The 57,671-nt window shown below is 33.1% G+C and carries 49 protein-coding genes and 10 pseudogenes (1 of these 59 running past the window's edge); 15 read left to right on the top strand and 44 right to left on the bottom strand.

The features are described from left to right. From MKO96_RS15125 to MKO96_RS15115, 3 genes are all read left to right on the top strand, one after another. A protein-coding gene (locus MKO96_RS15125; RefSeq protein ID WP_240587952.1) for an IS4 family transposase crosses the window boundary here: on the top strand, window positions 1-1,233 show its 3' portion. Its footprint begins 198 nt before the window's first position; only the last 1,233 of its 1,431 coding nucleotides appear in the window; its start codon lies beyond the left edge, outside the window; it ends in the stop codon at window positions 1,231-1,233. A gap of 182 nt (window positions 1,234-1,415) precedes the next feature. Then, window positions 1,416-1,736: an HNH/ENDO VII family nuclease gene (locus tag MKO96_RS15120; protein WP_240587951.1), complete on the top strand. Its 321-nt coding sequence runs from the start codon at window positions 1,416-1,418 to the stop codon at window positions 1,734-1,736. A 4-nt stretch (window positions 1,737-1,740) separates the two neighbouring features. Continuing rightward, complete coding sequence (locus MKO96_RS15115; protein ID WP_276314189.1) at window positions 1,741-2,193, top strand: SMI1/KNR4 family protein; 453 nt, start codon at window positions 1,741-1,743, stop codon at window positions 2,191-2,193. 908 nt (window positions 2,194-3,101) lie between these two features. On the opposite strand, the gene MKO96_RS15110 is transcribed toward MKO96_RS15115, so the two are convergent. Continuing rightward, window positions 3,102-3,599 carry a hypothetical protein gene (locus MKO96_RS15110; RefSeq protein WP_240587950.1) on the bottom strand — a complete coding sequence of 166 codons (498 nt, stop codon included), beginning with the start codon at window positions 3,597-3,599 and terminating at the stop codon, window positions 3,102-3,104. A 66-nt stretch (window positions 3,600-3,665) separates the two neighbouring features. After that, a pseudogene (locus MKO96_RS15105) lies at window positions 3,666-4,103 on the bottom strand (DUF4352 domain-containing protein); the annotation flags it as partial. 231 nt (window positions 4,104-4,334) lie between these two features. On the opposite strand from MKO96_RS15105, the gene MKO96_RS15100 reads away from it, so the two are divergent. After that, entirely contained in the window at window positions 4,335-4,928 is a 594-nt protein-coding gene (locus MKO96_RS15100) for a TasA family protein (RefSeq protein ID WP_240587949.1), read from the top strand. A 161-nt stretch (window positions 4,929-5,089) separates the two neighbouring features. Here MKO96_RS15100 and MKO96_RS15095 read toward each other — a convergent pair. The 5 genes and pseudogenes from MKO96_RS15095 to MKO96_RS15075 form a co-directional block, all read right to left on the bottom strand. After that, window positions 5,090-5,515 (bottom strand): annotated as a pseudogene (locus MKO96_RS15095) (ABC transporter permease); the annotation flags it as partial. Window positions 5,516-5,932: 417 nt separating this feature from the next. Next, window positions 5,933-7,246, bottom strand: coding sequence for an HlyD family efflux transporter periplasmic adaptor subunit (locus tag MKO96_RS15090; RefSeq protein ID WP_240587948.1), 1,314 nt, complete (start codon window positions 7,244-7,246; stop codon window positions 5,933-5,935). After that, window positions 7,239-9,452, bottom strand: coding sequence for a peptidase domain-containing ABC transporter (locus tag MKO96_RS15085; protein WP_237982693.1), 2,214 nt, complete (start codon window positions 9,450-9,452; stop codon window positions 7,239-7,241). Before MKO96_RS15085 ends, MKO96_RS15090 begins: the two co-directional genes overlap by 8 nt. A gap of 461 nt (window positions 9,453-9,913) precedes the next feature. Next, window positions 9,914-10,168, bottom strand: coding sequence for a hypothetical protein (locus MKO96_RS15080; protein ID WP_176535534.1), 255 nt, complete (start codon window positions 10,166-10,168; stop codon window positions 9,914-9,916). Continuing rightward, window positions 10,131-10,340, bottom strand: a complete 210-nt coding sequence (locus MKO96_RS15075) for a class IIb bacteriocin, lactobin A/cerein 7B family (RefSeq protein ID WP_098537578.1) — start codon at window positions 10,338-10,340, stop codon at window positions 10,131-10,133. Before MKO96_RS15075 ends, MKO96_RS15080 begins: the two co-directional genes overlap by 38 nt. Before the next feature lie 574 nt (window positions 10,341-10,914). Here MKO96_RS15075 and MKO96_RS15070 point away from each other — a divergent pair. Beyond that, complete coding sequence (locus tag MKO96_RS15070) at window positions 10,915-11,340, top strand: hypothetical protein (RefSeq protein WP_240587947.1); 426 nt, start codon at window positions 10,915-10,917, stop codon at window positions 11,338-11,340. 821 nt (window positions 11,341-12,161) lie between these two features. Then, a complete protein-coding gene (locus MKO96_RS15065) occupies window positions 12,162-12,302 on the top strand; it encodes a hypothetical protein (RefSeq protein WP_176535533.1) in 141 nt (46 codons plus the stop codon). A gap of 183 nt (window positions 12,303-12,485) precedes the next feature. Here MKO96_RS15065 and MKO96_RS15060 read toward each other — a convergent pair whose 3' ends face one another. Then, a complete protein-coding gene (locus tag MKO96_RS15060) occupies window positions 12,486-13,748 on the bottom strand; it encodes an MFS transporter (protein WP_240587946.1) in 1,263 nt (420 codons plus the stop codon). Window positions 13,749-13,880: 132 nt separating this feature from the next. Here MKO96_RS15060 and MKO96_RS15055 point away from each other — a divergent pair. The 3 genes and pseudogenes from MKO96_RS15055 to MKO96_RS15045 form a co-directional block, all read left to right on the top strand. Then, window positions 13,881-14,519, top strand: a pseudogene (locus tag MKO96_RS15055) (Tn3 family transposase); the annotation flags it as partial. Between the two features lie 356 nt (window positions 14,520-14,875). Further along, on the top strand, window positions 14,876-15,358 hold the full coding sequence (locus tag MKO96_RS15050) for a thioredoxin family protein (RefSeq protein ID WP_240587945.1): 483 nt from the start codon (window positions 14,876-14,878) through the stop codon (window positions 15,356-15,358). A 39-nt stretch (window positions 15,359-15,397) separates the two neighbouring features. Then, complete coding sequence (locus tag MKO96_RS15045; RefSeq protein WP_137035345.1) at window positions 15,398-16,543, top strand: DUF418 domain-containing protein; 1,146 nt, start codon at window positions 15,398-15,400, stop codon at window positions 16,541-16,543. Between the two features lie 376 nt (window positions 16,544-16,919). On the opposite strand, the gene MKO96_RS15040 is transcribed toward MKO96_RS15045, so the two are convergent. The 15 genes and pseudogenes from MKO96_RS15040 to MKO96_RS14975 all read right to left on the bottom strand — a co-directional run bounded on the left by MKO96_RS15040 (window position 16,920) and on the right by MKO96_RS14975 (window position 33,340). Continuing rightward, entirely contained in the window at window positions 16,920-17,780 is an 861-nt protein-coding gene (locus MKO96_RS15040) for a multimodular transpeptidase-transglycosylase / penicillin-binding protein 1A/1B (protein ID WP_240587944.1), read from the bottom strand. A gap of 300 nt (window positions 17,781-18,080) precedes the next feature. Beyond that, window positions 18,081-18,764 carry a CPBP family intramembrane glutamic endopeptidase gene (locus tag MKO96_RS15035; protein WP_240588151.1) on the bottom strand — a complete coding sequence of 228 codons (684 nt, stop codon included), beginning with the start codon at window positions 18,762-18,764 and terminating at the stop codon, window positions 18,081-18,083. A gap of 153 nt (window positions 18,765-18,917) precedes the next feature. Further along, window positions 18,918-19,223: a DUF2325 domain-containing protein gene (locus MKO96_RS15030; RefSeq protein WP_137035848.1), complete on the bottom strand. Its 306-nt coding sequence runs from the start codon at window positions 19,221-19,223 to the stop codon at window positions 18,918-18,920. Then, on the bottom strand, window positions 19,214-19,597 hold the full coding sequence (locus MKO96_RS15025; RefSeq protein ID WP_240587943.1) for a hypothetical protein: 384 nt from the start codon (window positions 19,595-19,597) through the stop codon (window positions 19,214-19,216). The genes MKO96_RS15030 and MKO96_RS15025 overlap by 10 nt, the downstream gene beginning before the upstream one ends. 160 nt (window positions 19,598-19,757) lie before the next feature. After that, window positions 19,758-20,333 carry a hypothetical protein gene (locus MKO96_RS15020; RefSeq protein WP_240587942.1) on the bottom strand — a complete coding sequence of 192 codons (576 nt, stop codon included), beginning with the start codon at window positions 20,331-20,333 and terminating at the stop codon, window positions 19,758-19,760. Between the two features lie 16 nt (window positions 20,334-20,349). Further along, window positions 20,350-21,273: pseudogene (locus MKO96_RS15015) on the bottom strand (NlpC/P60 family protein); the annotation flags it as partial. After that, a complete protein-coding gene (locus tag MKO96_RS29395; RefSeq protein ID WP_276314188.1) occupies window positions 21,249-21,383 on the bottom strand; it encodes a hypothetical protein in 135 nt (44 codons plus the stop codon). The pseudogene MKO96_RS15015 and the gene MKO96_RS29395, both read right to left, overlap by 25 nt. Before the next feature lies 1 nt (window position 21,384). Continuing rightward, window positions 21,385-23,208, bottom strand: a pseudogene (locus MKO96_RS15010) (reverse transcriptase/maturase family protein). A gap of 587 nt (window positions 23,209-23,795) precedes the next feature. After that, window positions 23,796-25,085: pseudogene (locus MKO96_RS15005) on the bottom strand (lysozyme family protein); the annotation flags it as partial. Continuing rightward, window positions 25,082-29,119, bottom strand: coding sequence for a TrbL/VirB6 family protein (locus MKO96_RS15000; RefSeq protein ID WP_240587941.1), 4,038 nt, complete (start codon window positions 29,117-29,119; stop codon window positions 25,082-25,084). The pseudogene MKO96_RS15005 and the gene MKO96_RS15000, both read right to left, overlap by 4 nt. A 30-nt stretch (window positions 29,120-29,149) precedes the next feature. After that, window positions 29,150-31,249: a VirB4 family type IV secretion system protein gene (locus MKO96_RS14995; protein ID WP_240587940.1), complete on the bottom strand. Its 2,100-nt coding sequence runs from the start codon at window positions 31,247-31,249 to the stop codon at window positions 29,150-29,152. 2 nt (window positions 31,250-31,251) lie between these two features. Then, window positions 31,252-32,166, bottom strand: a complete 915-nt coding sequence (locus tag MKO96_RS14990; RefSeq protein ID WP_240587939.1) for a hypothetical protein — start codon at window positions 32,164-32,166, stop codon at window positions 31,252-31,254. Beyond that, a complete protein-coding gene (locus tag MKO96_RS14985) occupies window positions 32,167-32,517 on the bottom strand; it encodes a PrgI family protein (RefSeq protein WP_240587938.1) in 351 nt (116 codons plus the stop codon). A 66-nt stretch (window positions 32,518-32,583) separates the two neighbouring features. Next, window positions 32,584-33,003, bottom strand: coding sequence for a hypothetical protein (locus MKO96_RS14980; RefSeq protein ID WP_016089780.1), 420 nt, complete (start codon window positions 33,001-33,003; stop codon window positions 32,584-32,586). Between the two features lie 145 nt (window positions 33,004-33,148). After that, on the bottom strand, window positions 33,149-33,340 hold the full coding sequence (locus tag MKO96_RS14975; protein ID WP_240587937.1) for a hypothetical protein: 192 nt from the start codon (window positions 33,338-33,340) through the stop codon (window positions 33,149-33,151). A 320-nt stretch (window positions 33,341-33,660) separates the two neighbouring features. Here MKO96_RS14975 and MKO96_RS14970 point away from each other — a divergent pair, with 320 nt between their 5' ends. Continuing rightward, complete coding sequence (locus MKO96_RS14970; protein WP_016089783.1) at window positions 33,661-33,825, top strand: hypothetical protein; 165 nt, start codon at window positions 33,661-33,663, stop codon at window positions 33,823-33,825. Window positions 33,826-34,592: 767 nt separating this feature from the next. On the opposite strand, the pseudogene MKO96_RS14965 reads toward MKO96_RS14970, so the two are convergent. The 3 genes and pseudogenes from MKO96_RS14965 to MKO96_RS29390 all read right to left on the bottom strand — a co-directional run. Then, window positions 34,593-35,504 (bottom strand): annotated as a pseudogene (locus MKO96_RS14965) (Rpn family recombination-promoting nuclease/putative transposase). Between the two features lie 471 nt (window positions 35,505-35,975). Further along, a complete protein-coding gene (locus tag MKO96_RS14960) occupies window positions 35,976-37,289 on the bottom strand; it encodes a DUF3854 domain-containing protein (RefSeq protein WP_240587936.1) in 1,314 nt (437 codons plus the stop codon). Between the two features lie 13 nt (window positions 37,290-37,302). Then, window positions 37,303-37,559 (bottom strand): annotated as a pseudogene (locus MKO96_RS29390) (LPD1 domain-containing protein); the annotation flags it as partial. Window positions 37,560-38,294: 735 nt separating this feature from the next. Here MKO96_RS29390 and MKO96_RS14950 point away from each other — a divergent pair. Continuing rightward, entirely contained in the window at window positions 38,295-38,432 is a 138-nt protein-coding gene (locus MKO96_RS14950; RefSeq protein ID WP_000376554.1) for a DUF3956 domain-containing protein, read from the top strand. 146 nt (window positions 38,433-38,578) lie between these two features. On the opposite strand, the gene MKO96_RS14945 is transcribed toward MKO96_RS14950, so the two are convergent. Continuing rightward, window positions 38,579-38,770 carry a hypothetical protein gene (locus tag MKO96_RS14945; protein ID WP_061654973.1) on the bottom strand — a complete coding sequence of 64 codons (192 nt, stop codon included), beginning with the start codon at window positions 38,768-38,770 and terminating at the stop codon, window positions 38,579-38,581. 607 nt (window positions 38,771-39,377) lie between these two features. Continuing rightward, window positions 39,378-39,656, bottom strand: a complete 279-nt coding sequence (locus MKO96_RS14940; protein ID WP_087953947.1) for a hypothetical protein — start codon at window positions 39,654-39,656, stop codon at window positions 39,378-39,380. Between the two features lie 1,698 nt (window positions 39,657-41,354). Here MKO96_RS14940 and MKO96_RS14935 point away from each other — a divergent pair. Beyond that, window positions 41,355-41,519, top strand: a complete 165-nt coding sequence (locus MKO96_RS14935; RefSeq protein WP_240587935.1) for a hypothetical protein — start codon at window positions 41,355-41,357, stop codon at window positions 41,517-41,519. 1,697 nt (window positions 41,520-43,216) lie between these two features. Here the strand turns inward: MKO96_RS14935 and MKO96_RS14930 are convergent. From MKO96_RS14930 to MKO96_RS14910, 5 genes and pseudogenes are all read right to left on the bottom strand, one after another. After that, window positions 43,217-43,590, bottom strand: a pseudogene (locus MKO96_RS14930) (hypothetical protein). Between the two features lie 170 nt (window positions 43,591-43,760). Next, on the bottom strand, window positions 43,761-44,009 hold the full coding sequence (locus MKO96_RS14925; protein ID WP_240587934.1) for a hypothetical protein: 249 nt from the start codon (window positions 44,007-44,009) through the stop codon (window positions 43,761-43,763). 890 nt (window positions 44,010-44,899) lie between these two features. Continuing rightward, window positions 44,900-45,679 (bottom strand): YrrS family protein, encoded by a 780-nt coding sequence (locus MKO96_RS14920; protein WP_240587933.1) that lies wholly within the window; start codon window positions 45,677-45,679, stop codon window positions 44,900-44,902. A 236-nt stretch (window positions 45,680-45,915) separates the two neighbouring features. Next, window positions 45,916-46,350, bottom strand: coding sequence for a sodium:proton symporter (locus MKO96_RS14915; RefSeq protein WP_240588149.1), 435 nt, complete (start codon window positions 46,348-46,350; stop codon window positions 45,916-45,918). A gap of 902 nt (window positions 46,351-47,252) precedes the next feature. Then, window positions 47,253-47,519 (bottom strand): hypothetical protein, encoded by a 267-nt coding sequence (locus MKO96_RS14910; RefSeq protein ID WP_046956599.1) that lies wholly within the window; start codon window positions 47,517-47,519, stop codon window positions 47,253-47,255. A gap of 402 nt (window positions 47,520-47,921) precedes the next feature. Here MKO96_RS14910 and MKO96_RS14905 point away from each other — a divergent pair, with 402 nt between their 5' ends. Then, a complete protein-coding gene (locus MKO96_RS14905; RefSeq protein WP_240587932.1) occupies window positions 47,922-48,032 on the top strand; it encodes a YjcZ family sporulation protein in 111 nt (36 codons plus the stop codon). A gap of 422 nt (window positions 48,033-48,454) precedes the next feature. Here the strand turns inward: MKO96_RS14905 and MKO96_RS14900 are convergent, their stop codons facing one another. The 11 genes from MKO96_RS14900 to cpaB all read right to left on the bottom strand — a co-directional run bounded on the left by MKO96_RS14900 (window position 48,455) and on the right by cpaB (window position 56,821). Then, window positions 48,455-48,733 (bottom strand): ArsR/SmtB family transcription factor, encoded by a 279-nt coding sequence (locus MKO96_RS14900; protein ID WP_046956613.1) that lies wholly within the window; start codon window positions 48,731-48,733, stop codon window positions 48,455-48,457. 1,098 nt (window positions 48,734-49,831) lie between these two features. Beyond that, entirely contained in the window at window positions 49,832-50,455 is a 624-nt protein-coding gene (locus MKO96_RS14895; RefSeq protein WP_240587931.1) for a hypothetical protein, read from the bottom strand. Between the two features lie 15 nt (window positions 50,456-50,470). After that, entirely contained in the window at window positions 50,471-50,995 is a 525-nt protein-coding gene (locus MKO96_RS14890) for a hypothetical protein (RefSeq protein ID WP_240587930.1), read from the bottom strand. Between the two features lie 98 nt (window positions 50,996-51,093). Continuing rightward, on the bottom strand, window positions 51,094-51,294 hold the full coding sequence (locus MKO96_RS14885; protein WP_046956596.1) for a hypothetical protein: 201 nt from the start codon (window positions 51,292-51,294) through the stop codon (window positions 51,094-51,096). 72 nt (window positions 51,295-51,366) lie between these two features. After that, on the bottom strand, window positions 51,367-51,591 hold the full coding sequence (locus MKO96_RS14880; RefSeq protein WP_483298327.1) for a hypothetical protein: 225 nt from the start codon (window positions 51,589-51,591) through the stop codon (window positions 51,367-51,369). A gap of 42 nt (window positions 51,592-51,633) precedes the next feature. Further along, complete coding sequence (locus MKO96_RS14875) at window positions 51,634-51,840, bottom strand: hypothetical protein (protein ID WP_000956354.1); 207 nt, start codon at window positions 51,838-51,840, stop codon at window positions 51,634-51,636. A 42-nt stretch (window positions 51,841-51,882) separates the two neighbouring features. After that, complete coding sequence (locus MKO96_RS14870; RefSeq protein ID WP_240587929.1) at window positions 51,883-52,749, bottom strand: hypothetical protein; 867 nt, start codon at window positions 52,747-52,749, stop codon at window positions 51,883-51,885. A gap of 1 nt (window position 52,750) precedes the next feature. Continuing rightward, entirely contained in the window at window positions 52,751-53,683 is a 933-nt protein-coding gene (locus tag MKO96_RS14865; RefSeq protein WP_240587928.1) for a type II secretion system F family protein, read from the bottom strand. Next, the gene (locus MKO96_RS14860; RefSeq protein ID WP_240587927.1) at window positions 53,676-55,109 is read right to left on the bottom strand and encodes a TadA family conjugal transfer-associated ATPase; all 1,434 of its coding nucleotides are present in this window, start codon (window positions 55,107-55,109) and stop codon (window positions 53,676-53,678) included. The genes MKO96_RS14865 and MKO96_RS14860 overlap by 8 nt, the downstream gene beginning before the upstream one ends. A gap of 16 nt (window positions 55,110-55,125) precedes the next feature. Next, window positions 55,126-55,944, bottom strand: a complete 819-nt coding sequence (locus MKO96_RS14855; protein WP_240587926.1) for a CpaE/TadZ family protein — start codon at window positions 55,942-55,944, stop codon at window positions 55,126-55,128. 16 nt (window positions 55,945-55,960) lie between these two features. Then, window positions 55,961-56,821, bottom strand: a complete 861-nt coding sequence (cpaB, locus tag MKO96_RS14850; RefSeq protein WP_240587925.1) for a Flp pilus assembly protein CpaB — start codon at window positions 56,819-56,821, stop codon at window positions 55,961-55,963. A gap of 373 nt (window positions 56,822-57,194) precedes the next feature. Between cpaB and MKO96_RS14845 the strand changes: the two genes are divergently transcribed. Together MKO96_RS14845 and MKO96_RS14840 are read left to right on the top strand one after the other, a co-directional pair. Beyond that, window positions 57,195-57,359, top strand: a complete 165-nt coding sequence (locus MKO96_RS14845) for a hypothetical protein (RefSeq protein ID WP_240587924.1) — start codon at window positions 57,195-57,197, stop codon at window positions 57,357-57,359. Between the two features lie 53 nt (window positions 57,360-57,412). Continuing rightward, window positions 57,413-57,583, top strand: a pseudogene (locus MKO96_RS14840) (helix-turn-helix domain-containing protein); the annotation flags it as partial. Between the last annotated feature and the right edge of the window lie 88 nt (window positions 57,584-57,671).

Here is a 57,671-nt window from a genome sequence, read left to right as displayed (position 1 = left end):
AGCTGTTTAGAAGCATCAACAGAAGTACTCATCAGTCCCGAGGGACTGAATCAACGATTTAATAAAGCGGCCGTTCAACTTTTACAACATGTATTAGCTGAACTACTAAACCATAAATTAACCTCATCTATGCCACTTTCTTCTCCATATACTTCTGTTTTCAAGCGTATTCGTATTTTAGATTCAACTGCATTTCAACTCCTGGATGTATTTTCATCGGTTTATCCAGGTGCAGGAGGATGCAGCCATACAGCGGGAGTAAAGATTCAGCTTGAGTATGATTTATTAAGTGGAAAGTTCCTACATATTCATACAGGTCCCGGTAAACAGCATGATCGAACCTATGGTTCTCTGTGTGTTCCAACTGTGGAACCAAATGATTTATGTATCCGTGATTTAGGGTATTTTCATTTAAAAGATCTTCAACATATACAAGATAAAAAGGCTTACTATATCTCTCGTATTAAATCTAATACACGTATTTATCAAAAAAATTGCAAACCTGATTATTTTCAGGATGGAAGAATAAAGAAAGGTACAGAGTATATACAGCTAGATATGGAGGTATTAATGAGCTCTCTCCAACCAGGACAAACATATGAAATATCCGATGCCTATGTAGGTATGACTGATAAAGTACCAACCCGTGTAATCGTTCATCGACTTACAGATGAACAACAACAAAAACGATTACGTGATCAAGCTATACGAGAAAAAAAGAAAGGAATGAAGTATTCTCCTCGTAGCAAACGACTCAGTGGTATCAATGTATATATGACAAACACCCCTACAGATATTGTTCCGATGGGACAGGTACATGACTGGTATTCTTTGCGTTGGCAAATCGAAATTTTATTTAAAACGTGGAAGTCATTCTTTCAAATCCATCATTGTAAGAAGATAAAATCAGAACGATTGGAGTGCCATTTATATGGTCAATTGATTGCCATTCTACTCTGTTCTTCTATCATGTTTCAAATGCGCCAATTGCTCCTCATGAAGAAAAAACGAGAGCTTAGTGAGTATAAAGCCATATATATGATTAAAGACTATTTTCTTCTTCTATTCCAAACTATACAAAAAAACACCCAAGAGCTATCAAAGGTGTTACTTCGTCTGTTCAATCTTCTACAGCAAAACGGGCGAAAATCCCATAGGTATGAGAAGAAAACAGTCTTTGATATATTAGGTGTCGTTTATAATTGTACCATGTCTGATAACCAAGCAGCTTAATTCAAAAAAGGAAACCCGTTAGGGTTTATTTTGTATGCAAATCTTTAAAGCATCTACGTATAGACTTTCCAAAAAAAGAAACAATCTTGCTTATCATTGACGTTACACGGGCTTAGCTTGATAGCAATGGGGTCTCGCCAACATAACGCGAATTTCTAAGTTGAAAAACTTGGGTTTACCGTATGAAAAATATAGATTGGGATTACGTCGCCCCACCATCCGTTAATAAAAGCGGAAAGTCGAATCTTCAACTAGCTTTAGATGGCGGGGTACCTTTTACAAAAGATAACCACAAAATTGAATTACATCATTTAACGCAAAAAGAACCCGGAGCAATGGTCGAAATACCAGCTAATAAACATGATGAATTTACTAAACAATTGCATGGTTTAGTAGAATCAGGGGAAAGTTTTAGAAACGACAAAGAACTATATAAACAGTATAATAATTTTAGAAATAACTATTGGAAAATGCGAGCGCAAGAACATTTAGGAGGGAAATAAAAGAATGAATGACAAGATTATTTCAATTATTTCTACATATAGAAAAGATGCCGATTTTATGGGAGGGATACATGAAGATACAATTCGAGAAGCAGTACAAATGCTAAACACTACGTTCCCTAACAGTTATCATTGGTTTTTAAAACAATATGGTAGCGGCGGACTGGATGGTATGGATATTCATGGTTGTGAGACAACAGCTGCAGATTCTTCCGTTGTTTACCACACCCAGTTATATAGAGAAACATATAACCTTCCAGAACAATACATTGTTTTAAATGATATCGATGGTACTGTGACATGTTTAGATACCAATCAAATGAAAGATGGAGAGTGCCCTGTTGTCTTTTGGAGTCGTTTTTCAAAGGAACTGTATGCCATTACTTATGAAAGCTTCAGCGACTATCTATTAGACTCATTACAAGAATCTGTAGATAATTTGTATGATGAAGATTAATTGATTATATAATACTAAGAATCATACTTTACGTAATAATATATATTTATAGGTTTCATATGATTTTATTGTTTTGATTTACAAAGAAAAAACCGATTCTCTCTAAACTTAGAGAAAACGGCTTTTATTCCATGAAAATTTGCTTAGCGTACGAAATTCGCGTTTTGTTGGTGCTACCCCATAAAGAAAAGACACCCTAAGGTACCTTCCTCCGACTTGAACCACGTTCATTTAGTATAAACCTATCCGTATTATCCACTTGTTATACGTGTAAACACATCCTATAAAACAGAATCGTCTATATACACCAGATTGTTAGTTCACAAAATTCAAGAGATTTGAGATCAATATGTTGCGTCTTTCAAAAGAATCTGCTTTATAGAACGTGTCCACGGTTTATATTTTACTACATGTAATATTTATTTAGTGTAATTTTTACAAATATGTATAATTACATAAAGTTTATGAGAAAAAGAGAGTATACTTTGATATTGTGTAATAAAGATAAGGCCCACCTACGGAAATAGAGGGCCTTTTTATTGGGTATTACTACCTCAGTGCACAAAAGGGAATTTGTATTTAAATAATAGCATATCCTTAAAGTTCTTATATTGAGAAATAAAGAAAAGACACCCAAAGGTGCCTTTCTCCGACTTGAACCACTTTAATTTTAATAATATGTATTGGACTCCCATCCAAATATTATTTTACCATGTTAAATAATATTGTGCATTGAGAAATACGGTACATTTCTTTATTTAAACGTAAAAAGCCCTAGAGGGGACTAGGGCTTTTTGACAGAATGAAAATGATTCAAAAAAGGACTTATATAATGTAACATACGAATGTTTCATAAATGTATCGTAAAAGTGAATAAAATCTATATTTTGTTATTGGAGACGTTACCCCTAATTATAATACCCATTGCCGTTTACTTTTATTTTCACAATTTCCTTTTTCTTGCATGAGGTTAATTTGTTATAACTAAACTCACAAATTATATTGTACATACTGTCATAGTTCCAAAAATAAGAGGGATGATTCTTTTTATAATCTTTCCATTCGTTACTATATGTACCTTGTTTTTTTAAATCTCCCTCTTCGCCGAATGCCGCTGCAACTTCTTTGTAAGACATACCGCGACGTAAATTATTGAAAGTATCCATCATACGCTGCTGTCTAGCTTCTTCTTTTCGATTCTGTTCTTCTATCTTTTCTAACCTACGCTCTTCGGCAGCTAGCTGTTTGACTTGTTCTTTTTCCATTTCTATAAGTTCTTTTTCGTAATCTGCATGAAGTTGCGCACGTTCTTTTTCGTATTTGTAATCCGAATACTTATTCCATCCCATAACTCCAAAAGCAATTAAAATTAAACCACCTATTATCAAAACAGTCTTTTTTTTCACACACATCACCCCAAATTTTATTTATGTCTGAGAATAAAATAAAAGCACTCTTTCGAGTGCCTTCAACTATTCTACTTTTAACTTAATCTCTTTACCCATCATACCGCCGCGAGCTTTTAATACTAAGCCTTGTGCGTCAGCAGGGATATCAAAGATAATTTTACCTGTTTGAGATAAACCAGGGTTAAGTTTTTTCAAGAAGAAATCAGAGCTTCCACCGTTACCTACATCGAAAGCTGTTTGAGCTTGTGTAGAGTACGTAAATTCACGATCTTTATTATCAACTAATTTGAAGCTGTTAGCATCAACAGTGATAGTGTCTTTTTGATTGTTTGTAATAGTGATTTCAACTACTTTAAACACGCCTTGAGCTTTTTCTTTTAAGTATTCGCCACCTACTGAATCTGTTGATTCAACAGAACCTACAGCGATTTTAACTTTAGAAGACTCGCCTTCTTTAGAAAGCTCTTTTTTTGCTTCTTGCTTCTTAGGTTCTTCTTTAGCTGCTGGAGCTTGTGTTTCTTGTTTTGGCAGAGGTTTTAATAATTATAAATCCAACTTTTCTATTTTGGGGACGATTCATTTACAGAAGGTAGGTAATAACATAATTTTCTCAATAAGGAATTTTCTGCTTTAAATATAATTTTTTCACAATTCATGGTATATCTGTATTAAGGGGAGCTTTTCGGTTGATTAGGGAGAAAGATTATAAAAATGATATGGGAGGAACAAAAAATGTCATTGAAAAAGAAATTAGCTGTTGGAGTGGTTTCAGCCACTCTTGGTTTATCTTTAATTGGTGGGGGAACATATGCATATTTTAGCGATCAAGTGGTGACAAATAATTCATTTGCTGCAGGTACATTGGATTTAGCTATGCAACCAACTACTTCACTTAACTTAGAAAATTTAAAACCTGGGGACAAAATTTTAAAGAAATTCAATTTGAAAAATAGTGGTACATTAGATATTAAAGATATCATGATGAAAATAGACTATACTGTAAACGATTTAAAACAAAATAACACTACAGAAGATTTCGGTAAACATATTAAAGTACAATTTCTTTTGGATTGGGATCCTGCGAAAAGCCCTGTATACGAGACAACTCTTGCAGAACTAAAATCACAAAGCCCAGAGATTGCCTCCAAAAAAGTATTTCATTCTAAGTGGACTGAAACAGGGGGATTAAAAGCTGGGAAAATGGATTGGTTTTGGATAAAGTTTGTATTTGAAGACAACGGCACAGATCAGAACGTGTTCCAAGGAGATAGTATTGCGTTAAAAATGGAGTTCCAAGCCAATCAAACAGAGGGAAAAGAAAGATAATTTTACAAAAATATCGTTGGGAAAATGTAAAACTGAGCTTGTAATTTTTTATAATTTGTCAAATTGACCATCAAATTTCCATATAAAAAACCAGTGATACTAGTACATGTGTAGGATATCACTGGTTTTTTTGAGTTTAACATTTTGTATGTTTTGTAAAACTATTTTTCTTTCGGAAGTACAATTCTTTTATACAATTGAACTGTAATCAAGTAGTAAATTACTACGAAAATGACAAGTGGCAACCAAATTCGGAAATACGGATCAATCAAAAGCGGACCGAACATGTTCATACCAACTAATATATGAGCAATACCCACAATTGCCGGTACTAAGAATATGAAGAATAACTCTTTATAAATCGATTTTGTTAATAACCCCCGGCGGAAACCGATTTTACGAAGCATTTGATAACGTTTGCTGTCTTTCGATGCGCCAGATAGAATTTTAAACATTAGACAACTTGCCATCATTGCTAAGAACGCAATTCCAACGAAGAAGCCCATAAACATGAATCCACTGGCCATACCATGACTCTAATTATACATTTGATACGTACTACCTAATTCTTCTGCTTTCACATTTTTTGTGAGTTAATTTGCGTTCTATTGCAGCAATTTGGGTACTCCCCCCCAATTAGGTCACCCCCTTATATTTGGAGATAAAAGTCTTTGGATTTCTTGAGTAAATAGTTGTAATTCATCAGATATAGAAACAGACATACAAAAACGCCATCCTTTCCTATAACTATACAGAAAGAATAGCGTATTTTTAACTTAAAGGGATATTATTTTGTTAGCTTGTTAGCGAGGTGGGCGCGCTCTAGTATGTTTATTTTTTAAAGATATTTTATTACCCTATGTCTTGTAATTTCCTATTCGTTTTATAACGATAATTACCTACAATAATAAATAAAAACCTCCAATTATGTTTTTTCCGTTTTACAGTTTGTATCCATATAATTCATACAAATTTTTATCATAAATTACTAATTTTATTTTTAACTAATTAGAAATAAAATCAAATTTTTTTAATATAAATTTCCAAGCTCGTTCTTCACCTACAATTACAGATCCTCTTCCAATCATACCTGTATGCAATTCATCTAAATCATCTATTTCAATCGTTGCTTCTATTTCATACATATAAGATTTTGAAGTTTTATCAAAAATAGGATTTACAGAAACATAAGTAACTTTTCCTACCTGTTTATCTGTTTTCTTTAATTGAAAAGAATATTGTACTGTATCACCCTTTTTAACTCCTTTTATTTCTTGTGCCGACAATAACATCTTTATCTTTTTCTCATTTTCCTTCGGAACAATAGAAATGATTTCTTGTCCTGAATCAACTAAATCACCTGATTGTAAAACTACAGGTAATTGTACAATACCATCTTTTAAAGCTTTAATACTCATAGTCTCTCCTTGAATATTAGCACTATCAACCTCTTGTTTTTTTTCAAAAATACTTTGTTCTAAAGCTTGAATACGTTGATTAACTGAAACAATAGTATTTTCTTTATATTGACTTAATCCATATTTTTTTTGATCCTGTTTACCTTTTTTAATTTCTTCAACTTTCTTTCTTTCACTTTCTAAAAATGATGACCTCTGTTCTATTCTCTTTACTAAATTATCTTTTTGAGATTGAAGTAATACTATTTCATCATTCAACAATTCTTTTTTTTCATTAAGAATATTCTCTTTTCCTTTTTGTCTAATCAAAGATTCAATTTCTCTCTGATTATTTTCTTTTTCAAAAATTAATCCTTGTAAAACATCATCTTGCTCATTAGAAATTTTACTATGATCCAATGTTTTTATCTCGTTCTCTTTTTCATTTTGTAAAGACTGATAACCCTCTTCGTAAGCTTTATACTCAGTTTTTACCTTTTCATCTACTTCATTAGAAAATATAGGTTTTTTTAATTGAATACTTCTCTTTAATTCTTCCAACATCTTTTTTTGTTGTTCTAAATTTTTAACAACTTGATCAAATTGATTCTGTTTGTTTTCCAATTCTCTGTTTTTTAATTGAACTAAAGTGTCTCCTTTTTTTACTTCATCACCAGAACGAACTAGAACCGTTTCAACAATACCAGCCGATTGATTTCGCATTACACTTACTTCAAATTTACCTTGTACAATTGCTGTACCCTTACTAACAATATCTATTTTGCTAAAATACGCCCAAATAAAAAAAACTATAAAAATTAAAGAAAGAAACCCTAATAACCAACTTATAACACGAGGAGGTTTTTTTTCTAATAGTTCAACACTATCTGATAACTGATCAAAAGAATATATTTTATTCATATTGGTTTCCTCGCATTACATGAAGTTGTGAATCTATATGTTCAGCATGAATCGTTTGATTTTTCCATAGACGATAATATTCACCTTTAATAAATAACAATTCTTCATGAGAACCTTCTTCTATTACCATTCCCTTTTCCATAACAAAAATCTTATTTGCATGTTGAATTGTGCTTAATCTATGAGCAATCATAATTACTGTAATTCCTTTATGCCTTAATTCTTTTAACATATCAGTAATCAATTTCTCAGTTGTAGAATCTAAATTACTTGTCGCTTCATCTAAAATTAAAATATCCGGATTTTTCAATAAAGATCTTGCAATTGCTAAACGCTGTCTTTGACCACCTGATAAATTCGATGCATTTTCTTCTAACAAAGTATCATAGCGTAACGGTAATTCACTAATAAAATCATGAATCGCTGCATCTTTACATACTTTTATAATTTCTTCTAATGTAACTTTATTATCTAATCCAAATCGTAAATTATCATAAATTGATCCACTAAAGAAAAATGATTCTTGAGAAACATATGAGATACGATCTCTCAATGATGTTTTATTAATTTCTCTGATATGATAATCATCATAATGAATTTCGCCTTCCCTCGAATCATAAAATCCCATTAATAACTTTGAAATAGTCGTTTTTCCAGAACCACTTTCTCCAACAAAAGCTATTTGACTTCCAGAATCAATTGAAAAACTAATACCATTTAAAATATTTTTTCTAGTACCATAACGAAATGTAACATTAGAACATTTAATATTACCGGATAACTTTTTAATAGAAACTTTATTAAATTCTTTCTCAGATTTTTCTAACTCTAAATCAAAAACTTCATTTAATCTTTCCCCTGCAACTAATGCTGACTGCATAGTAGGTTGAATTCCTATTAAGTTCTCAATTGGATCTAAAAAATATGCTAAAAGTGCATTATATGTAATTAATTCACCAATAGTCATATTTCCTTCTAAAACTTGTATAGCGCCAATCCAAAGAATCACTGTACCCCCAATTAATTCAAGCCCCAATTTAATAGAACCTTGTAAATTAGATAACATTCCTCTTTTAAATACATGTTTTAATAAATTAACAAAATGACTTTCTGTTTGAAAAAACACTTCTTTTTCAGCATTATAAGATTTCACAGTAGAAATTCCATTTAAAGACTCTACCAAATAAGATGTTAATTTAGCATTGCTCTCCATTTCCTCATAATTAATATTTTGATATGGCTTGTGGAATAACAAAATAATAATTATATAAAAAGGAACTAGTAAAAGCGTAACCCCAAATAAAATCGGACTATGTATATATAACAAAATCGCTCCAAGTGTAACCATCAAGGTATCAATCATTAATGTCACCGTTATCGTCGATAATGCATCACGTATCTTACCTGCATCCATAAAACGAGAAATAATTTCTCCTACTTTTCTTGTCTCAAAAAAATTCATAGGTAATCCTACTACATGACGATAATATCCAAGCATTAATTGAACATCAATTCGTCTACTCAAATATAAAATCAAATGAGTTCTAAAATAAGAAATTAACACTTTAAAAACATATAGTACAATAACCCCAATAGACACAACATGTAATGTCTGAAGTAACTGATTAGTTACAATATCATCTATTAAAAATTTAAAATAAAATGCTCCTAATAAACCAAATATATTAAAAAAAATCGAAGCAAAAAACACAGAGAATAATAATTTTTTCTGTAATTTTAACAAGGATAAAAACCTCACCAAATTTCCTTGTGATGTTTTTCCTTTTTTAAATTTTTGACCAGGAATAAGTAATACCAAAACCCCGGTCCAAATCTTACTGAAATCTTCTAAAGAATAAATAACAAGACCCTTAGCTGGATCAGAAACATATACTTTCTTTTTATTTATTTTATAAATAACTACATAATGTAATAAGCCACCTGGCATATTAACATGTGCAATAGCTGGTAGAGGTAATTCATATAAAGCGTTTAATTCCTTTACTCTAACTCCCTTTGTATCAAATCCCAATCTCTCAGCTGACTCTAAAAGACCTTGCACATTCGTACCTTGTAAATCTGTACCCGCTATTTCTCTAATTTTAGAAATAGATATAGAAAGTCCATAATGTCTAGAGATCATAGCAAGACATGCTGGACCGCAATCTTTTAAATCATGTTGCATAATAAAAGGAAATTTACTCATAACTTTCCACCTTAAAATTATAAATAATAAACATTCATTTAAAAATAAAATTCATTCCTTAAAAACAAATAAAAATTATTTACTTTATTCTTTAATATAAAAAAACATAGATTCTTTTGAATTTTTATGTTACTTTTTTGTTATAAAATCTAAAAGGAAATGGTGTTAAATAATGAATCCTATAATTGACAATGTTTTAAGCTTTTTTTTCAAAAGAAAATATATAGTAATATTGTTAACCATATTACTATTAACTACTTTCTTAGCAGAACTATTAGTAAATAAGAAATTTAACCTTTCAACTTTTGGAGGTACTTTATACTTCGGATCTATTTTAGGCTATTTTATAACTAATAAAAATAAATTAAATGATAAATACAGTAAAAATTAATAATGTATTGATAAAAAAACTTCCTGAATAGGAAGTTTTTTTATCAATAAAAATACAAAAAATACACTAACTAACAATCTTTACGGGATGTAATTCCACGCTTTTTACAAGTTTCCCAAGAACTTCTACTCATTTCATCCCATATTCTCAATCCCCATCCAACTGCTTTACCAACATCTGTAGATAAATCTCTACCTCCACCATTTATTTCCATAAATTCTTTTTCAGATAATACTTCAATGTTATTATTTACTAAATTCATAATATATCCCCATTCTATTTTAAAATTATTTTTTCTTTCTTTTCCCAGCAGCTTTCCAACCATCTACTACTCCGCCACCAAATTTATACACTTCATTTCCTAATGCAATTACACCACCTACAGTTCCAGCAACAACCCAAGGATTTACACCGCCATCAATTTTTTGAGTTTCATCAAAAGAAAGTTCTTCTACTGACATATTTTTTGTGTTTACTAATAAAGATTCTTTCAACATTAAAATTACCTCCGTTTTTTTGTAAAAATGTATTTTTTTAGAATTAAAACAATTTATTAACTCTATATCTAAATGTTATCATGTAATAAATGCAAAAATAGTCTATTATTTCAAAAAAATTACTGTTACAATGAAATTGTATTATCTATATATTTAACTTAGTGTAATACTAATGAGCGAAATACTCATGATATAAATAGTGTGCATATATAAAGAGAATGCTTGTATAATGATCTATACTGCATTCCATTATTGCATGTATGCTATATAAATATTATTCTTTTTCTTTTTCTTAAATTAAAGCCTTCATTTGAATTGTTTTTTTATTATATCAATACTTCTCTTCTATTTTTGTGACAAGTTTGTAAAGAGTAAAACACAAGGATTAAGCCTACTATTACTTTCAATATTCCTTTTTAAAAGCGGTAATCAAACCTTGTTCTTCTTCCTAAGAGGGAATATAACACAGAATATTCTGAACCGTATTGATAAATAACATTCCAATATTACGTTTTTATGTAATTCAGTTTATACTTGAGATGCATTAAATAAAACAAATAAGGGGGATTAATTTATGAAAAAGAACAAACTATTTCCAGTATTACTCTCTTTAGGTTTAGCGTTTGGTGTCGGTGGAGTTACTGCACTATCATTTCCTACAGGTGCTAGTGCAGAGGTAAAAGATATGGGATCAGATACTCTATATGAAAAAGATGGTATTGAGAACGTAAAATTCAATGTTACTGGAGGATATGGGCATCTTAAAGTATATGTTAAAAATACAGGTGATTCTAATTTAACGGTTAACCTTAAACATAAGGGAACTAGTAAAATCTATATAGAAGGTAAAGAACTTAAACCGGGTGAGGAACTTGAGTGGAACAGTAATAATAATTATTCACAAGGAGTTAGAGCTGGAGAATATGATTTACAATTACATAGTGGCAAAAAAACTTTAGAAGCCTACTATGCTTACAAATCATCTGATATTAAATGGTAATAAATATAGAAGGCGGGTTTACCGTCTTCTTTTTTATATAAAAAAATTACTATATCATTTCAGGAAAATTTTGCGGGGAATGTATTAGATATTCCTGCGAGTATACCGAATGTAGCCACTGGGTATTGTTATATTAAAAACAGGATTTTGAAGGAAATAAAATTGAGGTTTATCTTAATAAATCATAAGACAACAAGGCTATAAAGCAAATTCTTAAGAAAGCTTTGTGGTCTTTTTCGTGTTTCAAAGCTTCTTGCTATCCCCCTACTGATAAGAATTTTGCTTATTGAATGGCTATCGAGTAGTTGAGAGAAGAAAAAGGATACCAATAGGTAATTTAATCTTAAATGTATAATAGTAAAAGAAATTTTTTTAAAGAGATTATCTTTTTATTAAAAAGTATATAAGTACTATGTGGGGATGTGAATTATATACAACATTAACTATTTGGAATAACTACTTAATAGGTCATTATATTAGGTATGTTTAATCCTATTTAATTTATCATGTATTTGCATTAGAGCCTCCATTAGAATTTTTATCCAGTAAAAATCAAAATATTTTTTAAATAAATCGGTTTCACCCAGGTTTGAAAGTTTAATACATATAAAAAATTAGTTGTAATATAACGTATTTTTACCTAATAAACCTTTTGAATTCTAAATATTAACTGCAAAGTAATTCATTTCATAAATTTTAAATTTTTGTGAACGTTGTTATTATTTTATACATTATTATTCCAATAAGTGTTGTGTTAATTAATTATTTTCTGATAATATCTCTGTGTGCTCTAGTAATTTTAAAAAGGTGGTTTTTTCTTTATGTCAAACATGTTTCATCAAATTGGTGATACGATTGAAAAGAGTATGTATTTTAAATCTTGTTTTTATATCTTAACAGGAGCTCTGCTTATTTATATGGGTTATATTGTAGGTAAGTGGGTAGGTTCTTTGGTCTTTTAAAGTTAATAAATAGTATTAAATAAAGAAAAAATTTTTTAAAAAAAGTGTATATTTTGATTAAAAGTGTTTTAATATAAAATTAACATTACATAATCCTTATATAATTAAATTAAGAAAAAATATATTATACACGTTATTAGTTTTTAATTAGTTAGAAAGTCATTAATGAAGAAACACTTTTGCTCATAGTTTACGAATAGGACTAGTCAGCGCGATAATAACTTCAATGACCTTTGTAGTTGATGCCAAAATAAATATTGCAACCGGATTAAAATCGGAAATTAATCCACCTACTAGTGCTCCTAATGGCATAGCCAAACGAGTAAGCACACGTGAAAACCCTAAAACTCTTCCCTGCATATCGGTGGGGACCGTTTCCTGTTGGACGGATGCTACAATAATATTCCAGGCTATATTACAAATCATAGCAAGACCAAATGAAATGCCCGGCGCAAGCCAATATTCACTCCATATTGCATAGATCAATCCAATTGCTCCCACAGCAAGGAGGGTTGGAATAAGGATTCCCCTTCGAAATCGTTGTTCAAGTGGAATAACAATGATACTTCCTAAAAGACCACCTACCCCAATTAAAGTATAATTAATCCCACTTTCTTCAGCAGATAGATTTAATGTAGAAAGTAAATAATACATAAGCCCACCTAATACAGCGCTAGCACCAAAGTTTCCGACCATTGCTTGAAGAGATAAAGCAAGGCTAAGACGATCGTTTATTAACCATTTAATCCCTTCTCTCATATCATTCCCTATAGTTTGCAATAGTGTTTTTGCTCTATCTGTAGGTTTCTTCTTTTCTGATTTCGGCAATAGTAATACAGCAACTAGAGTAGCTATAAAAGAGATAGCATTTATCCAGAGGGCATTAATCCCACCTATTATAGCAATTATAATACCGGCTAATACGGGTCCTGCTAAACTAGCAATTTGATTAACCATTTGGTATGCGGAATTGGCTCTTGTTAACGATTGACCTGCAATTTGTGGAATTACTGTAATAGTTGCTACGTCAAATAACATCGATAGTACGGCTAAAATAAAAGAAACAACATATAGATGCCAGAGTTGAAGTATGCTCAAATTATACAGGATAGGAATTAAGGCTACTAAAATAATACATCCTAGATCAGCAACCCACATTAATTTCCGCCGATCAAAACGATCTACTACCACTCCTACGATTGGACCAAATAAAACAATAGGTAACACGCCGATAGCAAAAAGTGAACTCATAATTATTGCTGATCCAGTTAACTTATAGGCAATCCAAGGAAGCGCAAACGTATAAAGGGAATCACCTATCCTAGAAATTAGTAAACCAAAAATAAAAATCACGTAGGTACTAGGAAAATGTGTAATTTCTGAAACTAGATTTCTGCTTTGTACATTCGGTTTCAACGATGAGTTAAAGTTGGTTTCTTTCTTCATTATCGACTCTAATTTACCTCTTTTTTTTAGTAGCAAAACTTATATTAACTGGCAGTGAGCCCATTACTTATTAAATATTTGATAAGTAGAAAATTCTTTAAAGTACAAAAGTATTCCTTCTTTTAACCAATTTTTCATTTTGCACCGCGTTTACGAGATTTAGCTGACTCAAAGCTTTACACGATAGGAAAATCTAGTGATTTTCCACAATTAGAAAAATTATTGCGCGGTCAAATCAATGTAAATGTTATTCAAAAAAATTACGATGATGTATTACGATTAGCTCATTCTATTCGGAAGGGTACGGTATCTGCTTCTCTTATTATGGGAAAGATTGGTTCTTATGCTCGGCAAAATAGTTTGGCTACAACACTTCGTGAGATGGGAAGGATTGAAAAAACAATTTTCATCTTAGATTACATCTCAAGTGAAACATTAAGGAGAAAAATTCATCGTGGATTAAATAAAGGTGAAGCTATGAACTCTTTGGCTAGATCTATTTTTTTCTGAAAACGTGGAGAGTTGCGTGAACGTGCACTGCAGGATCAACTTCAAAGAGCTAGTGCATTAAATAATATTATTAATGCCATTAGTATATAGAATACGGTATATTTAACCAAAGCGATAGAAGATAAAAAAGAGAACGGTGTCTTGCAGGAAGAACTGTTACATCATATTTCACCGCTTGGCTGGGAACATATCAACTTCCTTGGTGAATATAAATTTAAGCAATCAACTACATTAGAATCATTACGACCACTCCGAAAATAAAGCATAAAAGCCGAAATTCCTTAACGTAGGAAAATCGGCTGTTTACCTTCCAGAAAATGTCTTAGCGTGGGTTTTATGTCATTTGGTTGGCGGGACCCCATTTAATAAAATAGAATTTCTTATTTGGATTTTATTTTATTAATCATACGGTACGTGAAATTGTTAATGGCTTCTTGATTTTTGTTGCTCCACCTAAACATTTTTATAGTATTTTATATGGATTTTGTGTTAAAATATAAGTAGAAAATTTGTTACCATTGTTTATATTCTATTGTACGTAGCGTGAAGGACAAACCTTACGCCCAGTTAACTCGGGCGAGGTTTGTCCTTTTTTTTACTTTAAGGAGGCATTTACTATGAAAAAAATCTACAAAATCGGAGCAGTTATAACAACTTTATGTGTTATTGGTATCACGATCTTTACTTTAACTAAAAATGAATCAGTCAAAACAGAAATAGTAACACCTGAAAAAACAATTGTATCTGCTGTAGATGCAGAAAGTGCACCAAAAAATATAAAAGATATTTCAAAAGAAGAATTAAAGCAAAAGATACAATCCCATGAAGAATTTATTACGTATTACTATCAACCAACCTGCCATTATTGTAAAAAGGCTGCACCAGATATCAATAGTATGTCCAAAAAGCATGATAGAACCATCTATCGCATTGATATCTCTACACCCGAAAATCAAAGTGCCTTTCAAGAGTTCGACATTCCTGGTACTCCAGTTGTTGTAGCTTACAATAGAGGCGAAGAAGTTGAACGCCTAGAAGGGGCAGTGTCAGCTGCTACATATGACGGATTCTTTGCGAGACGTAATTCGAGCGCTAGTTAATATAGTGCTCGTTTTTCTTTGTAAGAAAGGAGAATTTACATGCAACAAAACGCCCGCATTTATTCTTTAGACATAATAAGGGGTATAGCCATACTATGTATCCTATTTGCAAATCTACCTACTATGACGGGACTAGACCCCTTTAACCAGGCCGGTTACTCCGGTACAGATAAAGGGATTCGTTTTTTAATAGATTTATTTATACAAGCAAAATTCTATACTATTTTTGCATTCTTATTTGGGGTAGGGTTTTATATCTTTATAAAAAACGCGGAAGCAAAAGGCTATTCTATTTATAAGCTGTTTAGCCGTAGATTGTGCATTTTGCTACTCTTTGGTTTACTCCACTTTATCTTCCTATGGTATGGAGATATTCTACACGCATATGCCTTAGCTGGTTTTATCCTATTCTTCTTTTATAAGCGATCTACAAAGCTCATTTTTATAGTTGGCTGCATCTCTCTACTTGTCAGCTATACACTACATGCTATTTTATTTATACAAGCAAGTTCTTCTATTTCTGCAGTACCAAATCACTATCAATATATGTTTACAGGCAATACTACCAATCAAACGGTAAATCTATTTACACATTATTCACATCAAGTAAAAACCCGTCTGTTCTTTCTAATGACCGAGGAATTCCAACAACTACTAATAGGAATTCCGGAATACATAGGCTTATTTTTAATCGGTTTATGGGCTGGTAAGAAAGATATTTTTAAAAGGGTACCGCAATTAATAAAGGAAATTAGATTTTTACAGTGGAGTTCGTTATGCATTTCATGTCTTCTCTCTTGTCCTATTATCTACTATTTTATAAAAACGGATGTCTATTACTCTAAGGATATACAACTATGGATTTTATTTGGAGGAAAAGTGCTAGCTATATTCTATATTTGTACTCTACTTAGAGTTTGTGAGAATAAAAAATATATAGAGTGGCTACACCCCTTTATGAACGTAGGCAAGTATGCTTTAACGAATTACATTAGCCAAAGTATACTAACTCTTGTCATTCTTTCGTTGTACTTTAAAGATGTCTCACAGGTATATTACTGGCAACTATGTATCTTCGGGATTTTAATTATCTTTGTACAAATTATATTCAGCAAAATTTGGAGTAAATATTTCCGCTATGGTCCCATCGAATGGATATGGAGAAAAGGGATTTACAAAAAATGACCTATTTTTCACTGATTTTATGCAATTGACTGAAAAAATGATAAAATATCATATGAAAGATTAAAGATATATTTGTGATTGTAAAATGATATTATTAAAATTAAAGTGGTTCAAGTCGGAGGAAGGTACCTTAGGGTGTCTTTTCCTCTGTACATAAAAAATCCTCGCCATCCTATGGAAATGGTAAGGATTTTTTATAGACTACCTATTTATCCGATTCATCAGTTTTATTATAAATAAATTTAGCGACTACCAGTACCCCATTCCCCACCATAATGGGCACAGAATGATCATTTCGTATATTTGGATTTACAGGTGGTTCATAGTCATAATTTACAATATAACCCAAATAAAAAATAATTCATTTTCTGTCAAGTTACCATTTTATTTTAGTTGGATTCAATTTATTAATGTATCCACGCGCTAACTGTTTTTCGTTACTGTCAAAGATACCAATATCACCGCTAAAGTTCTCCCAATATTCGCCTAAATAGTCTTTGCTAGGTGAGTGTAAATCAACATATAATCCCATCGTTCCAAAACTTGCTACTTGTCGTGCCAATGAATCTCCTACTTCTTTTGCTTGTTCTTTCGTTGTTCCCACTGGCATAATAGCAACAATTCTTGTTAAACTATCTTTCGCTTCAATGTGAATATCTTGCACTGGTGTCGTATATTTGATTCCATCCTTTATTGTTTGAACCCCTAATTGTGATAACTTGACATCTTTATTACGCGCACCCTGTCCTTGCGCGATCTTCGATTGTTCTGCTTTTTCTTGTGCTTGCGCTTCATTTAACTCGCTATCTTTCTTTTCTTCTACTTCTTGCTTTTTCTTAGCCTCTTCCTGTTTCATCTTTTCTTCTGCTTCTTGCTTTTTCTTAGCCTCTTCCTGTTTCATCTTTTCTTCTGCTTCTTGTTTTTTCTTGGTCTCTTCCTGTTTCATCTTTTCTTCTGCTTCTTGTTTTTTCTTGGTCTCTTCCTGTTTCGCTTTTTCTTCTTTTTTAGTTTCTGTTTCTTGCTTTTCCTCCTGTTTATCTTCTGCCTTTGCTTCTTGCTTTCCATTTACCTTTGTTGGCTCCGGGTCAAGCATAGCTGATACGAACCATAAAACCCATGTTGCACAAAAGAATAAAGCGGCTTTCTTGAATTTCGGTTTATTCTTGAACCCTTTCCCAAAAAATACGATTGAAGTAATTAATGATATTAAAGCAATTAAATTTAAAAATGCTGACATATGTATTCCCTCCAAGTTGCTTTTTACATTCCTCTTTTGCTTAATACTTTATTCATTTGGGCTTCATTTACTTTTGTTCCATGGCTGTTTGGCGCATCTACACGGTGATAGTTATACTTTGTGCTTTACCCAAAATTAAAAGTGAAGTTTTTTCGTTCTTCGCAAATTGAATTTTTCTCAACAACTTCTGACTTAAAGATGTTTATAATCATATATTCATTATTTGATAAATCTTTAAGATAGTTTTTTTATTCGTTATAGATGTTAATGAATAATTGCACAATTTTATCTTCCATTTCATCAAGAAATCTGAAACATAACAACAACTAAGTTCATACTAGCATGAACAAAAAATGATACTAGTAACCTATTAGTACGCACATATACTACAGCAAGTACAAGTCCAATTAGAAAATACCCAAATACAAAAGGAAAATCGAAATGCATGATAGAAAAAACTAATGAACTAATTATTATACTCCATGTTTTATTAAATTTATGGATTAATATATTTATGGCTGCATAACGGAATACAAGTTCCTCCACTAATGGTGCCAAAAGAACAATTGAAATTAGAGACACAGGAGATACAGCTACACCAGCGACTGTACTAGACGTATTTGTTGATTGCGTTGTTAGCTGGAATACACTCTTATCTAAAATACTACCAACCATCTGCGCTAGAAATATTAATATGATCCCAATTAAAATCCATACGAATGAGTTTCTTGATAATTTAATCGATAACTTCGGATCATTCATCAATTCTTTACTATATATAAGAAAAAGGATTAATAGCGTGAGTGAAAATCCAATTAGTTCCCAATGCACTAAAAGTTGTTGGATTGCTTGCTGTTGGTTTCCCTGAATATCATACCAGCCTGTCTTCGCTAGCAATTGTACACCTATTATACCCACAAATTGTGTCATTATAAAATAAATCAAAATGATGAAACCTGATTTATATCTAGTATCACTACTCATATTCTTATTTCCATCCTCCACTTTCTTTATCTTTTCGATACTGTTCATTACAATAACACATGGTAATTAAATATATCCATTTTCTCCCGTCGTTTTTTAAAATTATATATATATTGATTTACCGATGATTATTCCATTCATTTGTATCAAACCTCATGCAGCCTGCAACTGCTTTAATCCCATTTCAATCGCACCAGTTCCACCAAATCCCTGATTAAATAAAAGCGGTACATCATACTTCTTTGCGTATTCTTTTGCTACATCAATAGAAACATGGCCACATGCACCTTTCTGCACTACAATAACATCACATTTTTTTATGACACTACGAAACGTTTTCTTTACACCACCATGATTTTTCCCATCATGAAAAATAACCTGACAATCTCTTTTTTTCGCTAATTTCTCTAATGTTCTACCATTTGAACCACCTAATACTAGAATTGTACTCATTTCCATTCACTCTCCACATCTTTATTTTTTTTATATGTACTTGGTGATACCAATAAAACAATTGTGCATATTAAAATATTCAAGAATATCACACCTACTATCAATACAATTGCGAATACAGGTAACAAAAGCATGAAAATAAAAGCACTTACAATCAAACAGATAAATATAAATCCGTTGCTCATGTCCTCATAACCATCTAAGCCTGTTACAATATCTAAACCGTGCATCCAGACTGTGATACTATCCCAATTTGTGATCAACAGGTATCCACTACCTACTAATAAAGCCCAGCCAAATATTGTCCCTAAAAGTCCCGATCCTCTTCCAGAAGAATATCCTGCAAAATAGTTTGCTGCTGTTCCAAATAATAATCGCATTCTTTTTACCTCCACCTCTATATTATTTAACTAATATATATAAATTTCATTTAACCACAACTTTATTATATCAGAAAATTACGAATATTCAATAAATATTTTAAGTACTCTTTATTTTTTAAAAGGGTTGTGGCTTTCATTCACAACCCTCATTTTTCAATTAATCTACAGGTACTTCTTCTTGTCCGTGTGGTATTTGTTCAATTGGTGTTACAATTTGCGCATATTGATTTACTTGTACTTTAAATTGACGTGGTTCAAGGAAATTCACTTGTTGAATTTGGACTTCAATGTGGTATGTATCTACTTTTTTTCCACGGTCAATTTTGGTAATACGTGCATTGTAAAACTTATCTCCATTTAGGAAATATCTTTGAACAGCTTCTGTAGCAAGCATACGCTCATTACTTGTCATTTTCATTGGCTCAATACCAAATCCAGCCTTTGTAAACAAATAAGGAACATCATAGCTACTATTAGAAATTTTTCGTAGTAAATCTTCTACTGTTTTTGTTTTCGCGATATATTCCTCTTCTTTTGTATCAAACCCCTTTGGTTTATCTCCAAATATCTCTATCTCATCTTGATTTACTTGTTCTTCCTTCTGCTCTTGTGATTTCATCATGTAACGATGCACAGTATTATAAGCAGCAACACCTAGCACTAGCACAATGATTCCGAGTATCACTATGTACTTTTGCGGAAGATTCGCTAACACATTCATTACTTTCTTCATTTCCTCACATCCTAAATCAGTCTATAACATTACGAATTTGCGTCATATGTTGACCTCTTGCTGTGTAGTTTAGACCTGTAATTTGTACACCTTTATTATCACCAATATGAATCATTTTTTGATTCCCCATATAAATGGCAACATGTCCCGGGTTTTCAAAAAATATAAGATCCCCTGGTTGGGCATGATTAATATCTGGTACTTGTTTACCTTGTCCCACTTGAGCACCTGTCCAATCTCCAAGCTGTACACCTATACTGGTTCTAAAGACATATTGTGTAAATCCTGAGCAATCTGAAGTACCACCTGGTGGGTTACGATCCCCTAATACATATCTGACTTTTCCTTGACCTAGCCATTTTTTTGCTTCTGCTAATACCTTTTGTCGTTTGTCATTCGTCATAATAGGAGAACCACCTGATGATAATCCTGGATCATCATTTTTCTTAAAGAATTTCATTGGATCCGTTGGTTGGTCATTAATACGAATTTGGAAGTCTAAATGGACAGCGTATCCATTCATATTAAGTAAACCAGTATCTTTATTATAGTTAGAACCGCCCATCTCCCCAATTATTTGTCCTTTTGTTACCATGGTTCCTGGTGCAACTGATATTTTACTCAAGTGTAAGTAGCGAGATACAATGCCATTTCCATGGTCTACATAAACACCTAAACCACCACCATTTACATTTCCTGTTTGGTTCGTTACAATACCAACTTCCATCGACCACACAGGGTCTCCAGCTTTTCCGGCGGTCATCGCCCCAATATCTACTGCATTATGTTGTTTTCCATTACGAACCGCATCAAATGTATCTGTAATACGACCTGATTTTGTTGGCCATTTCCAACCTTTATCAGATACCCATTCTCCATCTCCAGACGCTACACAACCTAAATCCTTATAATATTTTAAAACTTTAGTAACATACGTGTAGAGTAAACATCCAGCGCCTTATTACATTCCTGTGATAGGTTTCCAAATGTTCCTCCCCGAACCGGACTTACATCTCTCAATGTATCCGGCTCTCCATCTGTCATCTGCATTTTATATCTCACCTTTGTGCCTTTTTACATGACACTCTTTACAGAGTGCGATAGTCTTTCGATTTCTCGCTATCATCTGTTGTTCAAGATATGATTTATTCGACTTTGCTCGTAGATTCTTTAATCTCTTAATGTGATGCATATGTATCACAACATTGCTAGTTCCGCATAGTTCACATGTTTCCGCCTTGATTCTATCTGACAATTTAGTCGTACTCATTACATGTCGAGTATTTGGTAAGATGTCTGTTTCCTTTAGCGATAGATTTCTTGTCATTGGAAACTGCCTTTCAATGAAATGAACTTTATTAATTCCCTTCTTTGTCTCATACTGTACAGTAAAGCGCCCGTACTTTTCGTACTTCTTTCGAATTTGTTTCGTGCGTGTTCTGTATTTTGATGCAAAAGTTTTTAACATTGAATAATACATGAAATATGCAAAGCGGTGCATGTGATTGCTCACATTTTCAGCTAGCCGATAGTAATTATATAACCCCCGAATTTCACTATTATATTGCGTGATAATCTCTAAATCTTCGTTGTGTTGGAAATATCCTCTTGGTTGAGGTTTCCAAGTGCCATCGGCACACATTTTAATGGCTTGATACTTTTGAAGTTTCTTTACCCATGCCTCATGTGGCATTTTTAATTGAATTTTACCGTTAAGTATCCTAGTAACTCTTCCAAGACTGTTAATACGTGTAGCTTCACTTTTAAACACCTTAATTTCAAACCCTAAAAATTTAGCATGTTTCTTGGAGGCATTTGTTATCAAAGTCTTTTCCAAAGATAATTCTAGTTTTAGCTCTTCTTTAAGAAAAGACGCTATTTCATTTTTAATAAAAGTTGCATCTTATTTAGAGCCTATTACTCCAATAATAAAATCATCCGCATATCTTACATATGTGAGTCTTCTATAATTCTCATCCATTGGATTACTATAAGGTGTTTGTAACAACTTCTTTTTCAGAACTTTTTGTTGCTCTTTTAATTCCGTAATTAGTGTTACATCTTCATTTAGATAGGCAGTATCGATTTTCTTTCGAATTTTCCGCTCTTTCTCATGTAAACTTCTATACTCTGTGTTCCTTTGTCGCTTTTTCCCCAACTCAAATCTTTCCTTATACTTCTTCATATAAGTATCTAACTCGTTGAGATAAATATTAGAAAGTATCGGACTGATGATACCACCTTGTGGTGCTCCGCTATAGGTATTATGAAATTTCCATTCTTCTAAGTATCCAGCCCGTAAGAATTTCCAAATCAATTCTATAAACACTTCATCTTTTATTCTCCTCTTGAGAATTGTGACTAGAGTATGATGCTCAATATTGTCGAAAAATCCTTTGATATCTCCTTCGATAAACCATTTACTACCTGTAAATGTACGCTTTATCTCTAATAACGCACTGTGGCAACCCTTGCCTTTTCGGTAACCATGTGATGAATTAGAAAAGTTTGAATCATATATTGCTTCTAGTATCATACGGATAACTTCTTGGACTAATTTATCATAAAAACTAGGAATTCCTAACGGTCTTTTCTTGCCATCTTTCTTTTCAATATAGGTTCTTCTAGATGGATATGGTTGATAGCTTTTACTTTTTAAGACACTTATTAAGCTTTCCACTTCCTTTATTGAAAAACCATCAATAGACCTCTGGTCTACTCCTATTGTTAATGCACCATCATTTTTGCTTAGATTATCATATGCCAATAAAAAGAAATCTGGATTATATAGATTACGATAAAGTCTTGTATATTGATATTCCTTATTAAGACTCTTTGCTCGCAGATTGCTTAGTACTATTTTTGGACATTGCATAGTGCCTTTCGCACCTCCCCAATTTGGTAATAAGCTAACAGACTGCCTTCCTTCGCCCTGTACTAGGCTTTCCCTAGCTCTGACTACTACGAAGGCTCCGTTGTCATATTAGATATTCATGAGCCATACTTCTTGACTCTTACATCTTGAAGTTATCCTCAATAGCCTCGCAGGCATTCTAACTTAGACAATCCCCATTTAGTAAACAAGGAATTTGCACGTATAGTGTCGGATGTGACGTTCACACGTTTCTTCCATATAGAAGTGGGCAACAGATAACCCTATTCATATAAGATGACTCACACTATCTTTATGATATCTGTTGAATCTCGTTTATAAGCATCTTCCGAGACTAGTTACGGTATCCTCCCTTGTGCTATCATTCAAGCAGTTTAGCCTTCATCCTTATCTATACTTTATATCTTGCCGCTCAGTCTTGACTTGATGCTTAGTCAACTCACAGCTTTCTTGGCATGCTGTTGTCCCCTTTCAGTTTCCCTCCAAGGTTAGCCAAGTGATACTAGGTCTTTTAGGGTTGACCTAACAGCTTGCAATCGCCGTGTTTCCTTGCTCCCTTATGGGCGCACATAATCCCCGTAGCACGCATTTACCTTGGTTCGGAAGTTATTTGGATCAGAACAACCAGCTGGATTTAGATGATTCTTACTTCTTGAGAATTCAATGGCTGTTTCCTCTGAATAACCACCTTTTGCTAATGCATAGCTAATGAAGCCTGAGCCAAAATTATAGGACTGCAGGGCAAGAGCTATATCTCCATTCGCCTGTCCTAACACATCTTTAAATTCCAATACACCTGCTTCAATAGAAATATTCGGATCTTTTATGCAACCCATACGTGCATTTCCTTTTACACCTATACAAGATGGACTTAAGTCTCCATAATGTCCCTCTGATGATTGCATCGGGTCATTACCTGCTCCAGCTGATTCCTGCATCATTTGAGCTGCCAGAATACCAACGTATTCAGCGACACCATGTTTTTCTGCCATCTCTTTAATTTTAGGAAGATATCCGGTTACTTTTTCATTAATATTGACAGGTTCTCCTCCTGGACTCACTGCACCTACACACATACCGCCAATAAATCCACCAGTTGGTGCAAGATGTCCATACATTCCTTCTAACATCCCTGCTGCTAGTATCTCACGGGCGCGATCTTTTTGACTCTCACTAAACTTTGCGAGCTCCATCGCTTTTTCTAATCCATGAGAAGAAACTGTTACTTTTTTACTACCACTTGCATTAATTTCATCTATTTTTTTCTTAAAATCTGTATCTCCCAATATCTTTTTTACATCTGGTCCGGAATAACTTTCTGATTTTGTTTTTTGCATCTCCTTTTTCTTTTTTTCACAAGGACCATTTGGCCCTGCCTCACATACCTCTTTTTCCGTATATTCTTCATATTGGATATCCAAGAAATATGATATAGCATCATGCGGATCTTTACCAGTCAAATCATTATCAAACCGCGCCATATCAAAAGCGACAACCTCTTTCCAGTCTACGTTTAGCGCCATTGAAATTTCCATATACTTTTTCACTTGTTCTTCTGTTTTACTTTCATCATCGGTAAATGGTACAAAAGATGCTAAAATAACACATACAGTAATAATAAGAGCCATAATGAGAGCAACAGGTAATCCTACGGCTCCCACAATAGCTCCCACAATTTTCACTACACCAGCTCTTAGCAGTTTGGCAGCAGCTTTCGCTGCAGCCCTTCCTGCTTTTCCTGCCATTTTTGCCATTTTCCCGCTTGCTTTCATCCCTTTTTTCTTAATAAAATGGGAAGTTGCGTCTTTTAAAGGGTTGCTTTTTTTCTGTTCATTTGGATCGTTAGGATTTTGACTCATAGACCTGTCACACCATACTTTCCATTTTCATTATTATTCCTTCTTCTTCGCTGTGCTAAGCGAGGGTTTGGCGCAAATGGAATCAGGTTTTGTGGGTCGTGTTCTGATAAATTCAGCTGGGTCTCTGTACGTACTACTTCTTCCTGTGTATGTGTTACTAAAATTTCTTCTCTTGGTTTAATAATGCTATCCTTTACATCGCAACTTCTTTCAATTCTTTGGTTTGTTTGTAAGCGTGTATCACCTTTTCCAAATGGTGAAATACGTGAAACCGTACCATCTGTTGTGTGAGCAACCATATAACTACGATCTCTTTCTACCACCATTTGTACATTTTGATAACCACCTTGATCTAAGTCAGACATATAAAAATGCCCATTGTCTACCTTGTGATTTACGGTTAGTGGCGGTTCACTAAATGCTGGTTTCTGTTGTAAAGGTCTTTGATTTTGATTTCCTACCAATTGATTTGGGTTTATATTAAAATCACGACTGATACTAATTTTGCCATCACTTGAATCTTGAATATAAGCTGGCGACTCTATAATACCACTCTTATACGGCTTTAATTGTCCACCAGAAATATTTAAATCTTTATAAACAACTTGTCCCTGGTGAACGCGACTATCTCCACTACCATAACGGGATACAACTTGCGTCATACCACTTGAATCTTTTGCTTCAATCCATGATTTATTATTCGTCATAACAAGGCGTACTGCCCCTTCAGTAACCGATTGCTTTCCAGTAGCATCTGTTGTTGTTGGTACCATTCCCTGAATCTCTTGAATTTCTTTTGCTTCTGTTTGAACTGCTTTATTGTAAGGATTATGTTTACTTACCATACGTGCAGTAGCTTGGTAAGCACCTGCACCACCAATTACACCTGCTGCATAGCTTAATCCTTTTGTCACATTGTAATGGCGTTCTGCTGCATTACCTCCTAACGAAGTATGAACGGCAGCTGCAGTTCCACTCATCACTCTTTGTACTGCATTTCCACCAGCCTGCTGAACAGCACTAGACGCATTAAAGTATGCTTGTGATACATTTTCCATACCTTTTGTATGCACGAGATGTTTGGCACCTTCCATCATACTTACACCAACCATCTTACTTTGCTGTGTCATACGTCCCACTGCTGAAGTTGGAATCGTCATTTTCCCAGCACTTTGCGAAATATTTGCTACACTAGCTGATGCATCTGCATACGAGCGCTCAATTTCAGAAACAGACAGATTTCCTGCACGCGCCATACTTGCTTGCGTTTGCGTAGCTGCGAACACAGCTTTATTGATTGCACCACCTGTCGCAACACCGTGTGTACGAACACCTTGAATCGCACTAGTAATTCCAGAACCTACTTGTTGACTCACTGTTCCAAGACTAGCATGACTTTGTAAACCTTTCGTCAATTGCGAAGCAAAGGCACCTTTATTAATATACGATTGATTATGTAGACTCTTACCACTCGTATCTTTTGCCTGTATTGGCATCGCACCCGCTTGTACCGCCGCTTGCTGAGCGACTGCTTTAAATTCATTACCTTTATCATTTAAATGAGATTGCCAAGCTTCTACTTTTTGCGTTTGAGTCATAGTTGGAGACAAGTTTTTCATAAAGTTTGCTTTGTTCTCTGCTGCATATCCTTGTTTGAAGGATTCTGTAGATGCTTGTACTAAGTTCCCGACATTACTTACATCTTTTTGTTTCTGGTTTCCATATCCATTTGCTAAACTATGTGTTTTTACACCATTTACCGCTTTTTGAATGCCCGATACACTAGATACACCCATTGCATTTATATTTGGATTACTTTGTAATTGTTGCGATAACTGAGAAGCAAAAGCTTCCTTATTAGCATAGCTAGTCCCATCTTTTTGTTGCACAACCCCTGCTTGTTTGGCCGCTTTCTGTGCATGTTTTTTAAATCCTTGCACTTTTTGACTCAAGTGTTTGTTCCATGCAGCCTCTTTTTCTTGTTGTGGTACATCTGCAGGGAATTGCTTCATGAATCCAGCCTTATGATCTGCACTATATGCCTTTTTAAATGCAGCAGTGGACGCACCCACAAGTGAGTCTACTTGTCCCATGTTTTGATGGCCACTCTCTAATGTTTCTCCTTTTACTCCTTCAACTGCTTTTCCAACTTTTCCAAGTGCAAGTTGAGAAGCAAAGGCATCTTTATTTACATAGGACTTATCAAACAGGTTGTTGCCTTGCTTATCTTTCGCATCAACTGGCATAGCTCCAGCTTTTGTTGCTGCCTGTTCTGCATGATTTCTAAATCCTTGTACTTTTGAGTTCAGATGGTCATTCCATTTTTTCTCTTTCTCTTCCGCTGACATATTTTCTGGTAATTGACTCATAAACGCATCTTTATGCTCTGCCTCATATCCTTTTTGGAATGCGTTAGTCGCAGCGTTGACTAAATCTCTAGCGTTTCCATATGGTGTAGCATTTTTCTTCATATTTTGTAAATCTTGTTTTCTCTGATTTTTGAAATGAGACATTTGATCACTATTTGTTTTTGCTACTTTTTTTGCAATCTCTGCATCGGATGCACCAGGGAATGCTTGTTTTAAGCGACTCGCAACTGCAGAATCCGGATTATCCGCTTTCCAATTTTCAAAATTTTTTGTAGCTAAATCCTGTGCAATATCTTCATCTGTTAACTCTGGATATTGTTCCCCATTTAACCCTTTATACGTATCTGCACCTTTCTTGACACTCGAACCTATATGTTTTCCTAAGGCTACAGCCCCTTCACCGACTCCAGCAGCAGACCTTCCAGTAACTGCACCAGCAAATCCGCCCGCCTTACTGCCAGCCAATGTCCCTATTGCCATTCCTTCTGGTCCAAGACCAGCTCCTGCTGTCATACCCGCAAGTCCACCAGCCGCTTTACCAATTGAGCTTCCAATTTGACCAGCTTTTAACATACGTGCTGCACGGGATGTTGTACCAACATCTGTCCCTAAATTCGCTCCTAATGCATCTTTTGGGTTATCAGCATCTTCTTTTGTCTTTTCTTTATCCCCCTTAATATCTGGTTTTACTTTTGAATTACGGTAGTCATCACGAACACCTTTAACCAGTCCGGCCACACTTGCTAAAGCCCCCATACCCAACATCGTGCCCGCTCTATGAATGCCATCTGATGCATTAGTACTAAGGCCAATAAAACTTTTCACAATTTCACCAACTGGAATAAACATGGCAAGTAAAAGCAATTTGATTAATGGACTGTTTGCTGCTCCAATAAGAGAAATAATGAGCCATAAGGTAATTGCATGAATTGCTTGTATGAACACTGCTCCTATAAATTCTCGTATCCAATATAATGTCTGTTGTTTCTTTTGTGGAAATAGCCACATACCTACCATTAAAGGACCCATTAACATTAAAACGTATAGTGACACCGCTCGCATTAAATAGTAAAAGTTTGCCCAGACGATGAGACCAGCTTCTACAAACAAACCAAATATAATAAACATATAGTCATTTTCATGACCTTTCAAACCCAGCTCAGTAATGGTAAGTCCAGCCCCACCAAATCCAGTTTCTAGAAATTTAGTACCCTTATCCGGGTCAAAATCCCCCCCACTTACCCCATTGATAGCATCTCTGAACTCTACTATTACCCATGAATTAATTTCAAATATGATTGTATAAAAGTAATCGAGATGCCAAAGGCAAATTGAAATGATCATCAAATCCTTCGCATACTCTATTAATGCAGTTCTATTATTTGGATTAATGGCCGTTGCTGAGTATTTTGCCGCCGTAATAACTACACTGACAAGGACACAAAAGGCAACAAGCTTAAACATTACAGGCATACCTGTGTCTAACACCTTGGTTAGAGAATCACCCGAAAATAAGAAATCTAAGTTTGTCCCTTTTCCTTCTGTTCCCTTTCCTCCAAACACTAAAACCGGTAGCGGATCCAAAGTTGCATACACTGGACTAAGAAAAGCCTTTACCAAATGAATAATGAGCCCTCCGACCCACTCTACTATTTTCTCAAGCATAATTTCACCTTCCTTTTCAAAGGTACGCTATTATCCTGCGTACCCTTGTACTTTCTTCATGTTATTTAAAAGCTCTTGTAGTACCGCTTCATTCGATTCAATGAACATCATTTCTTTATCTGATGGATCTGTTTGAATCCAAACCGAACTATCTCCTATGCGGAAAATCCCTTCACCTTTCCCTGGATTGTTGAGAATAATGTCAAGCTCCCCAGCAGTTAAGTTAAAGTTCTCTTGGATTTTTTTCTTATCAATCTTATTTTGCTCTAAGAAGAAATAAGAGAAAGTAGATTGCAAGATACCACGTGCTTTCACATTTTCTAAAATACGAACAAAGTCCTGACTTGCCCAACACATACCGGCATTTCTTTTACGTGAACGACGTGCTACTTTTTCTAAGAAGTTAACCGTTTGTTCATAGTCGATAAACTGCCACATCTCATCCACATATAACACTTTTCGTTTGATAGCGTGTTCTGGACTCTTAATCCAATGCTCCCAAATATAGTTCAGGATAACGTGGAAGGCGATTGGCTTTAAGAAGCCCTCTTCTAAATGACTAATATTAAAGTTAACAACACGTGATTCATTTAACTGTGTTTCTACACCGCGCCCAAAATTACTTTGTCCATCAAATAATGGTTTTGAACCATCACGTAAGAACGGACGAATCGCAGCAATTAACTCTTCTGCTTTCACATCGTCTCCATGGTTTTCCACTATTACCTCATAAATTTCTTTTAACTCTGGCTCCGGTTTTCTCACTTGAGACTGAATTAATTGTCCATCCACTTTTTTCACTTCATCTGTATATAAAGATGATGGGTGAGAGGTAATACCATGTTTATCGAACACTTCACGAATCGCATCTTCTAGCATTGTACGCTGGAATACATTTAATCCTGGTTGATCAAAATCTTGTCCGCGAATAATAATGTCAAAGAATCCTAGTATTTCATTGATTTTCTCTAAAATAGGTACAAATCTTACATACTTCACGCCATCACGCTCTACGAGTTCTTTCTTATCATATTGTTCAAGCGCTTCTAGCTCTTCATCTTTATCGGTAATTTGAAGTTCTGTCACTGCGATTGCACAAGGATTAATGATAATATTACTTTCAGGTGAAATATTTAAGTTAATACCACCTAGTCGTTTGGTGATTTTTACGAATTCTCCCTCTGGATCTATGATCATCGCATGTGTATCTGCAAGTGATGTTTCACGAGCTAGTTTCATTTTTAAAAGTAAACTTTTCCCGGACCCTGAAATTCCTGTCACACCAATGTTATAGTTTGGTGGACGATAATCTGCATTACCGAATGAATTTAAAAATTCTACTTGTCCAGTAATTTTGTTCTTCCCTATTGGTATACCACCATTAAATCTTCCGGATCCTGATACAAAGGGTGCAAATGTACATAGAGCACGTCTATCGATATTTCGATATGTATCTTGCAGAGTATTTGGTGCACCTAGTGGCATAACAGCTTTCAAACCACTCTTCACACGATTCCAAGTACTTGCTATCTTAAAGTGTGATGCTTGCATTTCATCTTCAATATACTCACATAGAACGTCCAATTCTTTCTTTGATTCGGCATACGCAACACCCATTGTACTCACCATATAGGAATCATTTTCATTGAACTGGATTTCATCCATTAAATTGTTAGTATCTTGAATTTTTGCATCTAAATCTTTTTCTTGGTCAATGTTTCCTCGTGTACGTTGGAAAGAGAGATTCGAACGTAGCATAGTAAGCTGCATATCTAATGATCGCATTGCTTTGGCTTTTGGCTCTTTATGAATATCGATCATCACATCCACTTCCCCAGTTGAAGTTAACATGTTCAACCAATTGGTTTGCATCATACGTGGATACCCATCACGAGGAATATAAAACGGACGGAAGAAGGTATTACTTCCTAAGGATTGTTTAATTACTCCATAATCTTCTGCGTCAATTTTCATTCCTTCTGGAGCAATGACATCAAATACTGTAGTTTGATTGTCTAATTGCGTCGGTATTTCCTCTTCTTCCAACTCTTCCTCCTCTAGTTCCAATTCATCTTTTTCTTCTGCTTCTATTTTTTTCTTTTCCTTTTTCTTTTTTCCGAATAACTTCATAATTACGCCACCTCGTTATTTGATTTTTCTGTCTTTTCTTCCGCTAGTACTTTTTTCAGTAACTCTAGTTTTCTCTCATTCGTCTCACTGGTTGAATATAAGGAGAAATTCTCATTTTCAATTAAGTCCTGGAAACGCGCTTTTACAGCTTTACGACGATTAAACGCTACGTATAAAAGTTCTATTAATTTATCTTTCGTTAACATTTCTACATTAATTTTTGCTTTTGATAGTAGATTTCGAGAAGCATTATAACGACGATATAATTCGTTAAATGCCTTATCTACAATCTTTTCTTCTAATTCGTCCTCTGTATCAGCAGTAATCGTACTAATATCAACCTTGTATGGATAAATTAAATAACGCTTTTGCTCATATCGAGGTTGCGAACGTTGCCAGTACTCTAAGTTATCGATAACTTCTTGACCATATAGTACTGTCTCTGGTGTAAGGTCCTTCGCACCTTTCATCGTTTCTGTCATTTTTCGTACAGGATCTGTTAAATCTACAAACTTACTTTGAATATATACTTTTGTATTAAACTCTAATGTGGTTAACCATGATTCAATTTTGATATCAATCGCTTCTTGTTCCATATTGGAGAGTAAGTAATAATTAACTGGATGCGCTTCTGCAATCAAGACAAATGTATCATCATGATAACGAATCATATGATTATCAATTTCCTTAATGTCTTCTACAAAAGCGTTAAAGAAATCAACATTATCCTCATCAACTTCTGATTCGGCAGGCATATTCTTTTTATTTTTCTTTCCACTTTTTTCAGCAGTGTGTTTCTCTACTCCGCCTTGCTTTTCCCCCTTTTTCTTAGACCCAAACAGCGGTTTTCCGTTCATTTTCCGATAAAAGAAAAATCCTACAATGGCTATCGCCGCAAAATATATCATTTCCAACATCTATAAATTCTCCTTTGCCCATGTAGTTGGCTCGTACCCTTTTCTCCACTTCCCTTTTTCGGAACGGCTACGCATTTTGATAAGTAAAAATCTATCTAGATACATGTGTTGTTTTTCTTTATAAATAAAAGCAAAGGCTATTACACTTACTACCGTTGGTAGAGCTAAAATTAAGCAAATAAAAAACGCTACTACCGCATCAATAGGTGCAAATAGCCGCCATAAAAATGGTACATATAAATAAAGAGCCGCCCCGCCACCTAATAGATAAATCAATTGGCGTTTACTTAATACACCTAACAGCGTTTTTTGTTCCGAAGTCATGTCAACAGGAACAGTTACTTTTCTCATATTGTTTCCTCCCTTGTATAAGAGAAGCTCTCCCCAAATGGAGGAGAGCTTGTACATACTCTTATGTTAGATTGTTGCAACCCAAGCTGCGATGTCGTACGCTTTAATCATGACAAAGCCTCCAATTGCCGCACAAGCTAAACCAATCATAGCTTGTGTACGGTTTTCAGGGTTCTTCCCTTGCGCACCGGAAAGTTTAATAGCTGCGAATACAACACAAGCAACTACCCAAATACTCCCAAAACCAATTAATGTTTTTACAAGGGTATTCATACTATTTTGGACAGTTGCAGCATCGCCTTTACCGCCATTACCACCAAGACCCTTCGTAAAACTACCTTTTGCCAGTAAGAAATCTCCAACTGATGTTGTCATAAGTTTTGCAGACAACCAATTCAACATAATTCCTGCACCTCCGGATGTTTTTGCTCGCAAAACGCAAAAAGACCCCAATACACGCACACGTCCCCTAAGGACATGGCGCATATTGAGGTCTTCTCTTATATGCGAACTGATTAATTTTTATTTTATTGTAAAATCTTATTACTTTCATATTATAGCTATACGATTTTAAAAATACAAGCCCTAATTTACACTTAAAAAATAAAAATAGACTTTTCATGTTCCATTTTTATTTAATTTCTTTGTCTTCTTTGTTTGGATCGTACCCTATCATTTGAATTTGAAAAATATCACTGTTCTTAAGACCTAGAACATTCATTTCTTCTCTCAATGAACGCCATGGTTCTATTTTTATTGATTTTGTAATTTTGTCTCTAAATATATACACATGTACATAGTATACTTCTTTTTTCTTGTACATAATAACCTCTATTTTACTACAATGGGAGAAAATCTTATTAACCACTGCCTCGTCATTATCTCAAGCGTATTGTATGACCTTATCAATCTGTTTGACTCTGATATTACTAACATGTCCTGTATTCCTGATTTCAGAAAACAGACTACTCTCACCTGGCTGTTGGTCTACTTTATTTCCACGCTTTCCTAGTCCCATTGTTATTCCTCACTTTCTCTCAAAAGGTTAATTTTGTTTAAATTTTGCTTAATTTTCATCAATAATTATCTAAAAATTTTAAAATCGATATATAATGAATTTAATTTAAATTAGGAGTGGTTAAAATGTCTGATACAATACGCCTCATTCTTTTCATCCTTATAGGAATTAGTGCTGTATTCTCTTTAATAAAAGAGTTTAAAAAAACTGAGAAAAAAGCACTTTGGATTTCAATAGAATTTTTAGTTCTTTTCTGGGCGATATGGGTAATTGCGAATATCATAATCTAATTTGTAAAGTAATAGTTCTTCTGAATAAAACTCAATATTGCGTCAATACTGTAGACAACCCATTTCTTAACCATATTCCATGATTGGAGCAGTAAGCTTTTGCTAACTGCTCTTTTATTTGTAAAAGGTACTTATTTAACTGGGCACTCATATAATATTCTGAGTTCCTTTCTATATAAAATAGTCGTTACAAAATGAATCTCGTCACGAGAGCACTTTATTTAGTGCTCTTTTTACATATGCTTACCAGAAAGCATTTTTGTTTTAAATAATAGCTTCAAACTACTTGGGCACATTTACCAATTTATTTCCCGCTAAAACCATGTTAAAATCACCTGTGAGTACGACATAACTCAGTCTTATGAAGCCCTGTAACATTTTCTGCGGGGCTTCTTTTTTTCAACAAGCCGTTAGTTAAGTATGCTGAGTACTTTGATTTATAAAATCACTTTTTTGATACATTTATGAAACATTCATGTGTTATCTTCAGTACGTTCTTTTCTTTTTATAATGTCGTGTGAGATATACCATGACTTGAAGCCCTAGACCCCTAATCCTAGGGCTTCTTCATTTAAATAAGGATTTTGTTTAAATCCACCTTAATTCCTACTATTATTTCCCAATATATAAATTCTGTTATAGGTTAGAGGGAATTCTAAAACAAGAAAAAATATAATTAAAATCACAAAATGGGCAACAATCAAAAATTATAAAAAAAAACAGGTAATTGTTTGTAATAACAATTACCTGTTTTTTACCCCTTATATCTATTCTTTATTTTTTAAAATTTCATTAACCTCTTCGACACTTAATTCAGTAGCTTCTGATATCTTCTCTATAGGTACACCAACTTTAATAAAATTATGAATCATCTCTATCTTAGTGGCTGTTCTAGCTTCTTTTGCAGCTTTTTTTGCTGCTTTCTCTTCTGCCGTCTCTATTTCTGATATTCTATCTTTGATTGCCTTCTCTCTCGCCTCATATAAGCGTAAAAAGTCCTTATCACTACTTAAACGCTCCCAATCCTCTATTGCCTTTTTCAAAACTGGATCTTTTTCCATCGCGATTCCCTCCAGGATTGTTGTTAATTTCTCATCTTCATATGCAGGAAATAGTAATAGCCAACGTGCTAATATATCATCCCATGGATCCATTCGATTTTCTTGCCATTCTCGAATTACTTTTGGAATCTCAAGAAAGTGCAATTGCATATTCTCTGAAATTATGTGCTCTGATTTTTTGTTCATGACTACACCGACATTATGAAAGTCTTCTTCTTCTGGAAACAGAATAAAATCCACTATATTAATACAAATGGTTGGTCTTAATTCTATGTACTACATTCCCTGAATCATTTGAGAATAATACATGCCAGCCCAGTAGAACAAAGATCGCTCGATCATGTCTTTTTTGTCGCGAACCTGTATCTCTATATTTAATTTTATACCATTATTAAGAGTAGCTCGCAAATCTAAAATAGACAATTTATCATCCTTTTGCTCCCTTGGGAGATGTGGATCATCTAAATGTAACGAAATGATTTCCTCATCTAAATAGGATTGTAATACCGCATTAAGAAAACCAATGAGTATATCTTCATTTCCCTCTACTCCAAACAACCGCTTGAAAGCAAAATCAACTCGTAAATTTACTAGATTTTTTTTCATAGATGTATTCATATTCTCTTCTACCTTTCTTTTTGTTAATTTAAAACCTTTGTAGTAACTGAATATAAAAAAAGATAGAATTACAAACTCTATCTTTTTTAACCTACTTATTTAACGTATTCCCCGAAAGAATTCTCCTTCCTCAAGCGTGTGAAGGGCGTAGCCCAACGATAGATGGGAGATGAATTTCGGTTTGGCATAGCCAAAAACTTTTGATAAACTAGCTATATGAAGTTCTTTGATAACTTGATATAGAAGGTTGCAGGAAGAAAATAGAGTGCGAAAACCAAGCCATTCGGTTCCTGCGTAAAATATCAACCGTACCAAAAGAGCATCCATGCGTTGGACATCTAGGGGTGGAACACCCCAAAGTAACGCTCAGGGAGACGAAAGGTTACTTTCGTCGTGGAACTGAGAAGCTCCCACTTCAAGCTTTGCTAAGTGGCGAGTAGTTCACGAAAATATCAACCTAATTTATGACTATTAAAGTCCCTTAAACACAGGTTTAAATCCCGCTTGCATTGTATCATCCAGACCTTTCCCTTGTACTGAGTTCCATGCTGCAATAATTACGTTATACCCCTCTTGCTTTAACTTTGTCGCAAAGTCTATAAGAGCTTTTCTTACTTTCTTATTCTCTACTAAATCAGCATCAAACGCTAAATAGACATTTTCTACCCCCATATCCTTTAATACAGGCATAGTAATTCTCCAAGCATTTACACCAGGAATTGCAAGAACCGTTGTTCCTACTTCAGAAAGTTCCACTTTATTAAATCTCTCTGGAATCAAATCAGCAATCAGATCTGCTTTTATAGCCCCCTCTGTTATCATCACTGATTTAGTTTGATGAAGGGTACCAGAATTCCAATGTTTCAAATGAGAACTCGGTACCGCTACATGCACAGGCAGTGGATTTTCACTACCTCCTGCACCAGTTCCTTGATTTTTGTTTGCTGATGAGATCCATAAATATTTTTGCCCTTTATGAATCTTTACAACAATTCGTTCCTCTTGAGATGGAATTTCTACCTTTTTGCTCACTTCTAGTTCACCTTCAAATATACAATCACCATTCTTAGTTATCTTTACAACATTAGGTTGTTCAATTAATTCTGCTTGAACTCCAGTAGGTGCCGATTTCACATGAACTGAGTTTTTCACTTCATCCACACGTACCTGCCATCCAACAATTTGATTATACTGGTTTCGAAAAGGAATCAATATACCAGGGAAGCCTGACATTAAACGAAGAGAAAGCTGACTTTTCTTCATCTCATAAAATCCCGGAATGCCCTGCCAGCAACTTTTTCTCCCAATCTGTTCGAATAGCTTCTCCCAAACGGTCGTATACGTATTATCCCCTTTTAACATAATTTGTTGCTTTAAGAAAGAACGATATTGACGTACTTGTATTTGTTCCTCGCTCATTTTTCTATCTCTTATTAAATGTGCATGATGATGTTCTTGCAATGGTATGAAATCCATTAACTTACGATTAAACACATTTAATTCCTCATTGCTTTTCTTATTATGGATCCGAACTTCATCCACCTCAGGCAATTGATACTTATCTTTTCCATTTATGTAGTGAATGTAGCTTGGATTGCCCGTATTTTTTCCATAGATCCATTTACTTTCTACACGCGTACACGCTACTTTCTCTTGCGAAACATGAAGCATGCAATTGCCTGTATCATGACAAATTGGACACGGAACACGATAAAACTCCCACCAGCTACCTCTTGGATAAGCACTTGTTAAACGGAACTGTCCTTTTTGAATGTTATAATGCATAATCCCCCACCCCTTATATATTGTTTATTATGTATGGAACAACTACCTCCATTAAACTCCTTATACTTCTATTTAGATGCTTTCTTTGTTCTCCTAACCGATATATACAAAATAGTAAATATCACAAACTAAATAATCGTTTTTATGTTCTTGTTCTAGCAAAGTGGATGCTATATATACTTCAAATGCTCTAGCAAATATCTCGTGATTTGTAGACTAATATTTTTTGATTCTCTTTTTATCTAATTTGAATGTTGTATCAAAGTATAGATACCTCAAAACTAGTATTCATTTTATATCTGCCTAAATAATAATTTTTGCCTAATGTAATAATGTGTTTTACCAGTCAAACAGACTTTAAAACAACACAAAAAGGGATTCTTCAAGTCGATTAAAAATGTGCACAGCTAATTTAATAAGCTTTATATACACTAATCGGCTCAAAGAAGCCCTTTCATAATTAAAACAAGACATAACTTGCTTCTACAACTCAACCACAACGCATAAGGTGTGGGAATAAACGGAATCAAATAAACAATAAATATAGTTCCATGTTAATAAATTCATACAAAAATTTCAACAACTTTATGTTTCCTTCACCCACTCCTTTCTACCTTTCAGTGAATATTTTTGTACAACCATATGTTTCTACCGTTTCAAATTGCAATCCTAGATCTTGCTCTCTTATAATAGCTCATGCATATCCCACCAATCCCATTAATCGTCCCCCTGATACTATCTAAAAGTTATCATTGTTTTATATATGCTATTTCAGGCTAACTTTTAGATGGATTCAAGGTATGATTTTAATGATTTTTCACATCACTTCCCTGCATCTTCTAAAAGTATCAACTTTTAGACGGACAAAAAGAACCCTTCTCTTTCGTTGTGTTCATTTGTTTAAATGGGCTAATCTATTAATTATATTAAATTCATTAATTCGACTATTACACATTATCGTTTTATTCATATACTATATTAGATTGCTAGAAAGGAGGCGTAACCATGGATAGTTGCGTTGTGTTTGTAAACGGACAACCTTTTTTAGTTCTTTCAGTCGCTGGTATCGAAATTGCTAGATTAGAGATTTCTCTCCAAGTAGCATTAGCTTTAAGAGTGCTCGGAATACCAATTTGCGATTAATTAACGTACCGCTAAAAAAGAGGGCATTAGCTCTCTTTTTTTATTTTCCCCCTTATCTTTTCTTAACAATAAACAAGACGCCATCCAGATCACGGCAGCGCCTACAATAATTGCTATACATTTTTTAAAATTCATTTTTCCTCACATTATTTATTTCTTTGCTTCCATACCCCATTCTCTTTTCGATAAGTATTCTTGCCATCCATGAAGTCAGCTGTATTACCAGGAATGCTATATTTCTTATTCTTTTTCTTAGCCTTCTTCTTCAGCCTTTTCTCTTCTTGAATAGCTTGTAAATCCGCTTTCCATTGTTTCAACAAATCCTTTTCACGTCGCATCGAATTTGTACCCCTCGGATTAAAATGAGAACCAAATAACTAGATTCTACCTATTTATATAGATATCCTTTAATCCAAATGTCCATTTTGTTCAAATTTACGTTTATTTATCACCAATTTATGGTTATCCTTCTAAATAGACCAACAATATTATAAAATTCTTTATATACCCTTAGGAGATCTATCATGTTCAACTTTCGTGCAATACTACTCATCTTAGGATTCATTTTGTTTTTATATGGATTCATCGCTTTAGTGTTATTCTTACAGTGTAATATCTATTTAAAAAATATGCCCACCTTATTCAATGTAAAAAGAGCATCCACGTCAGTAGATGCTAAAATTTGTTAAGGGAAATTCCCCAATGAGCATTGAATAGGATATAAGCCGTTAGCTTGTCCTACACTATACTATATGATTTCTATATTAAAATGGTTCATCAAAACGACAACTTATACAGGTGCCCTTTCATAAACACAGGAGTTTCACTAAAACGCTACAATACGCTAGAAATAAATGATTGTTTGGTGTCATATCATTTCTATGCCCCCTAATATTTAATGTGTAATTTCTATATAGCAAAGAAAAAAGCATCCGAGTTGGATGCCTAATGTATACTAATATTAATATTGAATAGTTTCATTGATAGACTTTCTAGAACAATAAATATACTAGCTGAAACTGATCTATATCCGATATTCTTTCCTGTAACATTAATAGTAATCTCCTCTAAATGGGTTTTCACATCGTCTTTTTCAAAAATTTTATCTTCGACCTTTTCAACTATTGCTACATTATCCACTTCTTTAAAAGTTTTCAGTAATTTTGCTTCTAATAAAGTAAAATCAAAATTTTCATCTTTAACCACATCAAATTTTATTTTCATTTTTCTTTCCCCATTTTTAACTAGTTAATATTTTAACATCAATATAATTATATATATTTGTATTAAATGATTCAAAAAATATGTTTTATCAACTTGCTCATAGTTAACCTATCTAATAGAGCGCGAAAAATAAAAACCGGAAGAAGTTCCTCTTCAAAGGTCAAAATCACTTACAACCTTCTCCAAGCCACCGCATCATGTAATTTTTCAGCTCATATTAGCTATGCGTTATACGTTACCGTGACATTATCGCATAAAAACGTTTCACTTATAGGTGTACTAATCCTCTTCGATATGCGGTTGTCAGAGGGCATGTACATAGAACTTATCGCTATTTTCATAATTATGGATTTAACAGATACCCCTTTAAATACATTGCACTGGAGAGATTAGCTAGGTTCGGCATTAGTTGCAGCAATTGTATCTGTAGAGATTTTTACTTTAAGTAACTTGAATTTAAAATAAATTCCCCGTCAATACTGTATGTAGGCTGTATGCCACAACTCATTTGAAGTAGTTTCTTTGTATCTCCTTGTATTGAGCAGTTAGCTTTTGCTAGCTGCTCTTTTAGTCGTGACTATTATTGACAAGCTTTCATACAATATATTCATTCCGTTTTTATAAATTAAGCTCGCCACTTGAATTATAAAAATGGGATTAAAATCTATAACTTTTTCAGGAATCATACATATTTTATTTCTGAAAAAGTGCTTTATTTTACTGAAAGGTGGTTCCGGAAACAACCGTCTTTTTGTTTATGACAAAAGGATTATTTTTTTAAAATTTTATCTACATATGACTAATAAATATCTTATAATTGTTATATATAAAATATTTTGTTTAGGAGCAGATAAAATGCCATTTACACTCGAACTTATTCTTCTCATTCTATTAGCAATTAGTGCTGTTGGCTATTTGATAAAAGAATTTCAAAAAACTAAGAAAAGAAACCTTGGAATATCACTAGAATTTTTAGTTCTTTTCTGGTCAATATGGAGAATAACGACTATCATAATCTAATTTGTAAAATATAATCTCCCATGAATAAAACTCAATATTTCGTCAATAATGTATATGACATTAGATTTTCTCCTTGCTCCCCCTTGGAGAACCGAGTAGTTAGCTTTTGCTAACTGCTCTTTGTTTGTAAAAATACACTCAATTGACAAGAAGTGCATATACTATTTTGCGTTCCTTTCTTTATAAAATAGTGGTTACAAAATGGATCTCGTCACAAGAGCACTTTATTAAGTGCTCTTTTTTGGTATTAAACTAAAAAAAATGAAATTTTTTATGAAAATAGCCTTTTTATTTAAGATAATAGCCCTAATCAATTGAACAAATACACCATTTATTCATCACTAAATCCATGTTAAAATCTCTTGTGAGTACGACGTGGCTCAATCTTATGAAGCTATGTAACATTTTCTGCGAGGCTTATTTTTTTTCAACAAGCCGTTAGTTAATTGTGCTGACTACCTTGATGTAGAAAATTACTTTTTTAATACATTTATGAACCATCATGTGTTATCTTCATTACGTTCTTTTTTTATAATGTCGTGTGAGATATACCATGACTTGAATCCCTAGACTCCTAATCCTAAGGCTTCTTCATTTAAATAAGGATTTGGTTAAAAACTTACATACAAATGTTTTTCATTATATAATTAATCTATCAATATATAAGGAGTGTTAATTATGCCAGAAACAATACTGATTTTGTTATATATTTGTTTCGGATTGAGTGCAGTTTTTAGCTTAATAAAAGAATTAAAAAAAACACAGAAAAACCAGTTCTTGATTTTAGTTGATGCTCTAATTTTGCTAGGAGCTTTATTCCTAGTAGGTAGTATCTTCATCTAAATTACATAACTAGAACTCCATTAAAGAGCAAAGCATCCTAGCACAAGCTAACTGCTTTTTTATTAAAGTTAGCCCCTTCCTTATACCGATTTGTTTCTTGAGTGTTAGGAGAAATTCTAGCCTTTTCTGTTAAAAAAGAGCTTCTACGCCTGAATAAAAATAAATATTCTGTGTATACTTTACTTGCATCTAGATTATCACCTTTAGAACGAGCAATTAGCTTTTGCTAGCCGCTCTTTTATTTACGAAAAAAGATAATATTCTTTATAATAATTTTTCTTTATTTCTCAATATAAAGAGCCTTGGATTTTCGTTAACAATCATTTACTATATGATCAAAGAGTAATTAAAAGACTTACTCTTTGCTATTGAGGGAAGAGCCTGAGAGCCATATCAGGCTCTTCTTTGTTTATATACCATGTATTAAAATAACGACTTTATACACCTTTATTCTTTTCACAAACAAAATATTTATTATACGTAATATAACGATTATGTTATAATGATTTATGAAACATCACGTGTTTCAAATACAACATTTTTTGATGGCCTCTTATCTTTCCGTAAGAGGCCTTTTTTTATAACTAATTTGTTTAAATTCACCTTAATTTTTATCGTTTTTTTCTGAACGTTCAAATTAATAACTATATAATATAATTAAACTATTTGTATGAGAGATGATTATTATGAACTGGTAACAAAAATTCAATCCAAAGCATCTCTTTTTCCGCATGTATAGTTATTTTTATAAAACCCTTGATGATATATCATGGTCTTTAAAATAATTTAGATTGTTATGCGTACACGTTTGCTGTGTACTCTTCTCACATTGCTATAAAATAACTATTTTATTTGATTTCCTTACATAAATATTATTAAATCAATATATAATAAAATATATAGTTATAACATTTTATTATTAGGAGGTATAATTATGTCATTTGCAGCATGGAGTATACTCTTACCAACTTTAATCGGTGCAATGTCTGGTGCAATTTTCGGGATAATTTCTTCTCGAAATAAGAGAAAAAATTCAAATTAAAAACTTAATAATAAGATTTAATAACTACTCAATTGGCAGCTGATTCAGCCTTAAATTTTCAGCTGCCATTTTCTATTCAAATAACGCTGTTGTTAAATTTAAAAGGTGAAAGAAACCGTCCAAAAACCTCTTGGGTGTTCTCCCCTACTAAGGGAAGATACTGGGGTATGAAGGAATTTGAAGAAATTATGAATCCAATTAAACAATATGATGGTATCTATGGCTAGACCATATTAAACCATCGCAAATGAAATGAGTAATTAAAGTAGGTCACAATTACTTTGTTATGAAAAACAAACAATCAGATGAAATAATAAATGCATAATATTTTTTAACATAATAAATTAATATTTGGATATAAGTCATAAAATTAAAGTGGTTCAAGTCGTAGGAAGCCACCTTAGGGTGTCTTTTCTTTAAAGTGGGCCTGCGCCACATGCCCATCAAGCTAAGCTATTAAAGTACCCCTAAATGGAAATTTTGTGTTTTTATAGCACCGAAGTTTGTTTTTATCGTTTTTTAGGAGAAGTTGTTTTCTTAAGTTGATGACATAAGGAACCTCCTATATTTTAACAAAAATATACACTAAGCAAAAAATATAATAAGCTGTCCATATGGACAGCTTATTTACATAACTTTCGTTATTAGAAGTTAATTATATTTTTCTACGTACTAAATAAAAAGCTAAGGAACCCATAGTAATAGGTGTAATCAAACTAGAATAATATGCCCCAGTAATTGTAAAAAGAGAGAGTATAAGTATATAGATAACAGCTATTCCTATAAATACAGGAATTCAAAATCGAAGTTTTTTACATTGTTTTATGTTCCTGTATAATACTTCTCCAATTAGACAAACTACAAGATTTAGTATACTACCAAATATGATGAGAATCATAATGAATCCAACTATGTTTGGTAAATCATTCTGGTAAGAATGACTAGGATCAGAAATATATGGTATTAAGAACCATATGATAATAAAAGTAAGCAGACTTTTGCAGCATAACTAATTAAAAACTTTTTCATTTGTATCTTCCGTATATTTCATACTATTATTTCTATTATATGACAATTTATTTTCGCAAGATAGATAAAATATAGTATGGTTTCATTCGTAAAGCAACAAGCTCATGTAGAGACAATCCGTAGCCTATACGCTAGATGTTTTTTGAGGAGGGTTATCATATAGTAGTAGGTTAGCTTTTATTTGTTACTTTCTCCTCGACGACTTTATCGATAATATCATCAATAACTTCCGTGCATCTTATAATAAAATCAGCATCCTCACGAGTAGTATCACTATTGCTAATACGTTCAATCACTTCTGTTCCATATTCTCTATCTTCATCTGTTTTTGCTAAATACCTTTTATAAGCTCTTACAACTAGTATTGCTTCTTTTTGATCCATATAAATTTGGCGTAGCTCATCATCAAAATATTTCAATGAAATCCCTCCTGTTTGTAAATAATGAAGTACATTTAATTATATTATAATATAAAAATTTATTGTTTTATTATTTTTGTGAACTTGTGTAAAAGTGTAAATGTTCAAGTTTACACTTTTACACATTAAGGAGGAAATAACGTACAAAAATATGAAATTAGATACGAAAAGCGATATTTATATTTTGATAACTGTGCGATAGAACAGAGCTTTTAGATTAAACAATATTTATTAAATATCGAGTCGATACTATAAATCGATACTGCTGCAAACGGGATATAGTATCTAAATGAAAAGATTGAGGAAATGAATACGCAATATCAATAAGGGAACTAAAATATCTAATGGATCTCAAAAATAGTATAGGAAATGTATATAAAAAGATCACTTGTCTTGGAAACAAGTGATCTTTTTATTTGATAAATTGCTACTTGCCAACAGCAGTTAATTGTTATCCTATTCATATGTTCAATAGATATTAAAACTTATTTTTTAGTTATATAGTCGGAATTGTTTATACTGAAATGAAACCAAAAATATTTCAAAAGGTACCATTAATTATTTAGTACTTTAAAAATGCATTTTTGTTACGTGAAAGGATTAGAAAAAAGACAACATGTATAATAAATATATTTAGTCCAACTTTATTGTCACTCCATATATTTGTCTTAACGTATATTTACCGTCGTTTTCTAATAATGTTACAAATATCAACGAAAAACAAAGTTTAGTAAAAAATGTATTGCTATAACCTAATTTTACACGTATCTCGACGAAAAAAATAACAGAAATTTTATAAATATATAACAAAAAGAGTCCCGATTGATACAAACTCTTTTTTGAGTTTTTACAAAAGTAAACTTTTAAACACATAATTACATTTCTATTATTTATTTTACCACCTGAACAGATTCTGGTTTCCACCCCTGATTCTCTACCCAATCAATATTAACCTTATATTTTTTATTACTTTGCTTATCTCGTACATTACCGTAGGCTTTATTATTACCATTATTCCCAATAAAATCGAAAATCAATTGGCTCTCTGGAACATCAACAGCATAAGAAATTGCTTTTTTCATCTCACTCCAATCTACTGTTCCTTCTTTAAATTTCATTTCAGGTTTTGCTCCTTGCTCTGTACCAATTGGCTTCCAAGAAGAATTAGTTTGAGAACCCTTTTCATGAGATGCCGTTTTTTCTGCCTCTTTATTTTCATTTTCGTTCGTTTTTACCGATTTTTCTGCTTTTAGTTTCCCTTCTAACTGTGCTGCTTCTTTATCTTCATTTTTCTTTTCTTCTATCATTGTTGCTTCTTTATCTTCACTTTTCTTCTCTTCTATCATTGTTGCTTCTTTATCTTCACTTTTCTTCTCTTCTATCTTTGTTGCTTCTTTATCTTCATTTTTCTCCACTTCTATCTTTGATGTTTCTTTATCTTCATTTTTCTTTTCTTCTATCTTTGATGTTTCTTTATCTTCATCTTTCTTCTCTTCTATCTTTGTTGCTTTCTTTTCTTGAGCAATTGCTTTCTTTGATGCATCAGAAGGGGTAAACAACTGGTATGTCACTATACCAACTGTCACTAATACCAAAGTAAATGCAATATTAAAAATCGCCTTTTGACGACGATTCTGTTGTTTTTCTTGAAACCTGCTTACTTGTCCCATTCTTTAAACCTCCGTGTTTATTTTCTCCTCTACTCTTTATGTATTATCCCTATAATTCTTAATATTTTTATTAAATAATAGAAATGAACTACACTTTCCATACAGGATTTCATATCATAATAAAATTTGTTTTTTTCAAGCATCTGACATATGTTATTCAAAATAGTTTAATACATTAAAAATTGATAAGCTTCGGCACTTAAGCAACCTTCAATTTTATTCAAAGGTGATTCCAATTACGTCCATATTAGATCTTCTGTAGAAAGCTTTTTAACAATTAAGCCTCTTCTTCCCTTATTTATAATTTTCAAATTAAATTTCCCTATATGGTATAATAATGACGTTTCGTTTTCTAATGGGGTATGTCGTAAAATCAAAAGGGATTTTATCTCTTTTACCTTCTTTTCAGAGTAACTTTCACCACTAGGAAATTCTATTATTCCTAATGTAATCTTTAATTCGCTATCATCACAAAGCCACTCCTTATTAAGTTCCCTTATCTTTTGTATAAAGCTTCTTTTGGTTTTTCCTATATAGAGCAATGTTATATTCTTAGCATCTACTCTAGAAATTGTAAATATCCCCTTCTTAGAAGCTTCTTCTCTTTTATAAAAATCATTTATACTATACAATCCATACCATTTAATATGTATTGTTTCTATGAATCTCACCTCATTTTTAGACAACATTACAATTTCTGAATGTTCAAATTATTATGGGTACATAGTCTTGATTACTTGAATTATAAATTGTGCTTTTCAATAATACATTTTATTATTACTAATTTCAATATATAGTTTAATTACAAGTCTATATAAAAAACAAAGTGATGTCGTACCTAATATTTTATTTTTCACGATATTAAACTATCGTGAAAAAAGATAGAGCGGTATGGAATAAAATATAATGTGTATGTACGTACATTTTTTTTAAAAGAAATTTTGTAGTTTGCAACTGAATTACAAAAAATATAGATTTTTGGAAACTAAATTGTTAAAAAGGACTACATAGTTTAGTAGCCCTTTTTAAGTCCCGAAAGCTGTATGATTGATGTTTTTACCTGTTAACCTCCGTAATGCATTAATAAGCTTGTTTGGATTTTTAAATGAACAAAAAATATATCTTACAAATAATGTAACAACTATTTAAGTACAGCCTCTGTTTTAGGACTCCTGATCGGTATTTTTGTTAGTGGTATTATTATATTTCTATTTTAAGATATGATCCCCATATTAAATGGAATTGTAGCATGAGCAATGGGAGGATTAATGGGCGTAATGATCGGTATCATGATACCTTAACCCGAATTGTATATCATTGTAATACTATTAATGATATTGTTTACAGCCACTTGGGTTACCATGAATCTATAAATTCGTAGTCAACCTGTAGAGTAGAATCTACTTCTTTATTTTTAGGTGTCTTCACTGCTATCATTCTCTTGTTAATCGTATTTCTTAATTGCCACTGTGCATCAGCTTGATTCAATTATATTAGATGGGTCCAATACATATTATTAAAATTAAGATGGTTCAAGTCGGAGAAAGGACACTCATTGAGTGTCCTTTCTTTTTTAACAATATTCAGGTTCATATAACCCGTATAACTGTCCACCCTTTGTAACAGTTCCTTTTAAATAATGTTTTATTCCACCTTTTATCACTACCATAGGCATATCTTCTTTTTTAGCATAAGGAAAAGCCTTATAATCACATGATGCAGCAATTGACTTCTTACTATTATTCAAATTATTATCAGTATCTACAGCTGCGTATGCTCCTGTAGTACCAGATAGCATAAGCCCAGTTGCTAAAGCACCTACTACTAATTTCTTAAACATAATAATTCCCCCTCAAATATTTTTATAACTTGCACTTTAAATGTATCACTTTTGTAATTTTTATAAATATTTTTCATATGTAGAAATATTTGTTTGCATTTTAGTAATTTTGGGGTTTAATTTTATCAACTGTAAAAGAGAGGGTTTTAGAACAATATGTAATAGCGCATAATATGTTGGTCAGATATTATGATATACTCACAAAGAACTGATACAAAATTTCTTTAGATTGGAAAACTAAAGTCTTATCTACCTATGGAAAAGGCGCCTAATGGCGTTTTTTCTTTATTTTCAAAAGGAACTGCTCATTTCTTTCTTCAGTACATCAGATAAAGTGAACCCGTTAAAATCCATGGCATGAACCCTAGTTTTACCCTCTTATCTAAAGGAGGAACTATTGTTATGGGATATAGTGGTAGTTGTGGCGAAGGCTGCGGTTTTGCTGGAGGACTTGCTTTATTAGTTGTATTATTTATTCTATCAATCATTATCGGATACAGTTGCTTCTGCTAAAAAACTATTGGGAAAGACACCTTAAGGTGTCTTTTCTCTTGTACATTATATCCATTATAAGCTCATTAATTTTTATTTACGTTTAATATAATCTCTGTAGTAGTATTACAGTAATACCTTATGTACATATCAAAAAGAAGAGATGCGTTAACATCCCTTCTAATACTTACTACCATCAGGGTAGTGATATCTCATTTATTTTTTACGAATCCCATCACTATCCTTCCAAATTGAAAGAAGGGATAACCAATCACCCCCACAATAAACAGTTACCTTTATTCTTTCATACTGGTACAATCTCATTAATATAAAATAACCCACCTATTCCCCAAGGAGAACTATATGTAATTTTGCACTTGTACTTGTATACGATCAAATCATAACAAAACTTTAAGTATCATTTATATATAAAGTAATTAAAATTAACTTAATAGCCTTAAAACCTTAATAATCTCAATTGTTTTATCATCTTTTATTCTACAATAAAGCCTTTTCCCCATACGTTCACTAATTACAATATTTCCAGAAGTTAATTTACGCAAATGTTGTACAATCAAATCTTCCGGAATTTTTGTTTTCTTACTTAGATCAGAAACTGACAAAGATCCATATGTAATCAATTTACAAACCATTGATAATCGAGTAGGATTCCCTAATAACTCTAAAACTTTTATATTTTCTGTATAGAAACCAATGTCCAAATCAAAGGCCCTTAGCAAATCTTCCAACCTCCTAAAATAAGACAGATAACAACCAGAATATCTTAACATAAAAACAGTACAAGCAACCCTGAAATATATCAATTGTCCATTGAGAAAAATAATATTCGGATGAAATTCCAATACATATTTTTAAAGTTAAAGTGGTTCTAGTCGGAGGAAGGCACCTTAGGGTGTCTTTTCAATGAAAAACATCTACAAAAAAAACGGTCTAAATCTAGACCATTTTTATCTTATAATTACTTAAATTCAAATGTAATTCCGTTATATTTTTCTCGATCTGCATCATCCGCTATCAGCCAAATTAATTGTTCCTTATGACCTTTAGCCAGTAACCATTTCAAGTGCTTTTAAACTATTACATATGTTTGTACCATGCTTTGTTAATTCGTTTAAACTCCATAGGTTTTGAAGTTTTAGACTTTTCCCTTAGTGAACTCAAATTATTAGAACATCCTACAATATTTAGACAGAATGTAGCCAATAAACAAAATATTATTAAATTCTTCAATTAGCCACTTCTAACTCTCTTTCGTATAAAATAAACGCCTTTGAAATTATTCATATGAAAATCAAAAGAAACTTTAAATCAAAATAATTTTATATTAGATTAGATGGTAGAAAATATTCTTATACTCATAAATTGTTACATTTGAGCCTGCCAGTGGTACAAAAAGACGATATCATCTATTAAATAAAATTCAACTTTGTGTAAAGGTCAATACAATCCTCTATTTTTTCAATTGATAGCCTGCACCATTTTTTGCCATACTCCTATTTTACAACTTTATAACTCTTCTCTCTATTGATTAATTCGTTAGAGAATGCAAAAGACATTTAATGTACCTCATAAACTATTCCCTCTTCATCCCCTAATACATTTCATTCTAGTAAAAATATATTTTTCAGCTTTAATTGTTCCGTTAATTTTTTCCGCTTCGATAAAATGACTATTTAACTTCTGTAGCAAGCAACCTACGTAATGAATCCATTCAATAAAGGATATGCCAATACAAACAGCATATTAATAAGTTTCCCTACAATAACTAAACTACTTAGTTTTTTCTTCTGTCTTTTTATTTACCTTAAAGTAATCCATTCATAGCTTGCCCACTCTTTTGGTTTCTTATCATACTTGATTCGACCAGTCGTACAGAATGAAGCAATCATCCATTGTATAAGGTTCATCCTTGCATACGGATCAATACAATCCTCTATTTTTTTCAATTGATAGCCTGTACTATTTTTCTGCCAAATTGTATATAATCGAAAATGTGTTGTTGTAACAAGTCTAGCTTTTGTTGTAACTTGCCACTTTGAAATTTTTGTTAAATCTTCTTTTACTTTTCTTTCATACTCTTGTTTTACTACTTTATAACCCTTCTCCTTATTGATAAGTCCATTTGAAAGTGCAAAAGGCATTTGATGCACCTCATAGACTGTTCCTACTTCATCTCCTAAAATATCTGATTCTACCAAAAATATATTTTTTAGTTTTAACTGTTCTGTTAATTCTTTTCCATTCCGATAAAATGATTTTTTTATCTTCTGTAGTAAGATAACCTGTACAATTAATCCAACCAATAAAGGATATACTAATACGAACAACATATTAATAAACATGTTTAGAATAAGAACCCCTATAAGCGCAAATATTGTAAAGTAAATATATTTTTCTCTTTGATGAATAATTCTACTGTTCAAACCACGACCTCCGTTTTAATATATTGTAAACGCAACATAAACTAGTGCCCCTAATAAAATAGAACAAGCTCCCGGAAAGCTCTGTATAAGCTGTATTTCTTTCTTAGGTAATTTTGCACCAAATATAGAAGTAGCATGCTCTAATTGGTCTTTAATTGCTCCTACAAACCCTAAAATCTTAATTAACCGATACACACTAGCAATCCAAAAGAATAGTAAATGGAACGCTGTTAGTGTAATTGCAGTAAACACAGCCGATTCTTCTACTACATTGCTAACATATAAAGCTACCACCACAAGCATTTTTGTATCACCAGGTGAAGAAAATTTAAAGGTCTCTAACAATAGACCACATGCTAAGGCCATGCCTAGTACAATCGTAATCTCTTTCCCTGTTCTTATTCCAGCAAAATACGTGATTCCTATCCCAAAAATTAAGAATAGTAGATGCCATACATTCTTCGTTTTTCTATATTTCAAATCAGTAAATACATTTAGGATCATGTAACTTAGTAGTAACCCTATAATATATAAAAACACTCTCTTCACTCCTTTTCTGAATCCAAATACAATATGTTTTCTAAAAAAGGGAACTACTTCTAGTAGTAGTCCCCCTATGTTTACTATTAAATTTATATTTAATTCCAAGAATCTACATCTGCATTTTTTGATGCTTTTGTGAATCGAGCTAGAATTGTATCATAGCCACCTTGAATTGCTTTCCATACAAATGGCCCAATCACTAATACGATAATTACCGCCAAGGCGATTAACATACCGTTTTCTGATGATAATTGTGAGTCTTCATTTTTTAACCATTTCTTTATTTTTGCTAGCATGTTATTTTATCTCCTTCATAAATTAATTTTAAGAATCTAGTAAAATAAGAACTTCTCTATCTAAACCTTCTATTACTTATTCCACGAATTTACGTCTGCATTGCTTGATGCTTTTGTGAATCGAGCTAGAATTGTATCATAGCCACCTTGAATTGCTTTCCATACAAATGGCCCAATCACTAATACGATAATTACCGCCAGGGCAATTAACATACCGTTTTCTGATGATAACTGTGAATCCTCATTTTTTAACCAATTTTTCATTTTTGTTAACATGATTGAATCTCCCTTATCTATTTATTTGAACTATGCATAATAAACATCATTAATTTAAACCTTCTATTGTTTGTTCCAAGAATTCACATCTGCATTACTTGATGCTTTTGTAAATCGAGCTAGAATCGTGTCATATCCGCCTTGGATCGCTTTCCATACAAACGGCCCAATTACTAATACGATAATTACCGCCAAGGCGATTAACATACCGTTTTCTGATGATAATTGTGAGTCTTCGTTTTTTAACCAATTCTTCATTTTTGTTAACATGTGTATTGCTCCTCTTCTTATTCAATTTGGGGTACTAGCTTCTTATATACTTGCAAATCCTTGCATTAAGGATTGAATAACAATCACCATTGGATAAATTACAATACAACCAATTATAGCAACGTTAAATTTATTCATTTCCATTGGCTTATTTTGAATGAGACGGTTATAGTTCTCATGTTTTAATTCACGCATCATTTTAATTTGTGCGTCCATAATACGAAGACTTTGTACCTTGTCCGTTTTTTGCGCTTGTTGCAATGCAATCGTAAAGGTATTGACTTCTGGACTATTTAAAGCTGCTGCAAAATTTCTAAATGGTTGATCCGAACCCGCATACATTTCTAATTCCGCTGTAAGTGTAGATACATACGGTCGAAGGTGCCTCCCAGCATATATCTGTGCCCTTTTTACTGCCTCTAATGTTGTATGTGTTTTTAACAAATGCAGCATCGGAATTAGATACTCTGGTAATTCGAACTTCCTTGCTTCTATCGCCTGCTTGATTCTTTTCTTTAATAAATAATCAGGATAGAAATAAAGTAGTGGTGAAATCAAAACGCCCACTTTAAATAAGTAGTAATCATGAAACACCGTACATATCAAGAAAACAGAGGTGAAAATGATGGGATATGCAACCTTCATTTTCAAATATTCTTCTGGTTTCGTATCCAAACCAGCTTCTTCTAATTTTTTCTGGATCTGCTCTTTCTTTTCTTCTGTCAGATACTTATGTGATAATGACTGGAAAGGAGCGAGCATCATTTGATTTAAATTCTTTTTTTCAATTCGTTTTGCATTTTCTACATAGTTCGTAAGTAAGCTACCGTTATCTTTTTTACTTTGTAGAAAGGTAGAGAATATCCAATACATGACAACGAATACCACTACAGCTAAAATCGTAGCCACCTTATTCCCCTCTTTCTGTTGGATTATAATTTGCAATCTTTTCTACACGGATTGCTAGGAAAGATACAATCAGCATATTTACCGCTAATGCGATTTTCCCCATCAGAGAACCTGCTAAAAATCCATATGCTTCTTTTGACATCAACATAATAACAATTGGCATAGCGATGACGATTAAGCAGTTCTGTGCAAAGGCACGTTGTGCTTGCGACAAACTAGAACGCAACCTTGCCAGGTATAACTTTTGTTTTTCGAAATCTTCTGCAATATCTAATAAGACTTGCACTGAATTTGCTCCACCTTCACGACTACATACTTCCAACATTTCGTGGAAGAAAACCAATTCTCTAAAGTTAAACGTTTCATTAAATCCTCTAAATGCACGGTGCATCGTAGTTCCACCTTCTAATAAAAGGGAAACTTTTTCTATTTCTTCTTGAATACTCTCATGCATCATTGGCTTTACTTGTACTAACACGCGTTTAGCGTTATTACTAATTTGAAGTGCATTCGCTACAGCCTTCATATAGATAGAAAGACGGTCAATGACAACCAAGTAGTAACGTTTTTTTCTTCGATAGAGGAGAAATTTCGGGACTAAAAATCCACATAAAACGAAAACCAGTGTAAAAAGATCTCTTCCAAAAGAAAAATAGAACACCGCTGCAATACTCATTCCGGAAAGAATCATATATGCCCAGTACATGCTTTTCGTCAATTTCCACTCGTACTTTTGCGCTTCTTGTATAACGGATTGTGGTAGATACACTCGTATTCCCTTAATATTCCTTAATTCCAAGCGCCTTTCTTCTTTTTCGTTTTCTTGTACAAATTGGGAAAGAGCAGAACCTTTAGATTTTGCAAAAAGTAAAACGTGAAATACTATACTAATAAAGATTAAAAATATACATCCATAAGCCAACAAACTATGCATACTGCACCTCCCGTTGTGAAAGGAATGGCGCATAAAGAGCTGGTTTTACAGTGGAAGAATGGAATTTCTTCTCCATTTCAGCTGACATTTTTGCTGTAATAATATGGTCTCCATGAATCTTTCCTACTCTCTCATTCATTTCATCGTATTCCTCACCTGATAGAATAAATTGAGAAAGCTGATTGAACTGTATATCATCTTGATAATCCAATAATTCAATCATCTCTGTAATATAGCGATTTCCATCGTCTTTCTTTTCTAAAAAGACAATCACATCAAATGTCTGTGAGATTAATTCATATAAATACTGAGCATCGATATTTGCACCACTTTGCAAACACATAAGCATTAAACGTCTTACTGCTTCTTTCGCACTCCTTGCATGGACAGAGGTAAAACCAGGATGTCCTGTTTGGAAGAAGTTAATCATTTTTAACGCTTCTTTCCCCCTCGATTCACCTACAATTAATCTCTTAGGCCCTTGCCGTAAAGCATTTGTTAACAATCTATCAAAGTCGATTGCATTTTCTTCTACTTCGGATGCCCTACACTGCATCGGAACAAAATGATGTTCCGGAAAAATGCGATGCAAATATAATTCAGGGTTATCTTCTACTACCAGAGTACGTTCTTTTTTCTTTCCTTTCGGAATGTGAGAGGCAAGATATTTCATAAACTCTGATTTTCCGGTACCTGTAGCTCCAGCAACTAGAATATTCATTTTGGCTTTCACGGCTGCAGCCAAAAAGTCCAACATCTCTTTTGACGCTTGATTGGTAGATAACATACGCTCTTCAGAAGCACGAAGGTGATCTGCATTCTTACGAATCGTTATTGTTGTTCCGAGTCCCCCACGTTCATCTAAAGCAATATTGATGCGGATATATGGAAACACGCAGTCCACATACGGCTTTGCTGTATTTAATGACTCTGATGTACTGTTTACCATCTTATAAGCTAGTGCTTTCACTTCTTCTTCCGTCTCAAATCGATAAGGAAATGTACATTCTCCCTCTCCAATTTTTTCGTAAATGATTTCTTTTGTGCCATTGATATAAATATCAGTTACATCCTTATCTTCTTTTAAAGGTTCTATAATCCCAAACCCCACAATTTCGTCACACACCATATTTAGTAACTGTTCAGAAGGTACATCTGAAATAACGACTTGATTACTCAATAAAAAACTTTTAATGATTTGTTCTACAGCCGCTCTCTTTTCTTTATTCATAAAGGATTCACTTAGGATATCACGATGGTCTTTTACTAAAAATGCACGAATTTCATCTGTTATATCTTTAATTTGTTGAACTGTGGTTGTTCCTAACTTGCGAGCTGATTTGGAACGAATCATATAACCAAAATGATATAAATCCACTCGATTTCGTTTTAAGGCGGTTTGTTTTTCTTGTAAATAGCCCCACATATTCCTTGCCTCCCTTTTAATTTCGTAAACCAAAGAGACCCTTTTTCATAGAGGATTGCTGGGATGGAATACCAAGACCAGCTGCTTCCATAATGTGATGAATCTTTGTATTAATTTGCGGAGAACCAAACTGCATCCCCCATTCGTAACTCGTACGATCTCTGTCATATGGAATTGTCACCGTAATTTTCTGAGACGAAAGCTTTTCAATATCTTCTATATAATTCTCATCTGCCATATTTAGCACATGAATCATTTGAGGTAATGTTAACTTTGCTTCTTCTATCAGCTTTAATTCTCGTTTAATAGCTAACGCACCACGAGGATTTCCATTTAGCACATGAACAACAAGATCTGCTTGGTATAGGATTGGATAACTCAGCACCTCGGATAATTCAGTTGGTACTGATAGAACGATATAATCATATTCTGTATCTACAAGTGACTCTATAAATGTCGTTACAAACAATTCTTTGTTTTTAATCTCTGGGAATTGAGCTAAGCTATAACCTGATGGAAACACCAGAAAATCCATCTTATCGTGCAATTTTTGCATCAACCTTGGATTCACTTTTTTCTCTAATAAATCTTGCTTGGTACAAATATACTGCAAGAGATTGAATTCATTTTCTTTTCTTACAAGCTCTAATATGTTTTTACTATCGTGGCTAAGACCGGTTCCAACTGCGAAGCTTGGTCTTACTTGGTCTGCTTCTACATAAAGCACCTTTTTCCCTAAATGAGCTAATTCATTTGCCATCGCAATACTTAATGTGCTTTTTCCTACATTTTCGTTTGTCGCATAAAAGGCAATGATTCTTACTTGCCGCTCCATCTTAATAACCCCTTTCTTACTTGGATTCGTTTAGATACTGTGCTACATACTCTTTTACATTTTTAGAAATTGGATTAGTCGAATGCTTCTCTACATAGTCTAAAATGTTCTTTTGATCAGATATTTGTGAGAACCCTTCAGCTGGTTCTAATTCTTTCCCTGTTTGTTTCACCTTTTGTCCAACTGCAACAGGAATCACATCTCCAAGTGTTTTTGCACGATTTAAGTATTGAAGTTGTTCAGGTGAAACAGCCAATGTATATAATCGCGTTACCTTTGGCTTTTGTTTTCCTTCTTGTTCCTCTTTTGATTCTTTCTTTTCTAGCACAAATGCATCTTCTGTATTACTATCTTTTGCAGCAGTCACGCGTACACGTTGGAACAGACCACCGAAGACAACCTCCTCATTGTCCCCTTCTTTTACAACCTGTTTGAAATACAAATCCACATATGTGTTAGGAATAATACTATTCCCTGAACTTGTTTCCAAATCAACAAGTAACGGGAAAGCAACTTCTCCATCTTTCAAATTTAAAATGGCAGAGTCCGGTAACTCTTCTTTCTTTACTACTTTGTTTTTAAAGAGATAGCTATTTTCGGTGATGGGTTGCCCATCATTTGTCCACTTCCCTACAACAACTTCTTTGCTTACACGTAATGCATTTGGTGGAATGGCATCACCAGGTAATGTTCGTTCCACTAGCATGTCTTCTTTAATCTCTGTATGTGCAGGTATATCCTTTGCGGCTACAACAATCTTTGTTGGTTTTACTGCATTTTCTACTGCAAAATGATTGTATCCATAGATACCCGCTACTGTTACAGCAGCTAAACCTACCGCAGCAATCTGCTTCTTTTGAAACTTAGATGGCTTCAATGTTGGTATTCCTCCTTATATAGCCTTTAAACGCAAAAAAGGACACACCTATGGCATTATGCGCCTTAGGTGTGTCCTTTTAGCAAATCTAAAGTTTATATGAAAATGTTGGATTTGATTTCTTTAATATTACAATTTCAATATTATGATATATAGAGTTTTATGTCAATCATTTCTAAAAAAAATATTATTTTTACCATTTCAAATTTCTGATTTCAAAACTCAAAAACCCTTAAAAACACTGTCATATCAAGGTTTTTAAGCTATTAATCCATCCATAAATATGGTATAATTAATATAACGTAACTGAATATTTCAGGGTGGTTGGTTGCTATCCTTTCTCTTTCGTTTTATGGAGAAAGGAGGTGATTGCATGGAAATACTTTTCATAATTGTAATTTTAAAAGTAATTGCTAGAGAAGTCGCTGTATTTTTTGCAAAACGGGTAGGTAAATACCTATCAACGTCTTGGAAGAAAACACAAAAAAAGCGACGAAAAACGAAAAGAACCACCCACAATGCCTGCAAGCGTGTGTGAACCGCACCCAATTTGTTAGACAAATAACTAACAATTGGAGGTGCGGTTTTATTATGTCTAGAAAATATAAATTCGAATTAAAAAGAAATGCCGTTGAACATTATTTAAGTACAAGTGATTCTTTTAAATTGACTGCCCAAAAATATCAAGTCAGTATATCGTTATTAAAAGAGTGGGTGGCACGTACTAGAGAACAAGGAATAGAGTCCTTAAGGTTCTGTTGCAAAGTTTCTTAAACCTAGTTACAATCTAGAAAAAAGAGGCGAGGAGAATTACACATGCGATATTTTAAAGGAAAACAGTTCAAGAAAG

Source organism: Bacillus sp. ES1-5, from assembly GCF_022487605.1.
GTDB lineage: Bacteria > Bacillota > Bacilli > Bacillales > Bacillaceae_G > Bacillus_A > Bacillus_A wiedmannii.
This window is presented reverse-complemented; position numbering and strand designations above follow the sequence as displayed.

Coding starts and splice junctions, on each gene's coding strand:
- MKO96_RS14985 (WP_240587938.1), bottom strand. CDS start 32,517: ATGAGAAAAGTAACTGTTCCTGTTGACATGACTTCGGAACAAAAAACG.
- MKO96_RS15020 (WP_240587942.1), bottom strand. CDS start 20,333: ATGAAGAAAGTAATGAATGTGTTAGCGAATCTTCCGCAAAAGTACATA.
- MKO96_RS14975 (WP_240587937.1), bottom strand. CDS start 33,340: ATGTACAAGAAAAAAGAAGTATACTATGTACATGTGTATATATTTAGA.
- MKO96_RS14865 (WP_240587928.1), bottom strand. CDS start 53,683: ATGCATAGTTTGTTGGCTTATGGATGTATATTTTTAATCTTTATTAGT.
- MKO96_RS15030 (WP_137035848.1), bottom strand. CDS start 19,223: ATGGAAATGAGTACAATTCTAGTATTAGGTGGTTCAAATGGTAGAACA.
- MKO96_RS15025 (WP_240587943.1), bottom strand. CDS start 19,597: ATGCGATTATTATTTGGAACAGCAGCAAACTATTTTGCAGGATATTCT.
- MKO96_RS29395 (WP_276314188.1), bottom strand. CDS start 21,383: ATGCAGATGACAGATGGAGAGCCGGATACATTGAGAGATGTAAGTCCG.
- MKO96_RS15000 (WP_240587941.1), bottom strand. CDS start 29,119: ATGCTTGAGAAAATAGTAGAGTGGGTCGGAGGGCTCATTATTCATTTG.
- MKO96_RS15060 (WP_240587946.1), bottom strand. CDS start 13,748: ATGAAGAAAGAAACCAACTTTAACTCATCGTTGAAACCGAATGTACAA.
- MKO96_RS15085 (WP_237982693.1), bottom strand. CDS start 9,452: ATGAGTAAATTTCCTTTTATTATGCAACATGATTTAAAAGATTGCGGT.
- MKO96_RS15050 (WP_240587945.1), top strand. CDS start 14,876: ATGAAAAAAATCTACAAAATCGGAGCAGTTATAACAACTTTATGTGTT.
- MKO96_RS15090 (WP_240587948.1), bottom strand. CDS start 7,246: ATGAATAAAATATATTCTTTTGATCAGTTATCAGATAGTGTTGAACTA.
- MKO96_RS14980 (WP_016089780.1), bottom strand. CDS start 33,003: ATGCGCCATGTCCTTAGGGGACGTGTGCGTGTATTGGGGTCTTTTTGC.
- MKO96_RS14970 (WP_016089783.1), top strand. CDS start 33,661: ATGTCTGATACAATACGCCTCATTCTTTTCATCCTTATAGGAATTAGT.
- MKO96_RS14935 (WP_240587935.1), top strand. CDS start 41,355: ATGCCAGAAACAATACTGATTTTGTTATATATTTGTTTCGGATTGAGT.
- MKO96_RS14855 (WP_240587926.1), bottom strand. CDS start 55,944: ATGGAGCGGCAAGTAAGAATCATTGCCTTTTATGCGACAAACGAAAAT.
- MKO96_RS15045 (WP_137035345.1), top strand. CDS start 15,398: ATGCAACAAAACGCCCGCATTTATTCTTTAGACATAATAAGGGGTATA.
- MKO96_RS14905 (WP_240587932.1), top strand. CDS start 47,922: ATGGGATATAGTGGTAGTTGTGGCGAAGGCTGCGGTTTTGCTGGAGGA.
- MKO96_RS15065 (WP_176535533.1), top strand. CDS start 12,162: ATGTCAAACATGTTTCATCAAATTGGTGATACGATTGAAAAGAGTATG.
- MKO96_RS15035 (WP_240588151.1), bottom strand. CDS start 18,764: ATGAGTAGTGATACTAGATATAAATCAGGTTTCATCATTTTGATTTAT.
- MKO96_RS14875 (WP_000956354.1), bottom strand. CDS start 51,840: ATGTTAACAAAAATGAAGAATTGGTTAAAAAACGAAGACTCACAATTA.
- MKO96_RS15075 (WP_098537578.1), bottom strand. CDS start 10,340: ATGTTGAAAGAATCTTTATTAGTAAACACAAAAAATATGTCAGTAGAA.
- MKO96_RS15070 (WP_240587947.1), top strand. CDS start 10,915: ATGAAAAAGAACAAACTATTTCCAGTATTACTCTCTTTAGGTTTAGCG.
- MKO96_RS14940 (WP_087953947.1), bottom strand. CDS start 39,656: ATGAAAATAAAATTTGATGTGGTTAAAGATGAAAATTTTGATTTTACT.
- MKO96_RS14885 (WP_046956596.1), bottom strand. CDS start 51,294: ATGCTAGCAAAAATAAAGAAATGGTTAAAAAATGAAGACTCACAATTA.
- MKO96_RS14860 (WP_240587927.1), bottom strand. CDS start 55,109: ATGTGGGGCTATTTACAAGAAAAACAAACCGCCTTAAAACGAAATCGA.
- MKO96_RS15120 (WP_240587951.1), top strand. CDS start 1,416: ATGAAAAATATAGATTGGGATTACGTCGCCCCACCATCCGTTAATAAA.
- MKO96_RS15080 (WP_176535534.1), bottom strand. CDS start 10,168: ATGGTTGGAAAGCTGCTGGGAAAAGAAAGAAAAAATAATTTTAAAATA.
- MKO96_RS14845 (WP_240587924.1), top strand. CDS start 57,195: ATGGAAATACTTTTCATAATTGTAATTTTAAAAGTAATTGCTAGAGAA.
- MKO96_RS14945 (WP_061654973.1), bottom strand. CDS start 38,770: ATGCGACGTGAAAAGGATTTGTTGAAACAATGGAAAGCGGATTTACAA.
- MKO96_RS14910 (WP_046956599.1), bottom strand. CDS start 47,519: ATGTTTAAGAAATTAGTAGTAGGTGCTTTAGCAACTGGGCTTATGCTA.
- MKO96_RS14950 (WP_000376554.1), top strand. CDS start 38,295: ATGGATAGTTGCGTTGTGTTTGTAAACGGACAACCTTTTTTAGTTCTT.
- MKO96_RS14960 (WP_240587936.1), bottom strand. CDS start 37,289: ATGCATTATAACATTCAAAAAGGACAGTTCCGTTTAACAAGTGCTTAT.
- MKO96_RS14995 (WP_240587940.1), bottom strand. CDS start 31,249: ATGAAGTTATTCGGAAAAAAGAAAAAGGAAAAGAAAAAAATAGAAGCA.
- MKO96_RS15115 (WP_276314189.1), top strand. CDS start 1,741: ATGAATGACAAGATTATTTCAATTATTTCTACATATAGAAAAGATGCC.
- MKO96_RS15100 (WP_240587949.1), top strand. CDS start 4,335: ATGTCATTGAAAAAGAAATTAGCTGTTGGAGTGGTTTCAGCCACTCTT.
- MKO96_RS15040 (WP_240587944.1), bottom strand. CDS start 17,780: ATGTCAGCATTTTTAAATTTAATTGCTTTAATATCATTAATTACTTCA.
- MKO96_RS14990 (WP_240587939.1), bottom strand. CDS start 32,166: ATGTTGGAAATGATATATTTTGCGGCGATAGCCATTGTAGGATTTTTC.
- MKO96_RS14920 (WP_240587933.1), bottom strand. CDS start 45,679: ATGGGACAAGTAAGCAGGTTTCAAGAAAAACAACAGAATCGTCGTCAA.